Raw genomic sequence first — 55,189 nt, forward strand, 5'->3', positions numbered from 1 at the left:
CAAAGCCGAACCAGGAAGTCTCGCCGTGGGCGGTGAGGTGGTAGGTGCCCCAGGCGCCGGGCTGCCCGGCTCGCCAACGCTCGATCAGCGCCCGGGTGCTGGTGGCGATGGTGCCGGCCCAGGTGGGCGCGCCGATCTGGTCGGCCACCACCCGCAGCTCGGGTTTTTCCTGCAGCAGGCGCTGCATGGTTAGCAGGAAGTTCTTGCCATGGCTGGAGTAGACCCAGCTGGTGCGCAGGATCAAATGCTGCCCCTGGACCAGCCGGATCGCCCGTTCGCCAGCCAGCTTGCTCTCGCCGTAGACACTCAGTGGGTTGGGCTCGTCGTCCTCAACATAGGGCGTTTCCTTGCTGCCATCGAACACGTAGTCGGTGGAGTAGTGAATCAGCGGCACACCCAGCTCGAAGGCTTCCTGGGCGAAGATCCCGGGGGCCGTGGCGTTGATCGCAAAAGCCAGCTCCGGCTCGCTCTGGGCCTGGTCGACGGCGGTGTGGGCGGCGGCATTGATGATCAGGTCCGGGCGAATGGCGCGCACTTGCTGGCGGATCTGTTCCGGGTGGCTCAGGTCCAGTTGCTCACGACCCAGGACCACCAGCTCACCGAGGTCGCCGAGGCGCTGCTGCAGCTCCCGGGAGACCTGGCCGTGCTGGCCGCTGATAAGGATTTTCAGAGGAGCGTTCATGGGAACAGATCGGCCTCTTCTAGGCTTTTACCTTTCTGGTCCTTGGCCGAGAGCGTTGGCATATCCTGCAACTGCCAGTTGATCGCCAGGGTCGGATCGTCCCAGCTGATGCAACGCTCAGCAGAAGGCGTGTAGTAATCGGTGGTCTTGTAGAGAAACTCGGCAGCGTCGCTGAGTACTACGAAGCCATGGGCGAACCCTTCGGGAATCCATAGTTGGCGATTGTTATGTGCAGACAGGCGAACACTTGCCCAACGGCCAAAGTTCGGGGAGCTACGCCGGATATCGACGGCTACGTCCAGAACCTCGCCGGCAATCACCCGGACCAGTTTTCCCTGCGGGTGCTCAATCTGGTAGTGCAGACCACGCAGGACGTTCTTGACGGATCGCGAGTGATTGTCCTGTACAAAGCTCTTCTGCAAGCCGGTGGCCTCTTCAAAGGCCTTGGCATTGAAGCTCTCGTAGAAGAAGCCACGCTCGTCGCCAAAGACCTTGGGCTCGATAATCAGTACACCGGTGAGCTCTGTCTGAATGATGTTCATTGGGTCTCCCCCGCCAGAGTGAACAGGTACTGGCCATAGCCGGTCTTGCCGAAGTAAGCGGCGCGCTCCAGCAGGTGCTCGCGGCTGATCCAGCGGTTCTCATAGGCGATCTCTTCCAGACAGGCGACTTTCAGGCCCTGGCGATGCTCGATGGTCTGCACGTATTGCGAGGCCTCCAGCAGGCTGTCGTGGGTGCCGGTGTCGAGCCAGGCAAAGCCCCGGCCAAAACGCTCCACGTGCAGGTCGCCACGCTTAAGGTAGGCGTTGTTGACGTCGGTGATCTCCAGTTCGCCCCGGGGCGAAGGCTTGACGTCCCTGGCAATCTGCACCACGTCATTGTCGTAGAAATACAGGCCGGTGACCGCGTAGCTGGACTTCGGCTTCTTGGGTTTCTCTTCGATGGACAGGGCACGGCCCTCGCTGTCGAAGTCGATGACCCCGAAACGCTCCGGGTCCTTGACCCAGTAGCCGAACACCGTGGCGCCGCTGGTGCGCTTGGCGGCATCGCGCAGCTGTTCGCCGAAGTACTGGCCGTGGAAGATGTTGTCGCCCAGGATCAGGCACACCGGGTCATTGCCGATGAACTCCTCGCCAATCAGGAAGGCCTGGGCCAGGCCATCCGGCGAAGGCTGTTCGGCGTAGCAAAAACGCACGCCGAACTGGCTGCCGTCACCCAGCAGGTTGCGGTATTGCGGCAGGTCCTGGGGGGTGGAGATGATCAGGATGTCCTGGATGCCGGCCAGCATCAGTACCGAGATCGGGTAGTAGATCATCGGCTTGTCGTAGATTGGCAGCAGCTGCTTGGACACACCGAGGGTGATGGGGTGCAGACGGGTGCCGGAGCCGCCCGCCAGAACAATGCCTTTGATCATGCAATCAGATCCTTGATGTCGGTGGAACCCAGGCGTTGGCCCTGGTAGCTGCCGTCTTGTACCCGGCGGCACCACTCGAGGTTTTCCAGGTACCACTGCACGGTCTTGCGCAGGCCACTGGTGAAGGTTTCTTCCGGAACCCAGCCCAGCTCGCGCTCGATCTTGCCGGCGTCGATGGCGTAGCGCAGATCGTGGCCGGGGCGGTCCTGGACGAAGGTGATGAGGTCGGCGTAGTGAGCCACGCCCTGGGGTTTCTGCGGGGCCAGCTCTTCCAGCAGGCTGCAGATGCCGCGTACCACGTCGATGTTCTTCTGCTCGTTGTGGCCGCCGATGTTGTAGGTCTCGCCGACCGTGCCTTCGGTCATCACCTTGAACAGGGCCCGGGCGTGATCCTCGACATACAGCCAGTCGCGCACCTGCAGGCCGTTGCCGTACACCGGCAGCGGTTTGCCTGCCAGGGCGTTGAGGATCACCAGCGGAATCAGCTTTTCGGGGAAGTGGAACGGGCCGTAGTTGTTGGAGCAGTTGGTGATCAGCACCGGCAGCCCATAGGTACGCTGCCAGGCGCGGACCAGGTGGTCGGATGCGGCCTTGCTGGCGGAGTAGGGCGAGCTGGGGGCGTAGGGCGTGGTTTCGGTGAACAGGTCATCGACGCCATGCAGGTCGCCATAGACCTCATCGGTGGAAATATGGTGGAAACGGAAAGCGGCTTTTTCCGCCTCGGGCAATGTGTGCCAGTAGGCGCGGGTCGCTTCCAGCAGGCTGTAGGTGCCGACGATATTGGTCTGGATGAAGTCGGACGGCCCGTCGATGGAGCGGTCGACATGGGACTCGGCAGCCAGGTGCATGATCGCGTGGGGCTGGAAGCGCGCCAGCACGGCGCTGACGGTGGCCTGGTCGACGATATCGGCCTTGACGAACTCATAGCGGCTGTTGCTGGCGATGCTGTGCAGCGATTCCAGGTTGCCTGCGTAGGTCAGTTTGTCCAGGTTCAGCACTTCGTGTTCCGTGTGCTGAAGCAGATGGCGGACCAGGGCCGAGCCGATAAAACCGGCTCCGCCGGTAACGAGAATGCGCATATTTGGGGCCTGTATCCTTGAAAACGGTCATTTGCTGCGACGAATGCAGCATAGCTTGTCGATAGGACGCCTAGGGTGCAATAGCAACAACCGCTTGATTGCTCTGCGAACCGTCGGAAATTTCGCCGGCCGAAGTTTACAGCAGGCAAGGCTCTGGTCTTGCCTGTGCGCTTTGGGGTTGCGCATTAACTTGCGCAGTGGCGATATAAGCGCCCTATAACAATTCCAGGGGTCGTTGTATGTTGCTCGCCACCTTGATCCACCGTGCCAGTCTGCCCAGCCCGCAAGTCTTAGCGCAGCAAGCGCTGGAGTTGCTGGAAAGCCACTACGGCCTGCACGGCACCCTGCACTCGCTGGGCAGCCAGCAAGACCTCAACTATCGCGTCGACAGCCCCCAGGGGCGGTTTGTCCTGAAGATCTGCCGCGGCGACTACTCGGTCCTGGAGTTGCAGGCGCAGCACGCCGGCCTCAAGCATCTGCAACAGCACCCGGAGCTGCGAGTGCCCAGGGTCATCCCGGCGACAAACGGCGCGGACCTGTTGTCCCTGGAGATCGCCGGGCAAACGCTGCACGTGCGCCTGCTGGACTATATAGAAGGCCGCTCCCTGACCCAGCTGCCGCACCTGGGCGGCGAGCTGGTGGCGGGCCTGGGCCGGCTGTGCGGGCAGATGGACCTGGCCCTGGCGGATTTCGAGCATCCGGGCCTGGAGCGCACCCTGCAATGGGACGCCCGGCATGCCCAGGCATTGATCGGGCATCTGCTGCCGGTCATTGCCGACCCGCAGCAACGAGCGATGATCGCCAGCGCCGCGCAACGCGCCGAGCGACGCTTGCATCCGCTGCTGGAGCAACTGCCGGTGCAGGCCATCCATATGGACATCACCGATGACAACGTGGTTTGGCAGCGGGATGAAGCACGGCATTGGCAGGTGCAGGGAGTGATCGATTTCGGCGACCTGATTCGCACCTGGCGCATCACCGACCTGTCGGTGACCTGCGCGGCGCTGCTGCATCACGCCGAGGGCGACCCGCTGCGCATCCTCCCGGCGATCCAGGCCTACCATCAGGTCAACCCGTTGCAACGGGCGGAGCTGCTGGCGCTCTGGCCTCTGATCGTGGCCCGGGCGGCGGTGCTGGTGCTCAGTGGCGAGCAGCAGGTCAGCATCGACCCGGGCAATGCCTACAGCCGTGCCAACCTGAGCCACGAATGGGAGATTTTCCAGGTCGCCAACTCGGTGTCGTTCGAGTTCATGGAGGCGGCAATTCTCACTGCTGTCGGGCACGCACTGCCTGCCATCGGCGGTGAAGGGTTCGCCCCGCTGTTGCCGAGCCTGGTGGGGCGCGAATTCGCCCTGATCGACCTGGGCGTGCTCAGCCCGCACTTCGAGGCGGGCAATTGGGAGCAGCCGGGGATCGACGATCGCCTGTTGGCCGAAGCTGGCGCCGCCCATGGCCTGGCCGCCAGCCGCTATGGACAGTACCGCCTGTCGCAGACCCGTCCCGATAGCGCCGAGGAACCCTCGACCTGCCCCTTGCATGTACAACTGCAAGTGCCGCCAGGCACCGCTGTGGAAGCGCCGTTCGCCGGGGTCCTGCACCGTGGCGAGCAAGGCCTGTTGCGCCTCGATGGCCCGACCCTGAGTGTGCACCTGAGGGGCGTCGAGCCTTCGTTGCAGCCGGGAGCGGCGCTGGTCAAGGGCCAGGTGCTGGGCGCCGTGGCGGCGGATGGTCGGCTCAAGGTGCAGCTGTGTCGCGCTGCCGAACTGGATCCGCCGCTGTTCTGTACACCGTCCCGAGCCCCGGCCTGGCAAGCCCTTTGCCCCTCGCCGGCGGCGCTGCTGGGGCTGGCCTGCGATGCCGAGCCGGAACTGGATCCGCAAACCCTGCTGGAGCGTCGTGACGCCAGTTTTGCCCGCTCGCAGAAGCACTATTACGTCGATCCGCCGCGGATCGAGCGCGGCTGGCGCAACCACTTGATCGACATGCAGGGGCGTTCCTACCTGGACATGCTCAACAACGTCGCGGTGCTGGGCCACGGTCACCCGCGCATGGCCGCTGAAGCGGCGCGGCAATGGTCGCTGCTCAACACCAACTCGCGTTTCCACTATGCGGCGATCGCCGAGTTCTCCGAGCGCCTGCTGGCCCTGGCACCGGATTCCATGGACCGGGTGTTCCTGGTCAACAGCGGCACCGAGGCCAATGACCTGGCGATCCGCCTGGCCTGGGCCTACAGCGGCGGGCGCGACATGCTCAGTGTGCTGGAGGCCTACCACGGCTGGTCGGTGGCGGCTGACGCAGTGTCCACCTCCATCGCCGACAACCCCCAGGCCCTCACCAGCCGTCCGGAGTGGGTGCACCCGGTGACCGCGCCCAACACCTATCGCGGCGAGTTCCGCGGCCAGGACAGCACCCCGCACTACCTGCGCAGCGTCGACCAGCAACTGCACAAGCTGGATGAGCAGCAGCGCCAACTGGCCGGTTTCATCTGCGAACCCGTGTATGGCAACGCCGGAGGGATTTCGCTGCCACCGGGCTACCTGCAGCAGGTCTACGAGCGGGTGCGGGCCCGGGGCGGGGTGTGCATCGCCGACGAGATCCAGGTCGGCTACGGGCGCATGGGCCAGTTCTTCTGGGGCTTCGAGGAGCAGGGCGTGACCCCGGACATCATCACCATGGCCAAGGGCATGGGCAATGGCCAGCCCCTGGGCGCGGTGATCACCCGGCGGGAAATCGCCGAAGCGCTGGAGGCCGAAGGCTATTTCTTCTCCTCGTCCGGCGGTAGCCCGGTCAGTTGCCGCATCGGCATTGCGGTGCTGGACGTGATGCAGGAGGAGAAACTCTGGGAAAACGCCCAGGTGGTCGGTGAACACTTCCGGCAGCGCCTGGAGGCGCTCAAGGAAAACCACCCGCTGGTGGGAGCGGTGCATGGTTCCGGTTTCTACCTGGGGCTGGAGCTGATCCGCGATCACGCCACCCTGGAACCGGCCACCGAGGAAACCACCCTGCTGTGCGAACGCCTGCGCGAGCTGGGGATTTTCATGCAACCTACCGGCGATCACCTGAACATCCTCAAGATCAAGCCGCCGATGGTCACGACTCGCCAGAGCGTGGATTTCTTCGTCGACATGCTGGCCAAGGTGTTGAGCGAAGAGCTGTAGGCGCAGGGCTCTGCTTTGCGTTGACCTCCATTCGCCGGCCGGCTCCTGCAACGCTTGGTAGGAGTCGGCTTGCCGGCGAATGCGTTTCTTGATAATTCGATTGTTATCGGCTTTTTGTCGGTAATTTATCGTGGCTAATGGGTTTTCAGCTTTTAAAGTCGATATTTATCGGATATAAAGTGACCATATCCAGGCCCGGCCTCGCCGTGCCCGGTGCCTTGTGTCCGTTGTCATCGACCGCTTCGCCTTGCCCAGGAGTTGATCCATGAGCCGTACCGTTACCGTCGCCGCTACCCAGATGGCCTGTTCCTGGGACCTTGAGGCCAACCTCGAAACCGCTGAGAAACTGGTACGCGAAGCCGCGGCCAAGGGGGCGCAGATCATCCTGATCCAGGAACTGTTCGAGGCGCCTTACTTCTGCCAGAAGCCCAATCCGGATTACCTGCAACTGGCCACCACGGTGGACAGCAACCCCGCCATCGCGCACTTCCAGAAAGTCGCCAGGGAGCTGCAAGTGGTGCTGCCCATCAGCTTCTACGAGCTGGCCGGGCGGGCGCGTTTCAACAGCATCGCGATCATCGATGCCGATGGCAGCAACCTCGGGATTTATCGGAAAAGCCACATCCCGGATGGCCCCGGCTACCACGAAAAGTACTACTTCAACCCGGGCGATACCGGCTTCAAGGTATGGAACACCCGCTACGCGAAGATCGGCGTGGGCATCTGCTGGGACCAGTGGTTCCCCGAGTGCGCCCGCAGCATGGCCCTGCAAGGCGCGGAAATTCTCTTCTACCCCACCGCCATCGGCAGCGAGCCCCACGACCAGACAATTTCCTCCCGCGACCACTGGCAGCGGGTGCAGCAGGGCCATGCCGGGGCCAACCTGATGCCGCTGATCGCCAGCAACCGCATCGGCAACGAAGAGCAGGACGGCTACGACATCACCTTCTACGGCTCGTCCTTCATCGCCAATCAGTTCGGCGAGAAGGTTCAGGAGCTCAACCAAACTGAAGAAGGTATCCTTGTGCACAGCTTCGACCTCGACGAGCTCGAGCACATCCGCAGCGCCTGGGGCAGTTTCCGTGACCGTCGTCCGAACCTCTATGGCGCGCTGAAAACCCTCGACGGTTCCCTGGAGTCCTGAACACTATGAGCACTTTGCACAGCACGCCGCGCGCCGACGGTTTCTACATGCCCGCCGAATGGGCGACCCAGACCCAGGCCTGGATGATCTGGCCCGAGCGCCCGGACAACTGGCGCCTGGGCGGCAAGCCGGCGCAGGCCGCCCATGCCGCGGTGGCCAAGGCCATCGCGCGCTTTGAACCGGTGACAGTGGCGGTGTCCGCGGCCCAGTATGAAAACGCCCGGGCACGCCTGGACGTGCCCAATATCCGTGTGGTGGAAATGTCCAGCGACGACGCCTGGGTCCGCGACACCGGCCCGACTTTTGTCATCAACGCCAGCGGCGAGGTGCGCGGCGTGCACTGGGGCTTCAACGCCTGGGGCGGCTTCGAAGGCGGCCTGTATTCGCCGTGGAACCGTGACGAGCAGGTCGCCAGCAAGGTGCTGGAAATCGAACGTTGCCAGGAGTACCGCACCGAGGGCTTCGTGCTCGAAGGTGGCTCGATCCACGTCGATGGCGAAGGCACCCTGATCACCACCGAGGAATGCCTGCTCAACCACAACCGCAACCCGCACCTGTCCCGCGAAGAGATCGAGGCGGTACTGCGCGAGCATCTAGCGGTGGAGCAGATCGTCTGGCTGCCGGACGGCCTGTACAACGACGAAACCGACGGCCATGTGGATAACTTCTGCTGCTATGTGCGCCCGGGCGAAGTGCTGCTGGCCTGGACCGACGACCCCGAGGACCCGAACTACCCGCGTTGCCAGGCCGCCCTGCAGGTGCTGGAAAACACCCGTGACGCCAAGGGTCGCACCTTCAAGGTGCACAAGATGCCGATTCCCGGCCCCTTGTACGCCACCGAAGAGGAATGCGCCGGGGTCGACGCGGTAGAGGGCAGCCAGGAGCGCAACCCTTCGGTGCGCCTGGCGGGTTCCTACGTGAACTTCCTGATCGTCAATGGCGGGATTATCGCGCCCAGCTTTGACGACCCGATGGACGCCCAGGCCAAGGCCATCCTGCAGCAGCTGTTTCCCGAGCACGAAGTGGTGATGGTGCCGGGCCGTGAACTGTTACTGGGGGGCGGCAATATCCACTGCCTTACCCAGCAACAGCCCGCGCCACAGCGGATTTGAGTGCCGTTGTAACAGCCGATGCCGGTTGTTTGCCGGTGCCGGTCCGGCCCGTGGCCTGAGCTTCACCAGCCAGCCCGCAGCCTAGACAGGCCGCGGGCTTTTTCATGACCGTATATCGGCACGGGTGGCACATTGGCATAGCTCTTGTATCTTTCCTGGCGTGATTCTGAGACATGGAGAACGGTGTTGTTCTGTCATAAAGCTTGGATAAGTTAGGCCGCTCAGATACCAGGAGAGCGCTGGAATGAACATGGTCAGCGAGCGGGCGTCCCATCCCTTGGCAATGAATAACGAGTCGCTGCAGGTGCTGGCCCAGTGGTTGAAGTCCAATGGAACGCGTCAGATCAGGGAACCTGATCCGCGCCGGATCATCATTGAGCGTTACCCCGCTGGATTGCTCAGCGAGGCGGAACTGCAGGCGTTGTGGGATGTGGTGAAAGGATAGACAAACAAGGGATTGTGCGAAGCGCTGCCGGGATGGCAGCGCTTTTTTTTGCCTGTCATACAGATGCCGGGCGTGCGGGTGTCAGAAGCGGTAGTTGCCGGTGACCACCAGGCTGCGAGGGTCGCCCGGCTGGATCTGGAAGGCGCTGGTGGCGGAACTGTAGTACTCGCGGTCGGCGATATTGTTCAGCGCGGCGCGTACGTCCCAGTCCTTGTGCCGGTAACCGGCCAGGGCGTCCCAGCGGCCATAACCGGGCAGCGCCACGGTGTTGCTGCTATCGGCGAAGCGGTCGCCGACCAGGGTCAGGCCGGTCTCGGCGTACCAGCCCAGTTCCGGTTTCCAGGTGATGAACAGGCTGCCATTGCGCTTGGCGACGTTGTTCACGCGCTTGTCTTCGAAGCCGTTGTTGTCCTTGACCACCACGGCGTCCTGCAGGCCGATGCCGCCACGCAGGTACCAGTTGCCGACGATCTTGCCGGTGCCCGTCAGCTCGATGCCGCGGGAGCGTTGCAGCCCGGTGAGTAGGGTGATGCTGCGGTCCTGCGGATCGGAGGTGCGACGGTTGTAGAGCTCCAGCTCATACACCGCCAGGGTGGTGCTCAGGCGTTCGCCCAGCCAGTCGCTCTTGACTCCGACTTCCTTCTGCCGGGTGAGCTCAGGGCTCAGGTCGTTGCCGTTACCGGCGGCGTTCGGGGTGATGCCGATCAGGCCGCCGCCCACCGGTGAGAACGACTTGCTCCATGAGGCATAGAACGAGTGGTGTTCCAGCGGCGTCCAGACCACCCCCAGGCGCGGGCTGACGCTGTGGCTTTCGCGGCTTTCGGAGAGCCCGTTCTTGCGGTTGCTGGTCTGCACATCGAAGTTGTCGTAGCGCAGGCCGGCGAGCAATTGCCATTGATCGTTCAGGCGCAGTTGGTCCTGCACATAGAGGGCCCGGCTTTCGACCTCGGTGTGGTTGTTGCTCCAGACCTGCATGCGGCCGGTGTGGCTCTGGTACGGGTTGGGGGTGTACAGGTCGACGGCGGGCACCGCCTGGCTGACCGGCCCGGAAGTGGCGGCGTTGTAGAGGATCGGGTCGCGGCGCTGGCTGCCGAGCTCCAGGCCGGTGAGCAGGCGATGTTCCAGGCCGAAGGTGTCGAAACGGCCCTCCAGTTCGGTGTTGTTGTAGACGTTGCGGGTCTTCAGGTCCTGCTGCCAGCGTTGACGTTGGACCTTGCCGGTCGTGGCGTTGTAGCCGGTCTGATAGGTGTTGTCGAAATCGCTGTCGAGCTTGAATACCCCCAGGGTGTGGCGCAGTTGCCAGTTCTCGCTGAGCTCGTAGCTCAGCTTGGAGCGCAGGGACTGGGACTTGTCGTCGATGTAGTCGCGGTGATCGCCGTAGGTGGTGTCGCGGCTGACGTCCGCCGGGCGTCCGTTAACCCCGGGGATGCCGCGGTCCGGGGTGCGGTTGTAGCGGCTGTATTCGTACTGCACCAGCCAGTTCAGGTCCGGGGTCAGTTGCCAGCTCATGGACGGGGCGAACAATTGGCGGTTGCCGCTGACGCCTTTGCGGAAACTGTTCCGGTCCTCGTTGCCCAGGTTCAGGCGCAGGCTGATGTTCTCTGTCGGGTCGGCGCTGAGATCGGCATACAGGCTGCGCAGGTCCTGGCTGCCGCCCTGGACTTCGACGCTGGAGCGGCGGCCGAATTCCGGCAGCTTGCTCACCCGGTTGATGATCCCGCCCTGGCTGCCACGGCCGTAGAGCACTGCCGCCGGGCCCTTGAGCACTTCGATGCGCTCGATGTTGTGCAGGTCGCGCACGTATTGGCTGTCGTCGCGAATGCCGTCCAGATAGAAGTCGTTACTAGCATCGAAGCCGCGGATCCGCAGGCTGTCGAAGCGCGTGTCCGAGCCGCTGCTGACGTTGGGAATGCCACTCAGGGCGCTGCCCAGGTCGTTGACGCCGTAGTCCAGCACGTTGGCGGTCTTGATTGTGTCGATGGCCTGGGGCACGTAGCGCGCCGGGGTCGAGGTACGGGTTGCAGTGCTGACTTCCTTGACCCGTGGGTCATCGGGGTCGGCTTCGGCCTCGGCACTGATGGAGGTCATCGGCAGGGTAGTGCTGGCAGCGCAGGCAAAACCGCTGGCCAGCAGGGTGCAAAGACCCAGGGACAGGGGCATGAGGCGGAAATGGGCAGGCATCTGAAACGCATCCGAGAAGGGGAAATTCGAGGGTGCGAATGGTAATGCTTGTCATTAACAGATGTTAAATATTCACTAATAAGTTCCCCTGGCTATTTGTTTCTGAATGTATCTTTCGGGTATCGGTTCGCATACTGAGGCTAAACAGACGGATTCGACCGGTTACAGCAACAGACTAAAAGCCAATTCGAGGTTTTTCCCTTGGCGCGCGCGGCCTAGTCTGCGTGACATCGAATTTTCAAGACCTTGCTGGAGCCCAGATATGTCCTTGGCCACCCTTCACTATATTTATGACCCCCTGTGCGGCTGGTGCTACGGTGCCAAGCCGCTGGTGCAGGCCGCCCAGGCGGTGGTGCCGGTGGTGGCCCATGCCGGCGGCATGATGACCGGGCGCAACCGCCAGCCGGTCTCGCCGCAACTGCGCGATTACGTCATGCCCCATGACCGGCGGATCGCCGAGTACAGCGGGCAGCCTTTTGGCCAGGCCTATTTCGAGGGCCTGCTGCGGGATGAGACGGCCACCTTCGACTCGGCGCCGCCGATTGCCGCCGTACTGGCGGCCCAGGCTATGGAAGGGCGGGGCCTGGAATTTCTGGGCCGGTTGCAGACGGCGCATTATCTGGAAGGGCGCAGGATCGCCGACCGGCAGGTGCTGCTGGAGCTGGCGCAGGCCCAGGGGTTTGCCCCGGCCGCCTTCGAGGCGGCCTTCGACCAGGCGGTGGCCCATGAACTGGACAACCATATAAAGGCCAGCCGGGCCCTGTTGGCCAAGGTCGGCGGGCAAGGCTTCCCGACCCTGGTGCTGGAGCGCGATGGTCGTTACCAGTTGCTCGACATCAGCCCCTGGCTGGGCAAACCCGAGGCCTTCGCCGACTGGCTGAAGACCTCCCTGGGCGCCGATAGCGGCCCTCACGATGGCGTGGTCCAGGCCTGTGGCCTGGACGGTTGCACACCCTGAACTCACCTGACCTGCGTGGAGTCACCCATGGATAACCTAGCGTTGATCAAGAGCACCTACGAAGGTGCCAACTCCCAGGAAAATGCGCGCAACACCGCAGCGGCCCTGGCCCCCGATGCCCGCTGGACCGAGGCGGCAGGCTTTCCCTATGCCGGCACCTACATAGGGTTCGAGGCGGTGCTGGAGCACGTCTTCAAGCGCCTGGGCTCGGAATGGCAGGACTTCACCTTCAAGGTCGAGAACTATGTGGCCCAGGGCGACAAGGTGTTCGCCTATGGCAATTACCAGGGCGTCTACAAGGCCTCGGGCAAACCGATCGATGTACGGGTGGCTCATTTGTGGACACTTAAAGATGGCAAGGTCACTCACTTCGAACAATTCGTGGACAGTCACAGTGTGCAGCTGGCAATGCTCTAGCCCGCAGTTCTTAGAATATTTTCAGCTATTCAAAGACGATTCACGAAATTGACACGTTGTTAAAGGCGCAGATAGGATTCGCCCCAACGCCTGTGGCCAGGAGCCATATTTCAGAATAATAAAAGGCCCACCGTGCTCACCCGCGGTCGGGCTTTTTTGTTTCAACGGTAGAAGAGCGTTCAATCGCCATAGCCGCGGAGCTCACAGCGCGTCACCAAACCGTAATAAGGAAAATAAAATGTTTAAACAGCGGATCTGCTTGGTTGCACTGGGGATTTTGAGCGCAACACAGGCCATGGCCGACGGCCAGGCCGACGCCAAGGGTTTTGTTGAAGACAGCAGCCTGAAAGTGCTGTTGCGCAACGCTTACATCAACCGTGACTACAAAGATGGCAACCCGGACAAGGCTGAATGGGGCCAGGGTTTCATCGGCACCTTCTCCTCCGGTTTCACCCAAGGCACTGTGGGCGTGGGCGTTGACGCCTTCGGCCTGTACGCACTGCGCCTGGACGGCGGCAAGGGTCGCAGCGGTGCCGGTGGCATCGACTTCTTCAAGCAAGACAACAGCGGCAAGGCCGCCAACGACCTGGCCAAGGCCGGCGCCGCGGTCAAGTTCCGCTTCTCCAACACTGTGCTGACCTATGGCGACCAGATGCCGGCCCTGCCGGTGTTGAACTACGACAATTCGCGCCTGCTGCCGGAAAGCTACACCGGTACCCTGATCACCTCCAAGGAGATCAAGGGCCTGGAGCTGAACGCTGGTCACTTCACCGCCGAGTCGCGCAAGAGCGACGAAGGTCGTGACAGCGGTGGCCTGAAGTCGATCAACGTGTTGGGCGGTAGCTACCAGTTCACCGAGCAGTTCAAGGGCGCGCTGTACGCTTCCGACGTCGAAGACGTGCTGAAGAAGCAATACATCAACCTGAACTACGTGTTCCCGCTGGCCACTGACCAGTCCCTGACCCTGGACTTCAACGGCTACCGTACCGAGCTGGACAAGTCCTACGCCGAGAAGGCTAAAGCCGGCGGCGAAGACAACAAGATCTGGAGCCTGGCAGCCACCTACGCCATGGGCCCGCACTCCTTCACCCTGGCGCACCAGCGCAGCACCGGCGACAGCCACCTGGGCTATGCCTATGGCGGCTACCAGCGTGGTCAGAACCGCGTGGGCGATGGCGGCAACACCATCTACCTGGCCAACTCCTACTGGTCCGACTTCAACGCCGAAGACGAGCGCAGCTGGCAGCTGGGCTACGGTCTGGACTTCGGCGCCTTCGGCGTACCGGGCCTGACCTACAACGTGGCCTACGTGCGTGGCGACAACATCACCACCTCGACCTCCACCGGCGGCAGCGAGCGGGAAATCTTCAACCAGTTCAAGTACGTAGTACAGAGCGGTCCGGCCAAAGACCTGAGCGTGAAAGTACGCAGCTCGGTACTGCGCGTTTCGCAGAAGTCTTCCGAGTACAACGTGGGCGGCAACGAACTGCGTGTGTTCGTCGACTACCCGATCAACGTGTTCTGATGAACGCCTGATCACCCCCTGATATCAGGGGGTTGCAACACGAAAAGCCCCGACTGGTTCGGGGCTTTTTTGTGCCTGGGCATCCGGGTTGCAGAAATGCCCGGGATGGCGGGTGACTGTTCTCGCCCGGGTGCCTGTTTCAGCCAGTGGTTGGCGCATATCAATCTTGTTACAGTCCACCCCCCTGTCTCGTCACGGATGATTTCGATGTTCCGTACCCTGCTATCCGGCCTGTGCCTGCTGAGCGTCGCCAGCATCGCCCACGGCCAGCAAGCGACTGCGCCCGAGCAGTTGCTGAGCGACTTCTCCCGCTGCGATGCGCAGTTCTTCCAGAACCTGAATACCGCCCGACTGCCGACCGGCACCTTGAGCCTGGCCCGGTACGGTGCGGTAAGCGCGCCCAAGGTCATGAACCCTTTGCAGGAAGGCGGGCGCTACCAGTCCTTCGAACAGCCGCTGCTGGTCAATGGCGTGCGCCTGGTGGGCTACTACAACGAAGCTCAGTCGCTGAAGTCGGTGGGCAACCTGCTGTTCTGGGGCTTTGTCGCCGAGGGCCAGCCCAAGGACGTGGCCGCGGCACTCAAGCCGCTGCTGGTGGACAACAGCCGCCTGAAGGCAGACCGCAGCGCCATGAGCCGGGTGGAGATCCGCCGGGTCGGCGACCCCATCGACCAGTGGCGCACCGAAGGCCTGGCGGGCGGTGGCGTGGCTACGCCGTTCGGTTATGTCGAACGCATCCTGAGCATCGACATCGGTACCACCAACGCACCGATTGCCGGACGCACCACGATCTTCTGCAGCTTGCAGGGTACGGTCACCGCGCCGTTGCTGCAGGTGTATCGCCCTGACCTCAACGCCCATCTGCTGGATTGAAAAACATGCCTTCATTGTCTGTACGCGGGTCGCTCCTGCTTGTGTGTGCCCTTGCTGTGACTGGCTGCGCCAGCCTGCAGAGCCAGGACCAGATCAACTACGCCCATTGCCGCATGGTGGGCCAGGCTTCCAAGGCCGAAAAATTCGACGTGGTGCTGCAAGAGGCCGACCTGTGCCTTGAGAAGAACCAGCTGAGCCAGCCCATGCAGAGCCTGGTGTACTGGCTCAAATCCGATGCCTACGCCAGCTTCAAGCGTTATCCGGAAGCCATCGCCGCCAAGGAAAAATCCATCGAGCTGGGCCCCAAGCCCGATGCTCGGGCGGTGCTGGACCTGAGCCGTCTGTATCGCGAAGCGGGCAACCCGCAAAAGGCCCTGGAGCTGGTGCAGTCCAACCTTGACAACAACCTGGGTGAGGCGGGCAAGGGCAGCGGTTTCAACATGCCGACCTACTACCACCTGGGCCAGACGCTGTACGACCTGGGTCGCTATCGCGAGGCCGCGGAAGCCTACAGCACCGGCCTGTTGAAGCAGCCCGACTATGCCTGGGCCTTCTACCACCGCGGCCTGGCCTACGACAAACTGGGCCAGCCCGACGACGCCCGCGCCGACTTTGCCCAGTTCGCCAAGCTGGTGAACCAGAAGTACGTCGAGCCGCAGCACCAGGCCAAGCTGGCCGAGTACAAGATCAAGCTGCCTTGAATGCAGCGTGGTTGATGCAATAAAAAAGGCTCGCCGGATCGCGAGCCTTTTTTTATCCGCGAACGCTGTTCGTCAGTCGTCCGGATTGATGGCGAACTTCAGCTGGTTGCCCTGCAGGTAGACCACCGCTTCACGGCCATGGATATCCACCGGCCGGGCCGACATTGCGTCGTGATCGGTGACTATCTTCGACAACTCCTTGCCCCGCATATCGACCCGCCAGATACAGGCCCGGGGCCCTTGGTTATCGAAGTACAGCACCGGGCGCGTGGTGCTCCAGGTCGGGTTGACGATGGCCCATCCGGCATCGGGCTGTTTCTGCTCGGTGATGTTCTCCGAATGGCTGCCCGCGTTGGCGCGGTCATAGTTCAGGGACAGCTGGCTGCTGTCGCGATTGAGGTCCTGCTCCACCCGTGCCCGGGCGTGCATGAAGGTGTTGGAGCCAACCTGGAACACCTGCTGAGTGCTGGCGGGCGCGCTGCGCGAACCCAGGCGGTAGACCATGCTTTGCTGCAACTGGCCCGCCAGCTGCTCGCGGTAGTAGAACTGGCCATCGACTATCCCGGCGTAGCGCGGCCCCTGGTCGTTGGCCCCGGGATTGGCCCAGCCGGCGAAGGCGATGTCTTGGGCGATGGGATGCAGCCCCGGCTGGTCATCGGCGTACTCATACAGGGTGCCCACATACACCGGCTTGCCCTGCTGATAGCGCCCGACAAACAGCACCACATGCAGCACCCCGGCTATCACCTGGGCATCGACGATCTGCTGGTCGCCCTGGGGCAGGGTGCTGTTGAAGGTGGCCAGGGTGAAGTTCTGCCAGTCGTCCGGGTCATAGACCAGGTACGCCTCGCCGGGAGCCAGTGGGCGCAGTGCGTCCGGGGCGGGCTCGGGAGGAATCGGCAGCGACGTGAGCATTTTCACCTGGGCCCGGTAGACCGACTCCAGGCAATCGGTGTCGGGGCAGGTATTGCGGGTGTTCTTCAACCAGTGGCCTTGCAGCAGGCGGAACACCTGCAAGTGCTTCAGCGCCTGGTAGCGGCGGGTCATCTCCTCGTCCTTGGCGGACAGCGTCGGCGTGGCGCAGACAGTCTTTTCCACTTGGGTCGAGGCCTTGGCGCAGTCGAAGCCGGCGGCCTGCAGATCGGGCGCCAGCGCGCCCAGGGCGAGGCTCATGGCCGCCAGCGAGAGCAAAGGGAGCTTCATCAACACATCCTTGTCGAAAACGGGTCAGGGGGTCTGGAACGTCTGCAGATAGGCCAGCAGATTATCGATTTTTTCCTCATCGCTCAGCCCCCAGAAAATCATCCGGGTACCGGGCACCACGGCCTTGGGGTCTTCCAGGTACTGGATGAGCTTGTCCCGGCTCCAGACAATGCCCGAGGACTTCATGGCCGTCGAGTACTGGTAGTCCGCGGCGCTGCCGGCGGGGCGGTCGATGATGCCATTGAGCTGCGGCCCGAAGGAACTGCGTACCGAAGGCCCGATGTTATGGCAGCCGCTGCACAGGCGCTTGAACAGCTTGGCGCCGGCTTCGGCATCACCGGCCAGGGCCGGGGCGCTGAATAGCAGGGAGTGGAGCAACAGGGTCAGGATCGATACGGCGATAGGCTTCATGGGCGGCCTGCGTGCAGCTGGAATCGGCGGCTATTGGAGCATGAAGCGCATGCCTGGGGGGAGCCTTGCGATACAAGGCTCAGAAGCGCCCACTGATACCCAGCAGCGGGCCCTTCTGGACGATGTCGTAGACAAACCCGTCATGGCGATAATCGACCCCCATGGCCCGGTAGCCGGCCACCGCCGAAAAGCCCGGCAGGAACTCCCAGCCCGCCAGTGCGGCTAGGTCCCAGTCTTCCCGGGACTGCCCGGCGCCCGCCATGCCCCAGGCGGAGAGCCAGAACCGCTCGTTCACGGCGTAGTGCCCGCGCAACCCCGCCATCGCGTCGGCCCAGGTGGCCTTGTCCGAGCCCGACAGGCCCCCGGCCGGACCACCGTGCAGGGTGATGCTGGTGCTGCTGTACCAGACGCGCACGCCGCCGGCGATGTCCAGGCGATGATCGTCATCCCCCAGCACCTGGTAGCCGCCCCCCAGGAAACCCGAGGCGGTCTTGCTCTGCACCTCTAGCTTGGACGCCAGCGCTCCGGCTGGCAGCCGGTTGCGGGTGTCGGTGTCGATGTACATCAGGTCGGCGAGCACGCTGTAGGGGCCGCGCCGCGCTTCGCCCATCAGCATCACCGACATGTCGACACTGCGCGCGATGTCCGAGAAGTCGGACTTGATGAACTGGGTCCCTGTGCTGCGGTGGCCTACGTGCCCGCGGATCCCGGCGCCCCACACGTACGGGCCGCCGTTGAACCGCCAGCCATCGTCGTCTGCCGCCATGGCCACGGGCGGCAGGCTGGTTCCGGCGGTCGTCAAGGCGCCCAGCAGCAGCGCCAGGCGGGTACGCCGGTGCAGCAACGGTGAGTGCGGATGGTCACGGTGGATCATGCTGTTTCTCCGATCAGTGCTGGGTCAGCCCAAGAGCCACGCCTTCGGCTGCGCAGTCCTCGGCAGGCTTCAGGCCGGCCTGCTGCGCCGCCTTGACCTCCTCCTTCGCGGCCGCCAGGTCGGCGAGGAATGCCGGATTGCCATGCAGGCTGGCGACCGTCGCGGCCCCCATGATGCGGCCAGCGTCCACGTCGCTCTGCCAGTGGGCGTCGCAGATGACCCGGCTCTGGCCGTATGCCAGGCCACGGGTCATCAGTTCGGTGGCGCGGGCCGGGCTGATCTCGGCCAGGACCAGGCCCCAGGCCCAGCCCGCTGCGGAGTGGCCGGAGGGCCAGGAGCCATCCGTGCGCAGCAGTGGCTCCATGTCCTTGCGGCACGTGCCTTCGTCATGCACCACGAAGGGGCGAGTACGGTTGTAGGCATTCTTTCCGGCGTAGGTGGAGCCCCCCGCATCCGTCAGGGTGCGCTGCATCAAGGTATAGAGATGGGGTGTGCTCTTTTCGCTGATCTGCGTGCCCAGCGCGCAAGAGAAGGTTTTCGCCGGGCCGGGGAATGACAGTTCTGCATCGGTTGCCGCGAGTTTCTCCCGGCTCGAGCCACGCAGCGCCAGCGCCGCACGCCGTGCTTCTTCATCCCGCGCGAGAGCCGCGGAGCCCGGTTTTGGCGGGGCCCCGAGCAAGGCCAGGCGTACAGGCAAGTCAGCCGGTTCAAGGTAGCCTGGCGCCAGCTTGAAGTGCGGGTCGGTGACCTTCGTGGCGGCGTCCTCGGCCAGCGCCCATGCCGACCAGAGCAGGCCGGCCAGGGACAGTGTCACTGCGAAGGGTTCAGGTATTTTTTTCATCGTGCGTTCTCTTTTCTATCCATGACCACGGCTGATCAGAACCGGTACAAGGCGTCCAGATAGGCTCCGGCACCGACCTTTTCCCCCGTCAGCGGGCTGTCACGGGCGTCGGAGACCAGGGCGTAGGTCTTGATGCCCCCTTCCAGCGCCAGCTGTGGCTGCCATTGCCAGGTCAGGCCCAGCTTCAAGGTCACGTCGCGCATCCCGCCCCCGGGGTGGTATTCATCGAACCGGGTGCGTGCGGCTTGCTGGGCGGTGACGCCGAAGCGGGCCATCATGTCGTTCTCGTTGCTCCAGGTGCCGTACAGCGTCGAGTCCAGGGTCAAGGTCGAAGACAGCGGGTAGGTGGTGGCGACCCCGGCTTCCAGGTACGCCGTACGGCCCAGGCTTTCGCCACCGTAATTGCGCCTCTGGCTCGATTGCAGGCCGCGTACGAACAAGCGGCCGGCGGGCAGGATCCAGTACGCTTCTGCCCCCACCAGGGCGGTGCTGTCCAGGTTGCCCATGCCCCGCAGGTAGTCATCACGGCCGTCCAGGGTGTGAATGCGTTCCTTGCGCCCTGGGTCATAACCCACCAGCAGGGCCACGCCGAAAGGCGCCAGTCCCGGCAGATCCCATCGCAGCCCTTCCGGAAAGGCCGCAGTAAAGGTGCCCCAGTCCTGGGTCGGCATGACCGCCTTGAGCTTCAGTGACGGGAAGGCGGCGTAGTGGGAAGAGCCCTGGTACAACGGGCCAACAGCCAAGCCACCGCCTACCGTCACCGATGGCGTGCCGCCTGAATCGGCCGGGGCAGCCTGGGCTGGCGGCACCAGCATCAATGCAAGGGCTGCACTTAGGGAGAACACCACGGGAGACCTGAAAGAATGTGAATGATCCTTGAGTGTCATTGTTCATTTCCTTGGGTGTGAACTCTGTAGTGCAGAGCCATTGCTGAGTTGATCACTAATATTCAACTTGCAGGTGCTGGTATCCGAGGTGATCGCAGGCCGGTAAACCCCCGGCGCAAGCGCTGGCCTCATTGATCGCCACAGTGCGTTTACAAGTACCGATGGCAGGAGTCCGTCGTTTCGACAAACTTGCACTTGCTCGAATAATCGAATTTACAAATCGACGGGCTCGGGCTGTGGAAAACGCCATTGGCCACTGAGTATTTCGTTACTCGGTCGATAGAGCCTGACGGTGTAGTTCCAGCCGGGTGTCGTAACCAGGCAATTGACGACCTTGGCCTCGCAACCCCCGAACTGGATGACAATTGAACCATCGGCACTTTTCTTGGCAGTGAGGTTGTTCAGCGAATAGGCGTCATAGGGGTTTTTCTGAAAGTACCCGTCGGCGTTGTAAACACTCACAGACCAGAAACTCTTGACCGGTACCTGTTCAACCTTGAGCCGGTAGACGGTTTTTCCATCGTTGTGCGGCAATACTGCTCCGAGGTAGATGGCGTCCCTGCTCGGGTTGCCGCCCCAGCCCGTTGCGGTTCCGATCAGGTGGCGCACCGGATCGACCCTGCCTTTCGGGCCAAAGGACTGGTTGTAGTCGGGAAGGGTCGAACCCAGAACAGCCAGGGCATCACGCACTTTTTTCTGGCTCGCCTGATCCCACTTCGGAACCACGAACTCCCCGTGCCTGGCCTGGCTGACCTGGATGGCGTCCTGCAGCGCATGCACCTGCTCGAGGTCTTTGCGATCCGTGGGGTCGAAGAACAGGCGGATAGCGACAAATACATAGCGTGTGCCGATGTCCTCTTTCGCCAGCGTATGGGGACCGGGCCCATAAATGACTGCCGGCACGTAATGATCTTCGTTGACCACTTGCATCGACATGAACCTCTCACCGGCTTCAGGCAAGGTGACAGTCACCGGGCCGGCATCGAGATCGAACACCGCTGACGAGTAAAGCGTGTCTCTGTTCATGCGGATGACATCCTGAGCGTCGATGGCAACCGCTTCGCGGCTGTGAACAAATCGCCCCAAGCCTCCACTCTTCACACTCTTGCCCATGTAGAGGTCGGACTCGGCGCGAGCAAAGTTGTCGACATTTACCCGCACCGGCGCATCAGCGGATGACTGAGCGTGTGCACTGGCAAAAGTGGCCAGCGTCAGGGCGACGATGCAGGCCGTGGATGAATCGGGCATGTAAACCTCTAGCTCTTTTAAGTGGGCATTACCTTTTCAGACTTTATAAGAACACCCTGCTGGAAACTTGCCATTTGGTGCCAAAAGCACAACAGGCAAGTACCGCGAAGTGGGTTATTTGAAGGCGCCCGATAGTAGGGCGGGAGGGTCAGGCGAAGAGGTTAACGATCATCTTTCAAGAGCGAGCGGTAGCGCGACGGCGAACTTCCGGTCCAGCGCTTGAAGGCTCGGGTAAAGTGCGCCTGATCACTGTAGCCCACCATGTAGGCAATCTCGGTCGCGGTGTATTTGCCGCTGGCAATCAATTGCAGTGCTTCGCTGCGACGGGTTTCGTCACGCAGGTCTTCGAAGTCGATGCCGCAGTACTTGAGGCGACGCTGTAGCGTTCGGGAAGACAAGCCGATGTTTCTTGAAATAGCGGTAAGTTTGGATCGATCCTGATCCGCGATCCGTTCGATCAGCACACCGGCGGCTTGCGCGGTCGACTTCAAGGCCTCGGTGACTTTCCAGGCGTCATCCCGGGCAGGTTGCAGAGGGGTGTCGAGCAGCTCACGATCAAATTCGATCATGTTGTGCTTCGCGTTCATGTGCAGATTCGGCCCCAGGTACTCCTCCAGCGCCTCATCTCCTCGCTCCCGCGGGTTTTGCAGATGCACCCGTATGGCGCAAGGCTCGCCGGACATGAGCGGCACTTTCCTCAGCAGCGCCAGAGTGCCGAGAATGACCTGCTTCGGATCAGCCCCGTGCTGCCCGGTGAATTGCTGGATCAGCTTCGTCGTACGGCCTTCGGTAACGATTCTTACGTCACTTCCTTGATGCAGTAAGTCCGTATGGATCGCTGCCACTGCGCACGCCTGGGCAAGGTTGGTCGAACCCAGGATCAACCCGCCCCAGGCGCCGAGTGAGCGTACTTCGATCAGGTGCCCCACCGTTGCACCCGCGAAGGGGTCCTGTGCGACTGCGGCCATTTCATTGGCGATGTGAAAACAGGTCGCTCGCGGCACCCAGGCATCCGGGTATTGAAAAACCTGCGGGGAAATCCCGTAACGCCGGAAGAACTCCAGCGGCGACACTCCGCGCATGCTCAGGTAGGGCGCTATTTGCTGAAGCGTGCTGAGTTTGATGGAGGGCGTTGCATGGGTCATGAGCGTTTGCACCTGGTTCAAAGGCCGTGCACGTGAAGACCGTCCGAGTCCGCAGGAAACACTAGCGCAAAACACCTGCCGGAGTCGTGCTGGCGATGTGCATTAAACACGAAGGACGTTGTGCTTGTGGGACTTGCGAAGAAGGGTAAGGGGGCTGAAGCGCGGCGATACCGGGTCCAGCAAGGTGCTGAAGGCATCGGGAGAGGATTGTTTGACCCTGGAAACAACAAAGCCCTCGCATCGCTGCGAGGGCTTTGTTTTGTATGGTGCCGGCACCAGGAGTCGAACCCGGGACCTACTGATTACAAGTCAGTTGCTCTACCAACTGAGCTATACCGGCGTGTCAGGGCGACGATTATAGCGATTGGCGGGCTTCTGTAAACCCCTGAAATCTGACTATTTTTGCGAAGCGCTCAGGGCCGCGTCCGCTGGCAAACGATTGGCTGGCCCTCCTCAGGAGCCTTGCGCTATCGATTCGGCGAGGATGCACAGCAACTCGAACATCAGGGTCGCGCCCACCAGGGCGGTGGCGCCGCCGACGTCGAAGGGCGGCGAGACTTCCACCACGTCGGCGCCGACCAGGTTCAGGCCGCGCAAGCCGCGGATCATCTGCTGGGCCTGGAGGGTGGTCATGCCGCCGATCTCCGGGGTGCCGGTGCCGGGGGCGAAGGCCGGGTCGAGTACGTCGACGTCGAAGCTGATGTAGGTCGGGCCGTCGCCCACCACGCGCCGGGCTTCGGCCAGGGTGGCTTCGACGCCGATGTCGGCGAACTCTTCCATGTGGATCACGCGAATCCCGCAGTCCCGGGCGAAAGCCTCGTCGTCGGCGCTGTAGATCGAACCGCGAATGCCGATCTGCACCGTGCGCTTGGGGTCCAGCAGGCCTTCTTCGATGGCGCGGCGAAAGGGCGTGCCGTGGGTGTAGAGGTTGTCGCCGAAGTAGCGGTCGTTGGTGTCGGAGTGGGCATCGAAGTGCACCATGCCGATGGGCCGGTGGCGGGCCAGGGCGCGGAAGATCGGCAGGGTCACCAGGTGGTCGCCACCCACCGCCAGGGGCACGGCGCCGGCCTGGTGCAATTGGCTGAAGAAACCTTCGATCTGTTTCAGCGAATCCAGCAGGTCGATGGGGTTCACTGGTGCATCACCCAGGTCACCGACCCGGACCAGGTCATAGGGGGCGATGCGGCTGACATGGTGCACCTTGCGCATCAGGCTCGACTGGTTGCGCACCTCCCGCGGGCCGTGGCGGGCACCGGCACGGTTGGTGGTGCCGCCGTCCCAGGGCACGCCCACCAGGGCGATCTGCACCTGGGCCGGGTCGTCGAACAGCGGCAGGCGCATGAAGCTTGGAATGCCGGCGAAGCGTGGTACCAGGGCGGCATCCACGGGTTGGGGGAAGGGCTTGGACATGGCGGGGTTCCTTGTTCGCTGTGAAGGTTTATTCGGTGGCGCTGCGCAGTGCCGGTGCCGCCCGGCTTGTCAGGCTGACGCCGACAAAGGTCAGGAGGCTGACCCCGAGCCCGTAGTAGATCGGGGTGTTGGCGAGAATGCCGTCGCGGACCATGAACGCGATCACCGTCAGACTGCCGGTGAGCATGCAGGCGATGGCGCCCCTGGCCGAGGCACGGCGCCACAGCAGCGCGCCCATGATCGGCACCAGCAGGCCGCCCACCAGCAGGTTGTAGGCGATGCTCAGCCCGGCGATCACGTCGTTCACCAGGCACGCCATCAACAGCATCGCCGCCCCCAGCCCGAGGGTGATCCAGCGGCTGCTGGCCAAGTGGTTTTCCCCGCCCCGGGTAAGGAAGCGGCTGTAGATGTCTTCCTTGAGCACCGTGGCCGAAGCCAGCAGGCAGGCGCTGGCGGTGGACATGATGGCGGCCAGGGCCGCGGCCACCACCAAGCCGCGCAGGCCGGCGGGCAACACGCTGCGGGTGACTTCGGCGAAGGCGTTTTCCGCCACCGCCAGGTCCGGCAACAGCAGTTTGGCGGCGGCCCCCACCAGGGCGCAGGCGGCGCCATAGAACATGCAGTAGACCCCGGCGCCGAGCCCGGCGTAGCGCACCACGCTTTCACTGCGGGCGGTGAACAGCCGCTGCCAGATGTCCTGGCCGATCAGGGCGCCGAAGAAGTACAGCAGGAAGTAGGTAAGGATGGTGTCCAGGCCGATATTGCCCAGCTCGAAGAAGCCCGCCGGCAGGTTGGCCTGCAAGGCTTCCAGGCCGCCGGCCTGGCCCAGGCTCATGGGCAGCAGGACGCCGAAGATCCCCAGGGTCATGATCACGAACTGGATGATGTCGGTGAGGGTCAGCGACCACATGCCGCCGATCACCGAGTAGAAGATCACCAGGCCGCCTCCGCAGAGGATTGCGGTGATCCGCGGGATCTCGAACACCACTTCGGTGATCGAGCCGATGGCGATGGTGGCGGTCACCGCCACCATCAGGTCGTAGGCCACCATCACGCAGCCACCGATCAGCCGCGAGGACGCCTGATAGCGCTGCTCCAGGATCTGGGTCACGGTAAAGACCCGCAACTGGGCGATTTGCCGGGAGAACACCAGGCTCAGCACGATGATCCCCAGGCCCAGCATGAACACCAGCCACAGCCCGGAAATGCCGTAGCTGTAGCCCAGGCGCACCGAGCCTATGGTGGAAGCGCCGCCGAGCATCACCGCCGACAGCGTGCCCAGGTACAGGGCTGGGCCCAGGCGGCGCCCGGCCACCAGAAAGTCATCCTGGTTTTTCACTTTGCGCATGCCCCACCAGCCGAGGCCGGCCATCAGCAGGACGTAGATCGCCATTACCAGATAATCGAGTGCCATAACCGTCGCTTCCTTTTGTTTTTGTTGTTGAAGGCAGGTCGGCGCAGCGTAGGTGGCAGGGGTTGCCGGGTACATCCCGGCGGGCACAAGCTGGCTTGTGTTTTGTGGAAAGTGCCTGGGTGGCAGTGAAGGCTGCGGGCACTCGGCCGATAGCCTGTGCGGGCCCGGTGGCCGCCTCAGTCAAAGGAAACTTCAGTGATGAATCTCGCAACTCCCACCCTGCTGGCCGCGATGGCGTTGCTCGGCGCTTGCAGTGTCAAACCGGTACAGCCCTATTCGGAACCGCCCCTGAGCGTGCCGACCGCGCAGTTGCGGGTGATCACCAACGGCGAGGTGCGCGGGGACGCCTATGCCGGGTGCCTGGGGGACAGCAAGCGCCTGGCCAAGGCCGGGCGTTTCGGCAGCGATCAACAGGCCAACATCAACTACCCGCAGTTCCCGGGGCAGCCCCGGCAGATCGACATGCTGCCCAGGTTCGCGCCGAAACTGCCGGCCTACGCAGGGGCGATCCGCAGGGGCGAGGGCGCCTACAACGAGATCGCCACCGAGTACCGGGTACCGGCGGGCCGGCCTTTCCTGCTGGAAGGCGGGGGCGTGGCGGCGGGTGGCTATGGCAGCACCTACAGCACCTGCCCCGAGGTGAGGAAGGTGGTGCTGTTCGAGCCGGGCAAGAGCTACGAGGCCTATGTCGGCCTGAACTACATCCCCCAGGCGAACGGCGAAACCGCAGCCATGTGTGCCTTTGCGGTGTACCAGTTGTTGCCACTGGGCAAGCCGGGAGCGGTCATGCCGATGGCGGTCCAGGCCAAGCCGCCGGTGGACAGCAAGTGCCCGGGTAGCTGAGCCGTTGGAGGGTAGCCCCGGCCTGGGGTAGCAGGCCGGGGGTGAGGGCTGGTCTAGGCCTCCCAGCCCGCGTCGCGCATCGCCTGCTGCACGAGTGGATGCAGTTCGGCCCCTTGCTGCTCGGTCTGCCAGGCCAGCAGTTCCTTGCGCATGCCTGGGGTCCAGAACATCTGCATGTGGTTGCGCACGCTGAGCACGGCCTGTACCTGGTCCGGCTCATTGGCGAAGTACGAGGCGATCTGGTTGGCCATCTTGATCAGGTTGGCGGTGCTCATCGGCGCACCTCCGCCTTGCCGCCCCGGGAGCGGCCACGCTTGTCCAGCAGGCGATGCTGCTCTTCGCTGAATGCCTGGTAGCGCTTCTGCCATTCGGAAGGGTGGTAGACGCGGCTGACTTCCACCGCGGTGACCTTGTATTCCGGACAGTTGGTGGCCCAGTCGGAGTTGTCGGTGGTGATCACGTTGGCCCCCGACTCGGGGAAGTGGAAGGTGGTGTAGACCACCCCCGGTGCCACCCGCTCGGTGACCCGGGCCCGCAGCACGGTCTGCCCGGCGCGGCTGCCGATGCCCACCCAATCGCCTTCGTTGATACCCCGGCTCTCGGCATCGGTGGGGTGGATTTCCAGGCGGTCCTCGGCGTGCCAGGCGACGTTGTCGGTACGCCGGGTCTGGGCGCCGACGTTGTACTGGCTGAGGATGCGGCCGGTGGTCAGCAGCAGCGGGTAGCGACCGTTGACCTTCTCGTCGGTGGGCACGTAGCCGGTGAGCATGAAGCGCCCCTTGCCACGCACGAACTCGTCGATGTGCATGGTCGGCGTGCCATCCGGCGCGGCGTCGTTGCACGGCCATTGCAGGCTGCCGTGGCGGTCCAGGCTGGCGTAGCTGACGCCGGTGAAGGTCGGGGTCAGGCGGGCGATTTCATCCATGATTTCCGAAGGATGGTTGTAGTGCATCGGGTAGCCCAGGGCCGCGGCCAGGGCCAGGGTGCCTTCCCAGTCGGCCTTGCCGCCCAGGGGCTCCATGACCTTGCGCACTCGCGAGATGCGCCGTTCGGCGTTGGTGAAAGTGCCGTCCTTTTCCAGGAACGAGCTGCCCGGCAGGAACACGTGGGCGAACTTGGCGGTTTCGTTGAGGAAGATGTCCTGCACCACCACGCATTCCATGGCCGACAGGGCCGCGGTCACGTGCTGGGTGTTGGGGTCGCTCTGGGCGATGTCCTCGCCCTGGCAGTACAGGCCCTTGAAGCTGCCGCCCAGGGCCGCTTCGAACATGTTGGGAATGCGCAGGCCGGGGTCGGCCTGCAGGGTGACGTTCCAGGCCTGCTCGAACTGCTGGCGTACCGCCTGGTTGGAGATGTGTCGGTAGCCCGGCAGCTCGTGGGGGAAGGAGCCCATGTCGCAGGAGCCCTGGACGTTGTTCTGCCCCCGCAGCGGGTTAACCCCGACCCCTTCACGGCCGATGTTGCCGGTGGCCATGGCCAGGTTGGCGATGCCCATCACCGAGGTGCTGCCCTGGCTGTGTTCGGTGACGCCCAGGCCGTAGTAGATCGCGGCGTTGCCGCCGGTGGCGTACAAGCGCGCGGCGGCGCGGATATCGGCGGCAGGTACGCCGCAGATGGCGCCAAGGACTTCCGGCGAATTGTCGGCGCGGCTGACGAAGGCGCTCCACAGGGCAAAGGCTTCCGGCTCGCAGCGGGCGTCGACGAACTCCTGATTGACCAGCCCTTCGGTGACGATCACATGGGCCAGGGCATTGAGCATGGCCACGTTGGTGCCTGGCCGCAGAGCCAAGTGCAGCTCGGCGCGGGCGTGCACCGAGTCCACCAGATCGATGCGTCGCGGGTCGATCACGATCAGCTTGGCCCCTTCACGCAGGCGCCGTTTGAGCTGGGAACCGAACACCGGGTGGGCGTCGCTGGGGTTGGCGCCCATCACCAGGATCACGTCGGCCTGCATCACCGAGTCGAAGCTCTGGGTCCCGGCGGATTCCCCCAGGGTCTGCTTGAGGCCGTAGCCGGTGGGCGAGTGGCAGACCCGCGCACAGGTATCGACGTTGTTGTTGCCGAAGGCTGCCCGCACCAGTTTCTGCACCAGGTAGGTTTCTTCGTTGGTGCACCGGCTGGAGGTGATGCCGCCGATGGAATCGCGGCCATATTTGAACTGGATGCGCCGCAGTTCGCTGGCGGCGTAGGACACTGCTTCGTCCCAGCTGACTTCCTGCCAAGGGTCGCTGATGTGCTTGCGGATCATCGGCTTGGTGATGCGGTCCGGGTGGGTGGCGTAGCCCCAGGCGAAGCGGCCCTTGACGCAGGAGTGGCCGTGGTTGGCCTGGCCGTTCTTGTCCGGAACCATGCGCACCAGCTGGTCGCCCTTCATCTCGGCGCGGAACGAGCAACCCACGCCGCAGTAGGCGCAGGTGGTGATCACCGCCCGCTCCGGCTGGCCCATCTGTACCACGCTCTTTTCCATCAGGGTGGCGGTGGGGCAGGCCTGCACGCAGGCGCCGCAGGACACGCATTCGGAGTCCAGGAAGTTGTCGCCACCGGCCGCCGCAACCCGGGATTCGAAGCCGCGGCCGCTGATGGTCAGGGCGAAGGTGCCCTGGGTTTCCTCGCAGGCGCGCACGCAGCGGTTGCAGACGATGCACTTGCTCGGGTCGTAGTCGAAGTAGGGGTTGGAGGTGTCTTTCTGATCCTGCAGGTGGTTGGCGCCGTCATAGCCGTAGCGCACTTCCCGCAGGCCCACCTGGCCGGCGACGGTCTGCAGTTCGCAGTTGCCGTTGGCCGAGCAGGTCAGGCAGTCCAGAGGGTGGTCGGAGATGTACAGCTCCATCACGTTGCGGCGCAGGGTCGCCAGTTTCGGCGTTTGCGTATGCACCACCATGCCTTCGCTGACCGGGGTGGTGCAGGAGGCCGGGTAGCCGCGCATGCCGTCGATCTCCACCAGGCACATGCGGCACGAACCGAAGGCTTCCAGGCTGTCGGTGGCGCAGAGTTTGGGAATGGTGGTGCCCATCAGGGCCGCGGCGCGCATCACCGAGGTGCCCTGGGGCACGCTGATGCTGCGCCCGTCGATGTTCAGGCTGACCTGCACCTGGCTGTCGCGGGCCGGGGTGCCGAAGTCCACGGCATTGAGATCGATGTCTGTGGCTGGGTCGAAAAGAGTGATCATTGCTCGGCCTCCGAGGGCGCCAGACCGAAGTCGGCGGGGAAGTGCTTCAGGGCGCTGGCCACCGGGTAGGAGGTCATCCCGCCCAGGGCGCACAGCGAGCCGTATTGCAGGGTGTCGCACAGGTCCTTGAGGATCAGCGCCTGCTCATCGCGGCGGCCTTGATCGGGAGCGGCCAGCAGGCGATCGATGACCTCCACGCCGCGGGTCGAGCCGATGCGGCACGGGGTGCATTTGCCGCAGGATTCCTCGGCGCAGAACTGCAGGGCGAAGCGCGCCATGCGGGCCAGGTCCAGGCTGTCGTCGGCCACCACCACGCCACCGTGGCCGAGCATCGCGCCCATGGCGGCGAAGGCTTCGTAATCCAGCGGCGTATCGAACTGCGAAGGCGGTACCCAGGCGCCGAGCGGGCCGCCGACTTGCGCAGCCTTCAGTGGCCGGCCGCTGGCGGTGCCGCCGCCATAGCCTTCCACCAGCTCGCGCAGGGTCAGGCCGAAGGCCCGCTCCACCAGACCGCCGTGGCGCACGTTGCCCGCCAGTTGGAAGGGCATGGTGCCCAGGGACCGGCCCATGCCGTAGTCGCGATAGAACGCCGCGCCCTTGGCCAGGATCAGCGGCACCGAGGCCAGGGTCAGCACGTTGTGCACCAGGGTCGGCTGGCCGAACAGGCCTTGCAGCGCCGGGATCGGCGGCTTGGCGCGAACGATGCCGCGCTTGCCTTCCAGGGAATCCAGCAGGGCGGTCTCCTCGCCGCAGATATAGGCCCCGGCACCGACCCGTACTTCCATGTCGAAGGCCTGGCCGCTACCGCCGGCGTTGGCCCCGAGGTAACCGGCATCCCGGGCGATGTCCAGGGCCTCGCGCAGGGTCGCCACGGCCTGGGGGTATTCCGAGCGTACGTAGATGTAGCCGTAGCTGGCGCCGACCGCGAGGCCGGCAATGGCCATGCCTTCGATCAGCAGGAACGGGTCGCCCTCCATCAGCATGCGGTCGGCGAAGGTGCCGGAGTCGCCTTCGTCGGCGTTGCACACCACGTACTTCTGCTGCGGCGGCGTGTCGCGCACGGTGCGCCATTTGATCCCGGCGGGGAAGGCCGCGCCGCCGCGGCCACGCAGGCCGGAGTCGAGCACCGCGGCCACGGTCTGCTCGCCGCCCAGGGCGATGGAGCGGGTCAGGCCCTCGAAGCCGCCGTGGGCCCGGTAATCGGCCAGGGACAGCGGCCGGGTAATGCCGGCGCGGGCGAACAGCAGGCGTTGCTGGTTCTTCAGGTAGGGCAGGTCTTCGACCCGGCCCAGGGCCAGGGGATGGCTGGCGGCATCGCCTTGCAGGGCGTCCAGCAGCGCCGGTACGTCGGCGGCGCCCACCGGGCCGAAGCCCAGGCGCCCGTCCGGGGTGTCGACTTCCAGCAGCGGCTCCAGCCAGTACAGGCCACGGGAGCTGGTGCGTTGCAGTTGCAGCGGCAGCTGGCGCTGTTCGGCCTGGGTGGCGATGGCCTTGGCCACTTCATCGGCGCCCACGGCGCGGGCCAGGGAATCACAGGGCAGGTAGAGGCTGGGCATCACGCGTCCTCCCGGCAGCTGTCGAGCAGCGCGTCCAGGCGCTCTGCGCTCAGGCGTGCATGCAGCTGGCCATCCAGCTCCAGGGCTGGCGAGCAGGCGCAGGCCCCCAGGCAATATACCGGCCGCAGGCTGATGTTGCCGTCGGCGCTGCTGCCGTGGTCGTCCAGTTGCAGGCGCTCGCGCAGCTGCGCCGCCAGTTGCTCGGCGCCGCGGCTCTGGCAGGATTCGGCGCGGCACAGGCGCAGGATGTGCCGCGCCGGCGGCGAGGTACGAAAGTCATGGTAGAAGCTGATTACCCCGCGAACTTCGGCCTGGCTCAGGTTGAGGCTGTGGGCTATTTCCGGGATGGCGGGATCGGGGATGTAGCCGAGCTCTTCCTGGATCTGGTGGAGGATCGGCAGCAGCGCGCCCGGGGAGTCTTTGTGGCGCTCCAGCAGGCGGTGGATCAGAGGCAGGTGCAGTGTTTCATCAGGCATACAGCATTCCTCACGGTCACGGACACACCTGGTGGTTGTCGGCTGTCCGAAAGTGTCGGCTGCGGCGCTGGTTGCCGCGTCACGGTAGCGCGGCGTTTCAGGCCGTTGGCCATGCACCCTGAATGGGCATCTTGTTGTACCCGGCGCGGTCGTTGCCGCACCTGTTCAGGGCATAAAGGGCAGCTTGACACGCTGCTTCTGGTTCATCTGCACGAAAGCGACTTGTTCGGTTCCATCTACGACCACCCATTGAGTCTAGAAGAGCCTGGGCAACCGGGTGGGCGAGCGGGGCACTATCGGATAAAACGCGGAGAGTGAGGGATGACTTCGGTCAGCTCGGAAGCGAATAGCCAGGGAGTAGGGTGGGCCCCGTGGCGAGGGAGCAAGCTCCCTCGCCACGGGCGCTAGGAGCGGGCGCGGCGCTGGGCGGCGTACTGCAAGGCCAGGCGGCCCATGAGTACCAGCAGGGTCAGGCCGATCAGCAGCACCGAGATCGCCGCCACGCTGGGGTCGACGTTATCGCGCAGGCCGCTCCAGATCCGCCGCGGCAGGGTGTTGACGTCGACACTGGTGATGAACAGGGTCACCGCCACTTCCTCCCAGGACAGGGCAAAGCTCAGCAGCGCGGTGGAGAAGATCCCCAGCTTGAGGTTCGGCAACATCACCAGGAAGGTGGTCTGCATCAGGCTCGCCCCCAGGTTGCGCGAGGCCAGTTCGATGCGCCGGTCCACCTGGCTCAGCGCCACCAGCATGGTCACCACGCCGTAGGGCACCACCATCACCACATGGGCGATCACCACCCCGGGCAGGGTGTCGTAGCCCCAGCCCGGGGCGATGCGCCCGAGGTTGGTTTCCATGAAGTACAGCACCAGCGCCGAGATCACCGGCGGAATGGCCATGGGCAGCAGCACCAGGCCGATCAGCAGGGTTGCCAGGCGCGAGCGCAGGTACCAGATGCCGAGGCTGAAACTCACCGCCAGCAGGGTGGCGATCAGGCTGGTGGCGCTGGCGATGGCCAGGCTCTGGCCGATGCTCGACAGCCAGTCGGGGTTGCTCAGCAGCGCCTCGTAGTGGCGCAGCGACCAGTGGCCGTCGGGCATCGACAGGTAGCGTTTGGCGGTGAAGGAAACCGGGATCACCGTCAGCAGCGGGAACAGCATGAAGGCCATGGCGACCACGGCGATCAGCCGGGTACTCAGGGCAGTGCGATGTGTATTCATAGTGACCTCAACCCACCAGTCGATTGACACGGGTGATGCGCATCAGCAGCCAGATCAGCGCGCTGACCAGGGTCAGCAGCACCAGGCTCAGGGCCGCGCCCAGGCCCCAGTTGCTGGTCTGGAACATCTGCAGGAACACGTATTCGGCAATCATCACCGTCTGCCCGCCGCCCAGCAGCACCGGGGTGATGAAGAAGCCCAGGCAGAACACGAAGACCATGATGAAGGCCCCCAGCAGCCCCGGCAGGGTCTGCGGCAGCAGCACCTGCCAGAAGGTCCGCAGGGCGCCGGCCCCCAGGCCGCGTGAGGCCAGCAGCACCCGTTGATCCAGCTGGCGCATGCTCGACAGCAGCGGGAACAGGGCATAGGGGATCATGAAGTGCAGCATACCGATCACCACCCCCAGTTCGTTGCGGGTCAGTTGCAAGGGGTGATCGATCCAGCCCAGGGACAGCAGGCTGTCGTTGACCACGCCGTTGCTGCGCAGGGCGATCAGCCAGCCGAAGGCCCGCACCAGCACCGAGATCCAGAACGGGATGAACACGCAGATCTCCACCATGCGCTGCCAGAACGGCGGGCTGAACACCCAGCAGTAGGCCAGCAGGTAGCCGATCACCAGGGCCAAGAGGCTCACGATCAGGCACAGGCGCAGGGTGCGCAGGAGCATGTCGTGGATCGCCGGGTCGGTTGCGATGCGCTGGTACTGCCCGAAGCCTGTCTCCGGCAGGGTGAAGCTCCAGCTCACCACGCCGAAGAACGGCAACAGATAGAACACCACCAGCAGCAGCGGCAGCGGGAACAGCAGCAGGCTGCGTTCCAGGCGTGCGGTTCGGGTTGCACTCATGGTCGGCGGCTCATTTGGACAGGTGGGTCAGGTACTGCTCCAGGGTGCTGGAGTAGTGGTCGGCGTACCACTGGGTGTCGAGGAAGATCTGCTTCTTCATGTTGGCTTCGGAGGCGCAGTTGATCTCCCGCTGTTCGGCGCTCATCAATTGCTGGGTGGCGGCGTTGGACGGGCCGTTGCCCAGGGCCTCGAACAGCTTCAGTTGCCCGGCCGGCTGCAAGGCGTGCTGGATGAACTGCATGGCCGGTGCGGTGCCCGCGGGGTTGTCCTTGAGCACGCCCCAGCTGCTGGCGTTGAGGAAGGCATGGTCGAAGCCCCACTTGATGCGGCCGCCGCTGTCTTCGTGGAGCAGGGTGGCGCGGGTGTGCCAGATGGCGCCCATGGAGGCTTCGCCTTCGATCATCAACTGCTGGCTTTCGGCGCCCGAGCCCCAGAACGACAGGACATGGGGCTTGAGCTCATCGATCTTGCGCAAGGCCCGGGGCACGTCCAGCGGGTACAACTGCTCGGCGGCCACGCCATCGGCCAGCAGCGCGGCTTCGAGCATGCCGTTCATCCACTTGTAGAGGGTGCGCTTGCCGGGGAATTTCTCCACGTTCCAGAAGTCCGCCCAGTCCTTGGGGCCGTTGTCGCCGAACTTCTGGCTGTCCCAGGCGATCACGTAGCTGAACAGGTAGCCGGCGATGCCGTGCTCGTGGGACAGCGACGGCGCCACCAGGTCCCGCTGCACCACGCTGTAGTCCAGGGGTTGCAGGACCTTGTCGCGGCCCAGGGTCATGGCGCTGTAGCTGTCCACGTCGACCACGTCCCAGCTCGGCCGGCCGCTGGCCAGCTGCGAACGGATGGCCCCTTCGGTGGGGCCGGCGCCGTCGATGCGCACCGGGATGCCGGTGCTCTTGGTGAAGCTGTCGGTCCAGGCGCTGCGAAAGGCATTGAGTGCGTCGCCGCCCCAGTTGACCACCACCAGGGGCTTGTCGGCGGCCCAGCTGATACCGCTGCGCAATGCCAGGGGCACCGCCGCCAGCAGGCCTATGGCCTGGAGGAAGGTGCGGCGGCTGACCTGCCCGCCGCGGGCTTTTTCGATGAGGATTTCAATGCAGTCGCGTTGATGGTGCTGGCTCATGGGGCAAGTCCTCGCGAGGCCGGTGCAGGGCGCGCCGGCCGATTATTGTTATGGGAGAGCTGTGCGCGATGGGGGAGCGGCCGGCTTAGGCTTCCAGTAGGAAGCTGTGGCGTACCGGCCAGCTCAGCCACACCGGGGTGCCGCTGGGCAATCGGGCGCCGGGGTGGTCGCCGGGCACCGAGAGGTTCACCGGTGCCAGTTCCGGGCTGATGTTCAACGCCAGGTGGGTGCTGGAACCCTGGTACACCCGCTCGCCGAGGCAGGCGGGCAGCACGTTGTGCTCGCCGGCTTGCGGGCGCTCGGTGTGCAGGGTCATGTGTTCCGGGCGTACTGCCAGCAATTGCGGCTGGCTGCTGATCTCCCCGGACGTGGTGGCCTGCAGCGGGCTGTCGCCAAAGCGTCCGCTGGCCTGGTTGCCGTTGCGGGAAATGCCCTGCAGCGGGAACAGGTTCATCTTGCCCAGGAACTCGGCGACGAAGCGGTTGCGCGGGCGGTCGTAGATGGTTTCCGGGGTGTCGATCTGTGCCAGCCGCCCCTGGTTGAAGATGGCGATGCGGGTCGACAGCGCCAGGGCTTCACCCTGGTCATGGGTGACGAAGACAAAGCTGGTGCCGACCTGGCGATGAATGCGTTGCAACTCGGTCTGCAACTGCTCGCGCAGGTTCTTGTCCAGGGCCGAGAGCGGCTCGTCGAGCAGCAGCATGTCTGGCTCGAACACCAGGGCCCGGGCGATGGCGACGCGCTGTTGCTGGCCACCGGAAAGTTCGGACGGCTTCTTGTTCAGGTGGGCGCCCAGGCCCACCACTTCGAGGATGTGCTTGACCCGGCGCTGGCGTTCCTCGGCTTTCACGCCTCGGATGCGCAACGGGTAGGCGACGTTGTCGGCCACGCTCATGTGGGGAAACAGCGCGTAGCCCTGGAACACCATGCCGTAGTTGCGTTTTTCCGCCGGCCGCCGGCTGATGTCGATGCCGCGCTCCAGCAGCTTGCCGGCGCTGGGGGTGAGGAAGCCCGCGAGGATCATCAACAGGGTGGTCTTGCCGGAGCCCGAGGGGCCGAGCAGGGTGAGGAATTCGCCTTGGCGAACGTCGAGGTCGATGCCGTCCAGGGCAGTGAAGTTGCCGTAGAACTGGCTGATTCCTTGGGCGCTGAGTTGAGTCGAGGGACTGCTGGACACTACGGAGATCTCCCGCAAAGCCGGCCTGCGCTATGGAATTTTTATTGTCGGAACAGCAGGCGGTCGGCTCATTATTGTGAAAAGCAACGCCACATCAATGGAATAATTTTTGTCTCATTGGTGAGTGAAATTTCCCAGTCGCGAGGCCTCAGGGTTCGCCGGAGGGGGCGTCCGAGATGTGCTGGGCGCTGGTCTGCAACTGGTTCTTCAACCAGGCGCTGAAGGCCTGGACCACCGAGCGCTCGGCCTTGGCCGGGTCGATCACCAGGAAGTAGCCGCGCAAGGCGCTGATGCTGATGTCGAACGGGCGCACCAGCAGGCCCCGGGCCAGGGCGTCGCCACTGAGCAGGTTGTCGCCAATCGCCACGCCCTGGGCGGCGATGCAGGCCGACTGGGCACAGTGCGCATCGGAGAAGGTGATGCCGCTGTCGGCGTTGACCTGGCTGGCGCCCGCCGCTGCCAGCCAGACCCGCCAGTCGCTGGTGTCGCTCATGTGGATCAGCGGGAAGTCCTTGAGGTCCAGTGGGGTCTTCAGGCCGCCGATGGCGTTGATCAGGCGTGGGCTGCACACCGGCGAGAAGCGCAGGGTAACGATCTGCTCCACCAGCAGCCCCGGCCAGTCGCCGATGCCATAGGCGATGAACAGGTCGGCTTCGGCGTCGCTGGTGTCGTCCTGGGAGCGCGGGCTGACCACCTGCAACTGCACCTGGGGGTACTGGCGCAGGAAACCGTTGATGTGATTGCACAGCCAGAAACTGGCGAACCCCGGGTTGCAGCTGATGCGCAGTTTTCCGGACACCGACAGGCCGTCGAAACGCCGCCCGGCGTCCTGGATGTCGGCCAGGATGCGCCGCACCTCCCGGGCATAGCACTGGCCCTGGTAGGTCAGGCCGATGCCGCGCCCGACCCGTTCGGTGAGGGCAAAACCCAGGCTCTGTTCCAGGCTGATGATCTGGTGGCTGATGGCGCTGCGGGTCAGGCTCAGTTGCTGGGCGGCAGCAGTGACGCTGCCCAGTCGGGCGACCGCGTCGAGGGCGCGCAGGGCGGTGATCGAGGGGTAGCGCATACAACCTCCGGGTCAAGGGAACCTGTGTTCGACGGCGTTCGTATTCCGCACATAGTGCGGCGCAGTATGGGCCGCCCTCTCGGCAAACTGGTCAATTTACTTTGACATTGCCGCCTAAAAAATTCGATTGATGTAATCGGTGCTTCACCAATACTGAGCCTCGATCCGGCCTTTAGCCGACCGGACAAGCCTAATAACAACAAGAGGTCCCGCAGGCCGAGTGGGGGCGCTGTGGCGTCCTGGCGCCGGCCGGCCGGAACCTGGAAAACCAGGAGTGCCGCGGATGTCCCGTTACAAAGAATTCGCCATGGATTGGGTTGAACGCCACCGCCAGCAACTGTCGGACTGGCACCAGATCATCTGGCATTACGCCGAGCCGGCCTTTCGTGAATACAAGTCCTGCGCCTGGTATGTCGAGCTGCTGGAGGCCGAGGGCTTCATCGTCGAGCGCGGCAGTGGCGGCATGCCCACGGCCTTCTGCGCCACCTTTACCCAGGGCCAGGGACCGCTGCTGGCCACCTACGGCGAATACGACGCAGTGCCAGGCAACTGCCAGGCGGCCACTACCCGCAAGCAGCCGCGCGATGGCCTGTCGCGCTTCGCTCCGGGGCACACCGACCCGCACTCGGCCCTGGGCATCAGCGCCCTCGGCGGGGCCCTGGCGGCCAAGGCGACCATGGTGGAATTCGGCCTGCAGGGCAGCATCAGGTTCTTCGGCGAGCCGGCGGAAAAGCTCCGCGCTTCCAAGCCGGTCCACGCCGCCAAGGGCTACTACGATGACCTGGATGCCGCCATCAGCTTCCACCCCACCTACATGCTGCCGCTGAACAACACCACCACCTGGGACACCCACTGCGGCATCGCCTACGCCTACATCTACAGCTTTACCTGCGAGGATCCGCAGAACTGGATCGCCGCCGATCGCTATAGCCCGATCCCGCAGAACCATCTGGCGGCCCGGGCGCCGGGGGCCAACGACGCCCTGGTGCATTTCTACACCCTGAACGAAAGCCTGCGCCGTTCGACCCTGCCGTTCACCGGCCTGTGGAGCTACAACGAAGCGATCCTCACCGCCGGCCAGGCCACCGCGGACAACCTGCCGCCGCACCTGTCGCAGATCCAGTACCTGCTGCGCTGCGATTCCATCGAGCACGCCGAGACCATCTCCCAGGTCATGGACAACAACGCCGCAGCGGCGGCCATGGCCACCGGCTGCCGCTGGAAAAAGACCTGGGTGTGCAAGTCCCGGGGCGGCCTGCCCAACCACGTCATGGCCCAGGCCACCTACGACAACCTGGCGGCGGTGGGCGCTCCACAGTGGGACGAAGAAGCCCGGGAGATCGCTCGGGAAATCCAGCGCAACCTTGGCCTCGAAGCCATGGAACGGCCATTTCTGCCGGCCACCGAAGCCTTGATCGAACCCCAGGAATGCGAGCGCCAGATGCGCCTGCAAATGCCCGCCTGGCAGAACTACCTGACCTCCGATGACTACCCGGAATACACCTGGCACTGCCCCACCGTGCGCCTGCTGGTGGCCCGACCGATGCTCAGTGCGCCAGCTGGCACGGTCTATCCGGACTGGGTGTCCAACGCCCTGGGCGGCATCCGCCAGACCATCGACCCGATGATCGAAGTGGCGGCCAAGACCATTGCCGCGACCCTGGTGGACCTGCTGACCGACGAAGCCCTGTTGAGTGCGGCCAAGGCCGAGTTCGTCGAGCGCACCGGTGGCGGTATCGGCGGCACTCGCTGGCAGGCGCCACTGCTGCCCGAGGACTTCAAGGTGCCCCACGATTTCCGTTGGCCGGAGTACATCAGTACCGCCCGGGGCGAAGAATGGTGGATCCCGGCGCGAGCGGACGAATAGCCCGCGGCAGGAGGTGACAGAGCCTGTGGAAACGGCCTGGACGAGAGGGCGTTATGCCCGTTCGTTCAGGTGTTTATGCACAACGGATGGGTTGCCAGGGCCTGGACGGGCCAGTTTTGTGGACCGTTTCTCATTCCTTGCGCAACTGGCTGTTTTTTCGACGGTTTATTTTGTGAACAAAAAATGACCAGCCTCTGTTTTTGGCTCCAGGCCACGCTTTCATGGGCTTTCATTGAATTCCATCAACAGACTTATCCACAGGTCGCGACAGGCCGTCGCAGGCTCTCAACGCTCCGCCAGAAGCAGCAGATTGCGCGGGGTCAGGTGCGCAGGGCAGAAGGTGCCCAGGCGTACCTGGTAGCCCTGCTGTTGCAGAAACAATGCCCGGTCCAGCACCAGCCACAGTTCCAATGGCCGGCGGAACAGGCCGCGCAGCAGTTCCAGGTTGCGCACCTGGGCCAGGCGCTGCCAGCCGGCGGCTTCCAGTGCCGGCCAGTCTGGCTGGCCCACTGTGGATAACTCCTTGAGCGCGGCAAGGTCGCGGCAGTAGTCGGCGAAGGGCTTGTCCAGCCAGTGGCTGGGCAGCGACGGGGTGGGCAGGTATTCATCGACCCCGCGCACTTGCCGCTGCAGCAGGTCGAAAGCCAGGCGCCGGGCCATGGAGCTGTCGCGCTGGCGCCGCACCCGGGCGCCGGCGGTGACGGTTTCGCTCATGGGCAGGGCCAGGTCCTCCAGGGACAGTTGCAGGTGTGATGCCTGGGCCGCTGTGGATAACCCCTGATAGTGGCTGGCGCTGGTGCGGTTGTAGCAACAAGGGGCAATGGCCAGTTGCTGGCAGCCGTTCTGGCTGGCGAGCTGGATCAGGCGCACATGCAGGTCGCCGCAGGCATGCAGGGCCACTGGGGTGTGTCGGGCATCGAGGTGGCGGGCGGCGTCGGCGGCCAGTACATCCTGGTGCAGGTGCCGGGCAGGCAGGCCGTGGTGCTGGCTCAGCTGTGCGCCGCTGGTCACCAGCGCCGGGTCGTATTCCAGGCAGGTCAATTGTTGTCCGGGCTGCAGTAGGCGCCGCCCCAGGTGGCCCTTGCCCGAACACCAGTCGAGCCAGTGCTCGGTTGCCTGGGTGAAGTGCAGGCGGCCGGCGAAGGCTTCGATCTGCTGCCATTTGCGGCCGGGGACGTCGACACTGAGGCGCTGGCGCAGGGACGGCAATGCCTGGCCGGGCCATTCAGCCACGGCAGACAGGGCCCGGGAGCGCGCGGCCAACTCGCAGAAAGGGGCGGGGGCCTGGAGGTGTTCCGGGTGGTTGTGGGTGGCTTCGGCGTCTTCCAGGGTGCGCCGGCGCAGCCACTGGGCGAGGTCCGGGTAGGAGGTTTCCCAGGGTAGGTGCAGATACTGGAACGGACGAGGCCGCCAGAGATCCTGGTGTTCAAGCAGGAAGCCGTCCAGGGCCTGGAAGCGATCGAGCAGCGCGGGGCCTTGGAGGATGGCGGGCATGGTGTTGAGTCCGGGGCAGGCCCGCTCCCTGGCGGGAGCGGGAGAGGGTCAGCGTCCCTGGCAGGCGTCGACCCGCAGCCAGCGTTCCAGTTGGCGGAAGGCCTGGACCAGGATGAACGACATCAACAGGTAGAACACCCCGGCGGTGAAGAACATGTCCACCGTCAGGTAGTTGCGGGCGATGATGGTGCGCGCCATGCCGGTCAGCTCCAGCAGGGTCACGGTACTGGCCAGGGAGCTGGCCTTGAGCATCAGGATCACTTCGTTGCTGTAGGCCGGCAGGCCGATGCGCGCCGCCCGCGGCAGGATGATGTAGAACAGCGCCTTGGGCCGGGACATGCCCAGGGCCCGCGCGGCTTCGATCTCACCGGGGGGAATGGCCTGGATGGCGCCGCGCAGGATCTCGGCGATGTAGGCCGCGGTGTGCAGGGTCATGGTGGCGGTGGCGCACCAGAACGGGTCGCGCAGGTAGGGCCACAGGAAGCTGTCGCGCACCGCATCGAACTGCGCCAGGCCGTAATACACCAGGAACAGCTGCACCAGCAGCGGCGTGCCGCGAAAGAAGAAGATGTAGGCGTAGGGCAGGGCGCGCACGTACCAGAGCTTGGACGAGCGGGCGATGCCCAGCGGGATGGCCAGCAGCAGGCCGAGAATCACGGCGATGCCCACCAGCTCCAGGGTCAGCGTCGCGCCCTGGATGAACTTCGGCAGCCATTTGTAGATGACTTCCCATTCCATTACGTCGTCCTCACAAAGCCGCGGGCGGCGCGTTTTTCCAGGAAGTGCATGCCGGTCATGGCCAGCACGGTCAGGCCCAGGTACATGAAGGCCGCGACCATGAAGAAGGTGAAGGGATGCTTGGCGAAGGTCACGGCGTTCTGCGCGTGGCGCATGATTTCTTCAAGGCCGATCACCGACACCAGCGCGGTGTCCTTCATCAGGATCATGAACAGGTTACCCAGGCCCGGCAGCGCGATACGCCACATCTGCGGCAGGATCAGGCGGCTGAAGATCCGGAACTTGGAAAGGCCCAGCGCGGTGCCGGCCTCGCGGTGGCCCTTGGGGATGGCCAGGATCGCGCCACGAAACACTTCAGTGGCATAGGCGCCAAAGCACAGCCCGAGGGCGATCACCCCGGCGAGAAACGGACTGAGGGCCAGATCGGGGTTGCCGAAATGCTCGCCCAGCGCGCTCATCATGTTCACCGTGCCGTAGTAGATCAGCAGCACCCACAGCAGTTCCGGGACGCCGCGCACGATGGTCGAATAGGTTTCGCCAAGCCAGCGCAGTGGCTTGTACGGGGAAGTCTTGGCCAAGGCGCCGAGCAGGCCGAGCACCAGTCCCAGGCATAACGCCGAGAGGGCCAGCTTGACGGTCATCAGCGCGCCGGCGGCGAGCGCCGGGCCGAATCCGTAGAGATCGATATTCATGGGGTCTGGATGGCTTTGCTAAGGACCGGCGCCCAGGGGGCGAGCGCCGGTCAGGCAAGTCAGTATCAATAGATGCTGAATGGGAAGTACTTGTCGTTGATTTTCTTGTAGGTGCCGTCGGCCACGATTTCTTTCAGGGCGGCATTCAGCTTCTCGCGCAGTGGATCTTTCTTGCGCACGGCAATCCCGATCTTGTCGCTTTCCACCATAGGCTCGCCCTTGAACTCATAAGGCTTGCCCGCGTCGCTCTTGAGCCACTCGTAGTTGACGTATTTGTCGGCCAGGATCGCGTCCAGGCGGCCGGAGGTCAGGTCCAGGTAAGCGTTTTCCTGGGTGTCGTAGAGCTTGATGGTGATGTCGTCGCCCAGGTTGTCTTCCAGCCAGGTGCCGGCCAGGGTCGCCCGTTGCGCGCCGATGATCTTGCCCTTGAGCGAGGCCTTGTCGGTCTTGAAGTCGGTCTTGGCCTTGGGAGCGATGAACTGCAGCTTGTTGGAGTAGTACGGGTCGGTGAAGTCCACCGCCTGCTTGCGCTCATCGGTGATCGACAGCGAGGAGATCAGGAAGTCGAACTTCTTCGCGTTCAGGGCCGGAATGATGCCGTCCCAGTCGGAGGTGACCACGGTGCACTCGACTTTCATCTTGGCGCACAGGGCGTCGCCGATGTCCTTGTCGAAGCCGACCACTTGGCCGCTGGCATCCTTGTTGTTGAACGGTGGGTAGGCTGCTTCGATGCCCATCTTCAGGGTCTCGGCGGCAGCGCTGGCGCTGAAGGCCAGGGTGACGGCAGCGGCCAGGAGGATTTTCTTATAGCTCTGCATGCGTGTAGCTCCGTTAGCGGTTGCTGGACATGAATTGTTTGCAGCGTGCCGAAAGCGGGTTCTCGAAGACCTGCTGTGGCGATCCTTGCTCTTCTACCAGACCCTGGTGCAGAAACACCACTTCGCTGGAGACCTGACGGGCAAAGCTCATTTCGTGGGTGACCAGCAGCATGGTGCGGCCTTCTTCGGCCAGGGCGCGGATCACGTTGAGGACTTCCTGGACCATTTCCGGGTCCAGGGCCGAGGTCGGCTCGTCGAACAGGATGACTTTGGGTTGCATCGCCAGGGTCCGGGCGATGGCGGCGCGTTGCTGCTGGCCGCCGGACAGCTGTGCCGGGTAGGCGTGGCGCTTGTCGGCGATGCCGACCTTGGCCAGCAGCGCCTCGGCCACTTCGATGGCCTCGGCCTTGCTCTGGCCCAGCACCCGGCGTGGCGCCTCGATGATGTTGTCGAGCACGCTCATGTGCGGCCAGAGATTGAAATTCTGGAAGACGAACCCGATTTCGCTGCGCAGGCGGTTGATCTGCTTGCCGTCGGCGGCTACCAGCTCGCCGTTTTTCGCGGCCTTGAGCTTGAGCTCTTCGCCGGCCACCAGGATCTGGCCCTGGTGCGGGTTTTCCAGCAGGTTGATGCAGCGCAGGAAAGTGGACTTGCCGGAGCCGGAGGAACCCAGGATCGATATCACGTCACCGTCGCGTGCGGTCAGCGAGATACCCTTGAGTACCTCCTGAGTGCCGTAGCGTTTGTGCAAGTTGCGGATTTCAAGCGCGGGCGTGGCCTCAGCCATGTGCGGTCCTCATTGAGTTCATTGTGCTCCTGCTGTTGGGCGGCCTTCCTGGCGAGGCGCCAAGCTAGCATAGGGTTCCAAGCGCAGCCAACAGCGCTACCGGAGGTAAACAGACGGTGTGTGGCAGGTTGTCGCATCAGCACAGAAGACTGTCGCCCCATCAACAACCGAACGCCTGTTTGAACCCTGGATCCGCCTGAAATCCGGTAGGTGTCGCGTAAAAAAAGGCGCGATGGTGCCAGCTTTGGCCGGGTGTTGGAAGGGTTAACGGGCCAAAGGTCATGGATCTGCACTCTAATCGCTCATCGACTGCTTTTCGGGTGTGTTTTTGGTGCGCCATCTCGTCCTGCAAGTGAGTCGGCCGGTAACGAAATGGCGAAATGCCATTGTTCTCAATGACTTGGGATTTCCATCGGTCGGCTCGCCAACCCTTGTTGCCCGGGGTTCTGTAACATTTTGGCGCAATTCTTGCGTGCGATATAAAGAACGCCCTGTTGGATTCTTTTTACGAGAACGAATGCAGACCGGGTGGAGTTACTCTTTTTTTCGTTGCAAAGGTGCTTTTCATGAGCGGTACGCAACTCTCCAATGACCTCGAACAGGGGCTCAAACCGCGGCATGTGACCATGCTGTCGATTGCCGGCGTGATCGGCGCAGGCCTCTTCGTCGGCTCCGGCCACGCCATCGCCGAAGCCGGCCCCGCTGTGCTGCTGGCCTATGCTGCTGCCGGCACCCTGGTGGTGCTGGTGATGCGCATGCTGGCGGAAATGGCCGTAGCTTCGCCGGACACCGGATCGTTCTCCACCTACGCGGACCGCGCCATCGGCCACTGGGCCGGTTTCACCATTGGTTGGCTGTACTGGTGGTTCTGGGTGCTGGTGATTCCCCTGGAAGCCAACGCTGCCGCGACCATCCTGCATGCCTGGTTCCCCAACGTGGCGATCTGGGTCTTCACTCTGGTGATCACCCTGCTGCTGACCGCCACCAACCTGTTCAGCGTGAAGAACTACGGTGAGTTCGAGTTCTGGTTCGCCCTGATCAAGGTGGTAGCCATCATCGGCTTCGTGATCCTCGGCCTGGCGGCCATTTGCGGCTTACTGCCCAACAGCCAGGTCAGCGGCGTCTCGCATCTGGTGGACACCCAAGGCTTCATGCCCAACGGCATGGGCGCGGTGCTGGCCGCCATGCTGACCACCATGTTCTCCTTCATGGGCACCGAGATCGTCACCATCGCTGCGGCGGAATCCCATAACCCGGGCAAACAGATCTCCAAGGCCACCAACTCGGTGATCTGGCGGATCGGCCTGTTCTACCTGGTATCGATCTTTATCGTTGTGGCCCTGGTGCCGTGGAACGACCCGAGCCTGGCTCAGGTCGGCTCCTACCAGACCGTGCTCGACCGCATGGGCATCCCCAATGCCAAGCTGATCGTTGACCTGGTGGTGCTGGTGGCCGTGACCAGTTGCCTGAACTCGGCGCTCTACACTGCCTCGCGCATGCTGTTCTCCCTGGGCAAGCGTGGCGATGCCCCGGCCGCCGCCAAGCGCACCAACGCCAGCGGCACGCCTTATTGGGCGGTGATCCTGTCCACCGCTGCGGCCTTCCTCGCGGTGTTCGCCAACTATGTCGCTCCGGCGGCGGTGTTCGAATTCCTCCTGGCCAGCTCCGGCGCCATCGCTTTGCTGGTGTACCTGGTGATTGCCGTCTCGCAACTGCGCATGCGCCACAAGCGCATGGCTGCCGGCGAGAAGATCGCCTTCCGCATGTGGCTGTTCCCGGGCCTGACTTACGCTGTGATCGTGTTCATCGTCGCGGTGCTGGGCATCATGCTGTTCCAGGAAGAGCACCGGGTGGAGATCCTCGCCACTGGCCTGCTCAGTGTCATCGTCATCGCTGCGGGCCTGTTGGTGGCCCGTCGGCGCAAGGCCGAGCGCAATGGTGCCCTGGCACTGAACTGACGGTTTGCTCCGCTCTTTATGAAAAGGCCGCGCTCAGAAATGACCGCGGCCTTTTTCATGTCCGGATGCAACTTGGGGGGGCTGCTGGTGGCGGGCAGAGGCTCGCTCGCGGCCTGGCGACGGGACGCTTTACCCACCCGGGGCGCCTGCTGATAATCCGCCACTCGGTTAGCTTGGGATGCAGCGATGAAAGACCTGGATATGGATGATGCCGAGTGGGAACTGCTCGACCTCGAATGGCATCAAGGGTTCGCCTTCGTAGAGGGGTCGCTGTTGGTGGAGGAGCGAGCCCGGGACGTGTACCTCATGCTGCAGCGTGAAGGGCGGACCCCGGCTGAGCAGGCTTGCCAGGCCGCGACCGAGCAATTCCCGGCTTCCCCCCTGGTAGAGGGCGAGCCGCTCTGGCGACATCGTGTTCATCGGCACCTGCTGCGTGATGCGCGGGCCGATTATTATGCGTTGCCCCGTTACTTCGCGCGTCATGGCTACCACCCGTTGCAAGCCTTGCCGGTGCGTGTGTGTCGGGGCTTGCAGAGCCTGGGCCATGACCATTGGCGTGATCAGTGCCGTGCCTACTTCTGTCATGACTACGGGCAGGAGGTGATCGACGGCGCGCAGCCTGAGCGCCTGGCGCTTGTGCACCCGGTGCCAGAAAACTGGCCTGCGGGGTCGGTACTGTTCAGTGACGGGGACAAGGTCTTCCTCGGCGCCCGGGCGATCGCCAGCGCGGAGCAGCAGGTGCGCGGTACCAACCATCCGGCTTATCAAGTGATCAGCGGCCAGGTCTGCCGGGGCGGCGTTGTGCTGCATCAGAAGGACGGTTCGCCGTTGCCGATTGCCAATCCGGATGGCTTCCAGATGCTGGCCTGGCGCTGGGGTACGGATGGGCATTCGGTGATCGTCCAGGCGCAGCAGGGCTCGAGCATCGCCTATGAGTATTTCTACCGCATCGACAACGTCGATCTGGCGACTTTCAGCGTGCTCAACGAGCGCTACGCCAAGGACGCACGGCGGGCTTATTACCTGACCGGAAAAACCCTGCGCTATGTCGGTGACTTCCGCCTGCTGAACCGTGTTCAGTCGGTGTTCGATGCCGGTGGCCGGATCTTGAGCCAGAGTGAAGCGGCGGACCCGTACTTTGCCGTGGACGATCAGTTCGTCTACTGCAATGGCACCCGCCTGCGTGGTGCCGATGGCCCGAGTTTCCGTCACCTGGGGTTCGACTACTACGCTGACCGGCATCGCGTCTACCGGCGCAGCAAGCCGCTGGACGTGGATGTAGAGAGTTTTGTGGTGGCCCAGCTGGAGCGTGGCGAAGGCAGCTATTCGCCGTTGCTGGTGGGTGACAGGCACGGCCCGCTCGGTTCGGATGGGGTGATCGATGCCACCATGCTGCAAGAGTGGTCGGCGTACTTCGAGGCGCATCCGCAGTTGCAAGATTATTGGTGGCATCGCTTGCAGGCACCATCGGGGTCAACGGCCCAGGCCTTGCGTTCCATCGGCTCCGGGTTCGAGCTGGGGAGCCAGGTGCACTTCCATGGCCGCCCCATCAATGGTCTGGATGCCGGCAGTTTCAAGCTGCTGGACACACACCTGTGTGGCGACGCCAATGGCTTGTACCTGATCCCCTTTCATCGCGCCGAGACCCGGGTGCCGGAGCGATTCTCTTCGGCCTGCGCCGATCATTACCGTGCCCTGGGCGGCCCGTACCTGACAGATGGCCAGAGGGTTTTTTGCCACAGTGTCTTTTATCAGGTGCCCGAGCCTATGGCCAAAGTGGATCTGGCCAGCTTCGAGTCATGCGGGCATGGCTGGGCCCGGGACAAGGGGGCGGTGTATTACTACGGCGCAAGAAAGAAGCCCCTCGACCCGGCGCACACTCGCGTCATGGGCAGCTACGCCTTCACCGCGACACTGATGTTTGCTGCCGGCAAACCGCTGGAGGTGGAATTCAGCCCGGAGGAAGTGATGGTTCCACATCCGGACTTTCTGCAATTGGGCACGCGCAAGCTGTTCTGTGGCCGGCGGCCGGTGAGTGCCAAGCGCATCGACCTGGCCAGCCTGGAGTTTGTTGCCCAGCGCTATGCCCGGGACAAGCAGCGTTTCTACCAGTACGACGGTTACGCGACGCTCAGCGAAATCAGCGCCGAGCAGTACCACCAGGCACTGACGAAGGCCCCGGCAGGGGATGCCGGTTCTGAGAGTTTGGCGTTCTGAAAGGCAAAAAAGGCTGCCGTCAGCATTGACGGTGGCCTTTTTACTGGATTTGTGACTTGTTACATGGCGTTTCATGGACAGCCCGCTGGCGAAATAGTAGCCTGCGCGCTCTTCGATAAGAGCTCTTGCGTGCCAGCGTGAGAGGAGCTATGGAATAGCGCTGTATTGCAAGGGATTGAATGCTTGTCGGGGCCCTGAATCCGCCTTCTGCTTCTGTCCCTTGTTCCCTGCGTAGCCGCCATGGTTCCTGAGTGTCAGCGCCTGCCTGACAGTCCCGGCTCGAAGAACGAGCATTCAGGGTTCAATGGTGATCGCCCGGCCATTGGTCCCTTAAAGAAAGGGCGGCAAGGAGACGCGCATGGCGTTCACTAAAATCATCTTCAAAAACCCGAACACCGGAGCCATCAAGGAAGCGCCAGTTGGTTTCTCCTGGACCGTGTTCTTCTTCGGCTTCATCCCGGCACTGTTCCGCGCCGACTGGAAATGGGCTGCCATCATGTTCCTGCTGGCCATGTTCACCTTCGGCCTGAGCAACCTGGTGTTCATGTTCATCTACAACAAGCTGTATGTCCGCGACCTGATCGGCGCAGGCTTCAAGGCCCAGTCCATCGCCAGCGGCGACCTGAACTTCGCCAGCTCGCGCATCGGCATGGAAATCCCTCGGCTGGAAGCTGCCTGAGCATCACGCCAGGCTGTTTAGCTGAAACGGAAAAGGGCGCATTCATTGCTGAATGCGCCCTTTTTTCATGCCCGGAAGAAACTCAGCCTTCGGCGCTGAACAGTGCCTGGGATGCGGCCATGTAGTCGGCCTGGAAGGCCTCGGACTCGATCCAGGCCAGGGCCGTGGCCTCGTCGGCCTCGGTGGACCAGTTACGGTATTCGATCAGCGCCGCAAGGATGAAGTCCGTGGCGCCCTGTTCGCCCTCCTGCTCATAGACCAGTTCCAGCAGCGGGTCCGAGAGGAAGACCGTGCACAGCGCCTGCTGGCTGGTTTTCTCGGCGTCGCGCATCTTCACGAACAGCTCGGTCAGGTCCACCGATTCGAAGTCGATGCGGCTGTCGTTGGGGTCCAGTTCCAGCTCCGAGGTCGGTGCAGTGCGCTTGGCGCGGTTCTGCTTGGCCTTGGCCTTTGCCCGGGCGGCACGTTTGTGTTGTTTGTCGATCGATGCCATGGGCGTCTTACCTTGTTGCGCAAAGGGGCGGCGCTCGCGGATTCGGGGCGAACGGCCGGTCAGGCGGGAAAGGATGCCAGCAAATCGCTGCGCTGGCACCCGCCAAGGCCTCAAGGCGAGTACCGACGATCCTGCATGGGCCGAGGTCCATTGCGGCGCAGCACCTGTGCCATAGGTTTTTTGCAGCCTTTTCCCACTGTCTGGGAATCTGATTTCATTTGCCGGGAAACTCCATGCACCATGGCTGCAAGAGGCCGCTATGCACTACCACACGCCCACTGACCGTCTGCTGCAAATACTCGTGGCCCTGGGGCAATCCCCGGAGGCCATGTCTGCCAAGGAGCTGTCGCTGAACCTGCAGCAGCCCCTGAGCAGCACCTATCGCCACCTCAAGACCCTGCTGCGCTGGGGGCTGGCCCAGGACAATGGCCAGGGCCGTTACCTGCCCGGGCCTGCTTGCCTGCAACTGGCGAAGAAGTTCGACCGCGAAGGCCTGCTGGTGACCCTGGCCAAGCCGGAGCTCAACCGTCTGGCCGAACTCAGCCAGGAAAGCGTCGCGCTGATGGTGCCAAGCAACGGGCAGGCGATCTGCATCGAGCTGGTGGACAGCCCGCAGCCCTTGCGCTGCTGCTACCAGAAAGGCCTGGCGCAGCCGCTGCTGCTGGGCGCCTCGGCCAAGGTGTTGCTGGCCTACATGGAGCCTGAGCTGTGCTTGTCGATCCTGCGCCAGCAGGGCGTCGAGGAGGCGGATTTCGCCGCGCACCTGGACAGCTACGGGGCCATTCGCGCCGCCGGGCATGCGGTGAGCCTGAGCGAGATCGATCTGGGCATCTGGGGTGTCAGCGCGCCCTTGCTGGACAGCCGTGACCGCTTGCAAGGCGCCATCAGCCTCATGGCCCCGGCGTTCCGCGCCGAACAGCGCAGTGAGCGGCTGATCCGCTGGACCCGCGAAGCGGCCCAGCGCCTGAGCGCCCGACTGGATTGAATTGACTGGAGCAAGACCATGATCAGCACCGCCCCCATGCACCTGTGGCAGGGTCGTATCGACCTGACCGAAGGCCTTGCCGCCCGGCGCTGGCACCAGTGGGTGCAGCCCTGGGCCGAACAGCAGCCGGCGGGTATCGCCTTGCTCGGGCTGGCCTGTGACGAAGGGGTCAAGCGCAACCAGGGGCGCACCGGTGCCAGCCAGGGCCCGGCAGCCTTGCGCGCGGCCCTGGCCAACCTGGCCTGGCACGGCACCGGCCCGCTGTACGACGCAGGGGACGTGACCTGCACCGACCACCACCTGGAAAGCGCCCAGCAGCGCTACGCCGAGCGCCTCGGCCTGTTGCTCGAACAGGGGCACCTGGCCCTGGGGCTGGGCGGTGGTCATGAAATCGCCTTTGCCAGCTTCAGTGGCCTGGCCGATCACCTGCGCCGCCAACAGCCCTGCCCGCGCATCGGCATTCTCAATTTCGATGCCCACTTCGATCTGCGCCATGCGCCGCAAAGCAGTTCGGGCACGCCGTTCCGGCAGATCGCCGAATACTGCCGGCAGGCCGGCATGCCTTTCGAGTATTGCTGCCTGGGGGTCAGCGAGTTGAGCAACACCCAGGCGCTGTTCGAGCAAGCCCGGGAGCTCGATGTGCGCTACTTGCTGGACCGGCAGATGCAGGGCTGGAACCTGCCGGCAGTCGAGGCCTGCCTGGACACTTTTCTCGACGGTATCGACGTGCTCTACATGACCCTGTGCCTGGATGTGCTGCCGGCCAGCCAGGCTCCCGGCGTCAGCGCGCCCTCGGCCTATGGGGTGGATGTGCAGGTGGTCGAGCACCTGGTACGCCGTGCTCGGGCCAGCGGCAAATTGCGCGTGGCCGACATTGCCGAACTCAATCCCGGGCTCGACCAGGACCAGCGCACCGCCCGCGTGGCCGCGCGTCTGCTGGCCAGCCTGATTCACTGAGGGGCATGCCCCTCGCCGCGCAACACCACAATGACAAGAAGAGATGTTTGCCATGCCGACTTTTGAATTGGACGCGCTGACCACCCTGGCGCTGGCCCTGATCCTGCTGGGGGTGGGAGCCCAGCTGAAGAAACGCAGCCGCTGGCTGACCCAGCTCTGTGTCCCGGCGCCGGTGATCGGCGGTTTCGGCTTTGCCCTGATCGTCTGGCTGCTGCGCGATCAGCAACTGCTGGCGATCAAGCTCGACACCGCGATCCAGACGCCCTTGATGGTGGCGTTCTTTACCACCGTGGGCCTGGGGGGCAGCCTCGGCCTGCTGCGTCGTGGCGGCAAGATCCTGTTCGTCTACCTGGGGGCCTGCTGGTCCCTGGCGCTGCTGCAGAACCTGGTGGGGGTCGGTGCCGCCAAGGCGCTGGGCATCGACCCGCTGCTGGGCATCATGGCCGGTGCGGTGTCCCTGGAGGGTGGCTTTGGCGCGGCGGCGGCCTTTGGCCCGATCGCGGAAAACCTCGGGGCGGTGGGGGCCACCACGGCGGCCCTGGCCTCGGCCACCTTCGGCATGGTTGCCGGCGGCTTGCTGGGCAGCCCGCTGGCGCGCTGGCTGATCGAGCGCAACCGCCTGCAGATCCAGGCCGATCAGGTCAGTACCCTGCAGCACCTGGAAAGCGCTGCCCAGGGTTCGGTGGCGCCTTTGGATGCGCCGACCCTGCTGCGCCTGCTGACCTGCATTCTGCTGATCATGGTGCTGGGTTTCTGGATCGGCAGCGCGCTGAACGAGCACCTGGGCATCGTCCTGCCAAGCTACGTGGGGGCGATGTTCGTGGCGATCATCCTGCGCAATCTCAATGACCGGGCGCGGATCATCGACATCCCCGACAGCGCCGTGAGCACCCTGGGCGACGTATGCCTGGGGGTGTTCCTGACCATGGCCATGATGAGCCTGAAGTTCTGGGAACTGGAACAGCTCGGCCTGCCGCTGCTGGTGATCCTGGTGGTGCAGGTGCTGGTGATGGTGCTGCTGTGTGTGTTCCTGCTGTTCCGCCTGTTTGGCGGCAACTATGACGCGGCGGTGTTGTGTGCCGGCTTCATGGGGCACGGCCTGGGGGCCACGCCCAATGCGGTGGCCAACATGGGCGCGATCTGTGATCACTACAAGGTCTTTTCCTACAAGGCCTTCATCATCGTGCCGCTGTGCGGTGCGGTATTGATCGACATCGTGGCGATCCCGCTGATCACCTGGTTCATCAACGCCTTTGCCTGATCAGCGCCCCGGCGTCAGCTCTTGCCCTGGGCTGTTCGGGGCCGGGCTTGCGTGCTGCAGCCAGTGCAGCAGCAGCGGCCAGAGCCGGCTTTCGAAGCGGCTGTGGAAGAAGGCGAAGTGGCCGATCTCGACCTCACCGATGTCCTCGGGGCGAATGCGCCAATGGGTGCGCGTGCTGTTGTCGAAGTAGCCCAGTAGCCGCTCGATGGCTGCCACGGTGCCAAAGGGGTCGTCGCTGACGCTGATGGCGAGGATCGGGGCGCTGACCTGGGCGAAGGGCTGCCCACTGCGCTCTGCGGCCAGCCTGCGGCCGCTGGGGCGGCCTTCGTAGCGTGGATGCGGGGTGGCCCAGTCGCGGACCACCCCGGCGGGGGTGTCTTCCATCCAGCCCAGGCGCTTGCCGGGGAAGTAGCCGTACAGGCGGGTCAGCAGGGGCATCAGCACATGCCACTTGCCCAGCATGCGCCAGCGTTGGGCGGGCACGTAGTCGCGCCAGTAGGCGAACTGCGCGCCCATGGTGGCCGCGCGGCGGATCACCCCGGCGGAGGCCGCCAGGCCCAGGGCGCAGCCGCCGAAGCTGTGGCCCACCACGTCGATCGGTTGCCCGGGAAACTCGCGCCGGGCGCGTTGCAGCATGGCTTCGAAATCCAGCGCGCCCCAATCCGACCAGGATGCCTTGAGCCCCTTGAGCGAGGCCGGGCGCGACTCGCCGATGCCGCGGTAGTCGTAGGTCATCACGTCTAAGCCGTTGGCGAACAGGTAGTCGGCGAAGCGAAAGTAATAGCGGCAGCGCACCGAGGTCGCGGCGTTGATGATCACCACTGCGCGCGCCGGATCGGCTTGCGCGTGGCGCCAGCTGAAGCCGCCAAGGCGGAAACCGTCCGCCGCCACTTCGCTGAAGCGTTCACTGGGGCCGGGCGCCGGCTCGGCAGTGGCGGGGCGGGCGGCAGGCAGGTCGGGCGAGGACAGCAGGGACATGGGCGGTTGTTCCTTGGCGGCTGTAACGGGCCGGAGCGACCCCTGGCGTTCAGCGACGATTTTTTTGTGCGTTCATTAATACCCGGGCGATCCACAGCGCGGCAACTGCCAGGGTACCCAGCAACAGGGTGCTGGTGCCTTGCCAGAGCAGCTCGATATAGAACTTGGTGGGCTGCAACGCCTGGCTGTAGGCGAGCTTTGGGCCGGCGCGGTTGCTGGTGACGATCTGCCCGTCCAGCAGCGCGCTTACCAGGGTCCAGCCCAGCAGCGCAGTCAGTGCCAGCAGCACGCTGCCGATCAGCAAAAAAAACCAGGCCCCGCTGCGGGTCTTGCCGGGCTGGGGATGGGGCAGGCGGACTCGGGTTCGCTTCTGGTTCACAAGAACAGTTCCTTTGCGCCCGGATGGGCGGATGCCTGCAACTTTACTCCCAGGCGGGCCCATGGGAATAATCCGGGCCCGGTCGAGCCCGGGTATCCCTATTCGTCGATGGAGCCTTGAGCATGGAAGTGAAGAATCAGATGAGTCCGGAACAATGCCAGGACATGGACGATATCCGCCGGGAAATCGATGCCCTGGATCGAGCGGTCATCGCCTTGCTCGGCGCGCGCTTGCAGTACGTACTGGCGGCATCGAAATTCAAGACCTCGGCGGCCACCGTGCGCGCCGAGGAGCGTTTCAAAGCCATGTTGGCCACTCGTCGCGATTGGGCGGCGGCCGAAGGCCTGAACCCGGATGCCATCGAGAAGATGTACAGCGATCTGGTGCAGCACTTCATCGCCGAGGAGATGAGGCATTGGCAGGCGGCGCAGGCTCCGAGCCGAGGGGCTGGTCCCCTAGCCTAGGTACCTTTGGTTAAAGGCCTCACGCCGAATCGATCTAAACCGCCCTGTGTCAGGTTTTACACTCAATAGCAGGAGCTATGGGCGAGCCTGGTTGCACAAGGCGAGCGAGGGTTTTCATTCGGCTTCTGGCCTGAGACATGGCCTGGCCATTCAAGAAAGCAGGGGAGACCCGGGCGCTGCCGTCCCGGGGCCAGAGGCCTGACGGTGGCGTCCCATTCAGTGGTTCGAGACGAACCCGGGAGTGGTCATCATGAAGTCCTTTTCTATGAGTGTCCTGTCAGGTGTTATCGCGGTGCTGCTATTGGCCGCACCAGTGAGCGTGCGCTCCGCCTCCTCCAGCAATGAGCCGATCGACCCGGCTGGCGTGCAATTGGAGCCGCTGCAACAGAACGGTATTTCCTATGTCAGCGGCGGCATCGGCCTGGACGAGTCGCGGGCCATTCAGCAGGCCAAGGGTTACAACCTGCACATGACCTTTTCCGTCGGCTCAGGGAATGAATACACCTCGGATGTCGATGTGCTGATCCAGAACCCGCAAGGGCATGAGGTGCTGAGCCTGAGCGGAGTGGGGCCGATCGTCTTCGTGCAGTTGCCGGCCGGCAAATTCCAGGTCATCACCACCCGCAAAGGGCTGGAACAGCGCAGCATGGTCGACATGGGCGTGGCGACCATGCGTGATCTCAACGTCCACTGGAACAACGGCTATTGAGTGAGGGCTGGAATGTTGCCCGGTGCTGAGCCTGGGTAACGGCCAATTGCAGGCATGAAAAAAAACCTTAATTGCTGCTCGGTGATGGCGTGGCCCTGCTCGATGTGGCCCAGGGGCAGCCTGAAGGGTTGGCAAACTAAGGAGAGTGCCAGCAAGTCACGACTTGAGTCGGGTCATGGGGTGTCGGGGTATTTCTGCCGGAGTGCAACACTCCTGGCGATGCAGGTTATACGGGGAGGGGCTGAATTACAGGCAACAAAAAACCCGCACTAGGCGGGTTTCTTGGTTGCTTTCACGTGATGTAAACACCACCTGAAAGCTGAAGGTGGTGCCCAGAGACGGAATCGAACCGCCGACACGGGGATTTTCAATCCCCTGCTCTACCGACTGAGCTATCTGGGCAACGGGGCGCATTAAACGGGTTTTTCAGGGGGGCGTCAAGCAAGTTTTGAAAAAAATGTTTAATTATTACCGTCGCTTACGTTCCACCCCCGATTTTCAACAGCTTTACTCAGCCGGCGGCACGTAGCCGTCGGCCTTGGCGTATTCCTCGCCGGAGAAAAACTTGTCCATCTCGCCCTGCAGATATTTGCGATCGTCGGCATTCATCATGTTCAGGCGCTTTTCGTTGATCAGCAGGGTCTGGTGTTTCTGCCAGTCGGCCCAGGCCTTGGCCGAGACGTGATCGAAAATATCCTGGCCCTTGGCCCCCGGGTAGGGAGGGCGCTCCAGGCCCGGCAGTTCTTCCTGGTACTTGCGGCACATTACGGTGCGGGTCATGACGACTCTCCTGCATTCAAGACTTCGGCCGCGCGTTTGAGCAGTGTTTTCACCGGGGCGGCAAGGCCCAGGCGCGGCGGGGTGGCGAGGTTATACCAGAGCCAGTCGGCCTCGGCGACGTGCAGGGCCGACTCTTCGACCCGGATCAGCCAGGGTTCGATGGCCAGTTGGAAGTGGCTGAAGGTGTGCACCAGCCCGGGCATCTGCTGTTGCTGGCCCAGTTCCAGGGAGTGCTGCAGGGCCAGGTGCTGGATGTCGTCCAGGCCATCCAGCTCCGGCAGGCTCCACAACCCGCCCCAGAGGCCGCTGGAGGGCCGCCGGTAAAGCAGGATGGCGC

At 63.9% G+C, this 55,189-nt stretch carries 52 protein-coding genes and 2 tRNA genes (2 of these 54 running past the window's edge); 19 read left to right on the plus strand and 35 right to left on the minus strand.

Features of this window, described 5'->3' with window-relative positions:
- The 4 genes in view from rfbD to rfbB are tightly spaced (each overlapping or abutting the next) and all read right to left on the minus strand, a layout consistent with a single transcriptional unit that may run on beyond the window.
- A protein-coding gene (gene rfbD, locus ABCR88_RS01605; protein ID WP_350404029.1) for a dTDP-4-dehydrorhamnose reductase crosses the window boundary here: on the minus strand, positions 1 to 682 show its 5' portion. The gene continues 200 nt to the left of window position 1, outside the view; only the first 682 of its 882 coding nucleotides appear in the window; its start codon is at positions 680 to 682; its stop codon lies beyond the left edge, outside the window.
- Positions 679 to 1,224, minus strand: coding sequence for a dTDP-4-dehydrorhamnose 3,5-epimerase (gene rfbC, locus ABCR88_RS01610; RefSeq protein WP_015633784.1), 546 nt, complete (start codon positions 1,222 to 1,224; stop codon positions 679 to 681). Before rfbC ends, rfbD begins: the two co-directional genes overlap by 4 nt.
- Positions 1,221 to 2,096: a glucose-1-phosphate thymidylyltransferase RfbA gene (gene rfbA / locus ABCR88_RS01615; RefSeq protein ID WP_015633785.1), complete on the minus strand. Its 876-nt coding sequence runs from the start codon at positions 2,094 to 2,096 to the stop codon at positions 1,221 to 1,223. Before rfbA ends, rfbC begins: the two co-directional genes overlap by 4 nt.
- Complete coding sequence (rfbB, locus tag ABCR88_RS01620; protein WP_015633786.1) at positions 2,093 to 3,175, minus strand: dTDP-glucose 4,6-dehydratase; 1,083 nt, start codon at positions 3,173 to 3,175, stop codon at positions 2,093 to 2,095. The genes rfbA and rfbB overlap by 4 nt, the downstream gene beginning before the upstream one ends.
- A 239-nt stretch (positions 3,176 to 3,414) precedes the next feature.
- On the opposite strand from rfbB, the gene ABCR88_RS01625 reads away from it, so the two are divergent.
- The 4 genes from ABCR88_RS01625 to ABCR88_RS01640 all read left to right on the plus strand — a co-directional run bounded on the left by ABCR88_RS01625 (position 3,415) and on the right by ABCR88_RS01640 (position 9,034).
- Complete coding sequence (locus ABCR88_RS01625; RefSeq protein ID WP_350404030.1) at positions 3,415 to 6,333, plus strand: aminotransferase; 2,919 nt, start codon at positions 3,415 to 3,417, stop codon at positions 6,331 to 6,333.
- Positions 6,334 to 6,598: 265 nt separating this feature from the next.
- Positions 6,599 to 7,477: an N-carbamoylputrescine amidase gene (aguB, locus tag ABCR88_RS01630; RefSeq protein WP_183000645.1), complete on the plus strand. Its 879-nt coding sequence runs from the start codon at positions 6,599 to 6,601 to the stop codon at positions 7,475 to 7,477.
- Between the two features lie 5 nt (positions 7,478 to 7,482).
- Positions 7,483 to 8,589: an agmatine deiminase gene (gene aguA / locus ABCR88_RS01635; protein ID WP_350404031.1), complete on the plus strand. Its 1,107-nt coding sequence runs from the start codon at positions 7,483 to 7,485 to the stop codon at positions 8,587 to 8,589.
- A gap of 244 nt (positions 8,590 to 8,833) precedes the next feature.
- On the plus strand, positions 8,834 to 9,034 hold the full coding sequence (locus ABCR88_RS01640) for a hypothetical protein (RefSeq protein ID WP_011058687.1): 201 nt from the start codon (positions 8,834 to 8,836) through the stop codon (positions 9,032 to 9,034).
- Positions 9,035 to 9,115: 81 nt separating this feature from the next.
- Here ABCR88_RS01640 and ABCR88_RS01645 read toward each other — a convergent pair whose 3' ends face one another.
- Entirely contained in the window at positions 9,116 to 11,215 is a 2,100-nt protein-coding gene (locus tag ABCR88_RS01645) for a TonB-dependent siderophore receptor (RefSeq protein ID WP_350404032.1), read from the minus strand.
- Positions 11,216 to 11,477: 262 nt separating this feature from the next.
- Here ABCR88_RS01645 and ABCR88_RS01650 point away from each other — a divergent pair, with 262 nt between their 5' ends.
- The 5 genes from ABCR88_RS01650 to ABCR88_RS01670 all read left to right on the plus strand — a co-directional run bounded on the left by ABCR88_RS01650 (position 11,478) and on the right by ABCR88_RS01670 (position 15,689).
- On the plus strand, positions 11,478 to 12,173 hold the full coding sequence (locus tag ABCR88_RS01650) for a DsbA family protein (RefSeq protein ID WP_041115229.1): 696 nt from the start codon (positions 11,478 to 11,480) through the stop codon (positions 12,171 to 12,173).
- Positions 12,174 to 12,200: 27 nt separating this feature from the next.
- Positions 12,201 to 12,590: a nuclear transport factor 2 family protein gene (locus ABCR88_RS01655; protein WP_015633792.1), complete on the plus strand. Its 390-nt coding sequence runs from the start codon at positions 12,201 to 12,203 to the stop codon at positions 12,588 to 12,590.
- A gap of 238 nt (positions 12,591 to 12,828) precedes the next feature.
- The gene (locus ABCR88_RS01660) at positions 12,829 to 14,115 is read left to right on the plus strand and encodes an OprD family porin (protein WP_232643932.1); all 1,287 of its coding nucleotides are present in this window, start codon (positions 12,829 to 12,831) and stop codon (positions 14,113 to 14,115) included.
- A gap of 207 nt (positions 14,116 to 14,322) precedes the next feature.
- Entirely contained in the window at positions 14,323 to 14,988 is a 666-nt protein-coding gene (locus ABCR88_RS01665) for a hypothetical protein (RefSeq protein ID WP_350404034.1), read from the plus strand.
- Positions 14,989 to 14,993: 5 nt separating this feature from the next.
- Positions 14,994 to 15,689 (plus strand): tetratricopeptide repeat protein, encoded by a 696-nt coding sequence (locus tag ABCR88_RS01670; RefSeq protein WP_350404036.1) that lies wholly within the window; start codon positions 14,994 to 14,996, stop codon positions 15,687 to 15,689.
- A gap of 72 nt (positions 15,690 to 15,761) precedes the next feature.
- On the opposite strand, the gene ABCR88_RS01675 is transcribed toward ABCR88_RS01670, so the two are convergent.
- The 10 genes from ABCR88_RS01675 to ABCR88_RS01720 all read right to left on the minus strand — a co-directional run bounded on the left by ABCR88_RS01675 (position 15,762) and on the right by ABCR88_RS01720 (position 25,122).
- Positions 15,762 to 16,892: a hypothetical protein gene (locus ABCR88_RS01675; protein WP_019094895.1), complete on the minus strand. Its 1,131-nt coding sequence runs from the start codon at positions 16,890 to 16,892 to the stop codon at positions 15,762 to 15,764.
- Between the two features lie 24 nt (positions 16,893 to 16,916).
- Positions 16,917 to 17,303: a cytochrome c family protein gene (locus tag ABCR88_RS01680; protein ID WP_011058696.1), complete on the minus strand. Its 387-nt coding sequence runs from the start codon at positions 17,301 to 17,303 to the stop codon at positions 16,917 to 16,919.
- Positions 17,304 to 17,382: 79 nt separating this feature from the next.
- Positions 17,383 to 18,177 carry a hypothetical protein gene (locus ABCR88_RS01685; protein ID WP_011058697.1) on the minus strand — a complete coding sequence of 265 codons (795 nt, stop codon included), beginning with the start codon at positions 18,175 to 18,177 and terminating at the stop codon, positions 17,383 to 17,385.
- 13 nt (positions 18,178 to 18,190) lie between these two features.
- Positions 18,191 to 19,018, minus strand: coding sequence for a phosphatase PAP2 family protein (locus ABCR88_RS01690; protein WP_011058698.1), 828 nt, complete (start codon positions 19,016 to 19,018; stop codon positions 18,191 to 18,193).
- Between the two features lie 35 nt (positions 19,019 to 19,053).
- The gene (locus ABCR88_RS01695) at positions 19,054 to 19,905 is read right to left on the minus strand and encodes a MipA/OmpV family protein (RefSeq protein WP_041115239.1); all 852 of its coding nucleotides are present in this window, start codon (positions 19,903 to 19,905) and stop codon (positions 19,054 to 19,056) included.
- Positions 19,906 to 20,118: 213 nt separating this feature from the next.
- Entirely contained in the window at positions 20,119 to 21,153 is a 1,035-nt protein-coding gene (locus ABCR88_RS01700) for a DUF1254 domain-containing protein (protein WP_041115240.1), read from the minus strand.
- A gap of 161 nt (positions 21,154 to 21,314) precedes the next feature.
- Positions 21,315 to 22,298, minus strand: a complete 984-nt coding sequence (locus ABCR88_RS01705) for an AraC family transcriptional regulator (RefSeq protein ID WP_011058701.1) — start codon at positions 22,296 to 22,298, stop codon at positions 21,315 to 21,317.
- 264 nt (positions 22,299 to 22,562) lie between these two features.
- Positions 22,563 to 22,638 (minus strand) — tRNA-Thr (locus ABCR88_RS01710).
- 113 nt (positions 22,639 to 22,751) lie between these two features.
- Positions 22,752 to 23,708 carry an agmatinase gene (speB, locus tag ABCR88_RS01715; RefSeq protein ID WP_019093902.1) on the minus strand — a complete coding sequence of 319 codons (957 nt, stop codon included), beginning with the start codon at positions 23,706 to 23,708 and terminating at the stop codon, positions 22,752 to 22,754.
- A 28-nt stretch (positions 23,709 to 23,736) separates the two neighbouring features.
- Positions 23,737 to 25,122 carry a sodium:solute symporter gene (locus ABCR88_RS01720; RefSeq protein ID WP_350023495.1) on the minus strand — a complete coding sequence of 462 codons (1,386 nt, stop codon included), beginning with the start codon at positions 25,120 to 25,122 and terminating at the stop codon, positions 23,737 to 23,739.
- Between the two features lie 198 nt (positions 25,123 to 25,320).
- Here ABCR88_RS01720 and ABCR88_RS01725 point away from each other — a divergent pair, with 198 nt between their 5' ends.
- Positions 25,321 to 25,965: an amidase gene (locus ABCR88_RS01725; RefSeq protein ID WP_350404037.1), complete on the plus strand. Its 645-nt coding sequence runs from the start codon at positions 25,321 to 25,323 to the stop codon at positions 25,963 to 25,965.
- 53 nt (positions 25,966 to 26,018) lie between these two features.
- Here ABCR88_RS01725 and ABCR88_RS01730 read toward each other — a convergent pair whose 3' ends face one another.
- From ABCR88_RS01730 to ABCR88_RS01770, 9 genes are all read right to left on the minus strand, one after another.
- Positions 26,019 to 26,240: a formate dehydrogenase subunit delta gene (locus ABCR88_RS01730; RefSeq protein WP_350404038.1), complete on the minus strand. Its 222-nt coding sequence runs from the start codon at positions 26,238 to 26,240 to the stop codon at positions 26,019 to 26,021.
- Positions 26,237 to 29,134 (minus strand): formate dehydrogenase subunit alpha, encoded by a 2,898-nt coding sequence (fdhF, locus tag ABCR88_RS01735; RefSeq protein ID WP_350404039.1) that lies wholly within the window; start codon positions 29,132 to 29,134, stop codon positions 26,237 to 26,239. Before fdhF ends, ABCR88_RS01730 begins: the two co-directional genes overlap by 4 nt.
- On the minus strand, positions 29,131 to 30,690 hold the full coding sequence (locus ABCR88_RS01740; RefSeq protein WP_350404040.1) for an NADH-ubiquinone oxidoreductase-F iron-sulfur binding region domain-containing protein: 1,560 nt from the start codon (positions 30,688 to 30,690) through the stop codon (positions 29,131 to 29,133). Before ABCR88_RS01740 ends, fdhF begins: the two co-directional genes overlap by 4 nt.
- Positions 30,690 to 31,166 carry a formate dehydrogenase subunit gamma gene (locus ABCR88_RS01745; protein WP_019093898.1) on the minus strand — a complete coding sequence of 159 codons (477 nt, stop codon included), beginning with the start codon at positions 31,164 to 31,166 and terminating at the stop codon, positions 30,690 to 30,692. Before ABCR88_RS01745 ends, ABCR88_RS01740 begins: the two co-directional genes overlap by 1 nt.
- Before the next feature lie 404 nt (positions 31,167 to 31,570).
- Positions 31,571 to 32,386, minus strand: a complete 816-nt coding sequence (locus ABCR88_RS01750; RefSeq protein WP_019093897.1) for an ABC transporter permease — start codon at positions 32,384 to 32,386, stop codon at positions 31,571 to 31,573.
- Positions 32,387 to 32,393: 7 nt separating this feature from the next.
- Positions 32,394 to 33,230 (minus strand): ABC transporter permease, encoded by an 837-nt coding sequence (locus ABCR88_RS01755; protein WP_015633808.1) that lies wholly within the window; start codon positions 33,228 to 33,230, stop codon positions 32,394 to 32,396.
- Positions 33,231 to 33,240: 10 nt separating this feature from the next.
- On the minus strand, positions 33,241 to 34,353 hold the full coding sequence (locus ABCR88_RS01760) for an ABC transporter substrate-binding protein (protein WP_350404041.1): 1,113 nt from the start codon (positions 34,351 to 34,353) through the stop codon (positions 33,241 to 33,243).
- A gap of 85 nt (positions 34,354 to 34,438) precedes the next feature.
- Positions 34,439 to 35,530 carry an ABC transporter ATP-binding protein gene (locus tag ABCR88_RS01765; RefSeq protein WP_350404042.1) on the minus strand — a complete coding sequence of 364 codons (1,092 nt, stop codon included), beginning with the start codon at positions 35,528 to 35,530 and terminating at the stop codon, positions 34,439 to 34,441.
- A 148-nt stretch (positions 35,531 to 35,678) separates the two neighbouring features.
- Complete coding sequence (locus tag ABCR88_RS01770; RefSeq protein WP_011058712.1) at positions 35,679 to 36,596, minus strand: LysR substrate-binding domain-containing protein; 918 nt, start codon at positions 36,594 to 36,596, stop codon at positions 35,679 to 35,681.
- Positions 36,597 to 36,879: 283 nt separating this feature from the next.
- On the opposite strand from ABCR88_RS01770, the gene ABCR88_RS01775 reads away from it, so the two are divergent.
- Positions 36,880 to 38,463 carry an amidohydrolase gene (locus tag ABCR88_RS01775; RefSeq protein ID WP_350023501.1) on the plus strand — a complete coding sequence of 528 codons (1,584 nt, stop codon included), beginning with the start codon at positions 36,880 to 36,882 and terminating at the stop codon, positions 38,461 to 38,463.
- 285 nt (positions 38,464 to 38,748) lie between these two features.
- Here the strand turns inward: ABCR88_RS01775 and ABCR88_RS01780 are convergent, their stop codons facing one another.
- The 5 genes from ABCR88_RS01780 to ABCR88_RS01800 form a co-directional block, all read right to left on the minus strand.
- Positions 38,749 to 39,957, minus strand: a complete 1,209-nt coding sequence (locus ABCR88_RS01780) for a methyltransferase (RefSeq protein WP_350023502.1) — start codon at positions 39,955 to 39,957, stop codon at positions 38,749 to 38,751.
- A gap of 48 nt (positions 39,958 to 40,005) precedes the next feature.
- On the minus strand, positions 40,006 to 40,695 hold the full coding sequence (locus tag ABCR88_RS01785) for an ABC transporter permease (protein WP_041115257.1): 690 nt from the start codon (positions 40,693 to 40,695) through the stop codon (positions 40,006 to 40,008).
- A complete protein-coding gene (locus ABCR88_RS01790) occupies positions 40,695 to 41,387 on the minus strand; it encodes an ABC transporter permease (RefSeq protein WP_011058717.1) in 693 nt (230 codons plus the stop codon). Before ABCR88_RS01790 ends, ABCR88_RS01785 begins: the two co-directional genes overlap by 1 nt.
- A gap of 65 nt (positions 41,388 to 41,452) precedes the next feature.
- The gene (locus ABCR88_RS01795) at positions 41,453 to 42,205 is read right to left on the minus strand and encodes an ABC transporter substrate-binding protein (RefSeq protein WP_011058718.1); all 753 of its coding nucleotides are present in this window, start codon (positions 42,203 to 42,205) and stop codon (positions 41,453 to 41,455) included.
- A gap of 13 nt (positions 42,206 to 42,218) precedes the next feature.
- Positions 42,219 to 42,992 (minus strand): ABC transporter ATP-binding protein, encoded by a 774-nt coding sequence (locus tag ABCR88_RS01800; RefSeq protein ID WP_011058719.1) that lies wholly within the window; start codon positions 42,990 to 42,992, stop codon positions 42,219 to 42,221.
- A gap of 566 nt (positions 42,993 to 43,558) precedes the next feature.
- On the opposite strand from ABCR88_RS01800, the gene gabP reads away from it, so the two are divergent.
- The 3 genes from gabP (at position 43,559) to ABCR88_RS01815 (ending at position 47,846) form a co-directional block, all read left to right on the plus strand.
- Entirely contained in the window at positions 43,559 to 44,950 is a 1,392-nt protein-coding gene (gene gabP / locus ABCR88_RS01805; protein WP_015633814.1) for a GABA permease, read from the plus strand.
- Between the two features lie 186 nt (positions 44,951 to 45,136).
- Entirely contained in the window at positions 45,137 to 47,167 is a 2,031-nt protein-coding gene (locus tag ABCR88_RS01810; protein WP_350404044.1) for a hypothetical protein, read from the plus strand.
- 358 nt (positions 47,168 to 47,525) lie between these two features.
- A complete protein-coding gene (locus ABCR88_RS01815) occupies positions 47,526 to 47,846 on the plus strand; it encodes a hypothetical protein (RefSeq protein WP_011058722.1) in 321 nt (106 codons plus the stop codon).
- An 82-nt stretch (positions 47,847 to 47,928) separates the two neighbouring features.
- Here ABCR88_RS01815 and ABCR88_RS01820 read toward each other — a convergent pair whose 3' ends face one another.
- Positions 47,929 to 48,339 carry a hypothetical protein gene (locus ABCR88_RS01820; RefSeq protein ID WP_011058723.1) on the minus strand — a complete coding sequence of 137 codons (411 nt, stop codon included), beginning with the start codon at positions 48,337 to 48,339 and terminating at the stop codon, positions 47,929 to 47,931.
- Positions 48,340 to 48,598: 259 nt separating this feature from the next.
- Between ABCR88_RS01820 and ABCR88_RS01825 the strand changes: the two genes are divergently transcribed.
- From ABCR88_RS01825 to gltS, 3 genes are read left to right on the plus strand one after another with little or no spacing between them, the layout of a single operon-like run.
- Complete coding sequence (locus ABCR88_RS01825) at positions 48,599 to 49,324, plus strand: IclR family transcriptional regulator (protein ID WP_019093890.1); 726 nt, start codon at positions 48,599 to 48,601, stop codon at positions 49,322 to 49,324.
- Between the two features lie 18 nt (positions 49,325 to 49,342).
- On the plus strand, positions 49,343 to 50,281 hold the full coding sequence (hutG, locus tag ABCR88_RS01830; protein ID WP_325985432.1) for a formimidoylglutamase: 939 nt from the start codon (positions 49,343 to 49,345) through the stop codon (positions 50,279 to 50,281).
- Between the two features lie 52 nt (positions 50,282 to 50,333).
- Positions 50,334 to 51,542 carry a sodium/glutamate symporter gene (gene gltS, locus ABCR88_RS01835; protein WP_011058726.1) on the plus strand — a complete coding sequence of 403 codons (1,209 nt, stop codon included), beginning with the start codon at positions 50,334 to 50,336 and terminating at the stop codon, positions 51,540 to 51,542.
- On the opposite strand, the gene ABCR88_RS01840 is transcribed toward gltS, so the two are convergent.
- Both ABCR88_RS01840 and ABCR88_RS01845 read right to left on the minus strand, forming a co-directional pair.
- On the minus strand, positions 51,543 to 52,520 hold the full coding sequence (locus ABCR88_RS01840) for an alpha/beta fold hydrolase (RefSeq protein WP_325985433.1): 978 nt from the start codon (positions 52,518 to 52,520) through the stop codon (positions 51,543 to 51,545).
- Positions 52,521 to 52,569: 49 nt separating this feature from the next.
- Positions 52,570 to 52,899 (minus strand): hypothetical protein, encoded by a 330-nt coding sequence (locus tag ABCR88_RS01845; RefSeq protein WP_350404045.1) that lies wholly within the window; start codon positions 52,897 to 52,899, stop codon positions 52,570 to 52,572.
- A gap of 122 nt (positions 52,900 to 53,021) precedes the next feature.
- Here ABCR88_RS01845 and ABCR88_RS01850 point away from each other — a divergent pair, with 122 nt between their 5' ends.
- Positions 53,022 to 53,363, plus strand: coding sequence for an isochorismate lyase (locus tag ABCR88_RS01850; RefSeq protein ID WP_232643953.1), 342 nt, complete (start codon positions 53,022 to 53,024; stop codon positions 53,361 to 53,363).
- 250 nt (positions 53,364 to 53,613) lie between these two features.
- Positions 53,614 to 54,072: a carboxypeptidase regulatory-like domain-containing protein gene (locus ABCR88_RS01855; RefSeq protein WP_350023506.1), complete on the plus strand. Its 459-nt coding sequence runs from the start codon at positions 53,614 to 53,616 to the stop codon at positions 54,070 to 54,072.
- 326 nt (positions 54,073 to 54,398) lie between these two features.
- On the opposite strand, the gene ABCR88_RS01860 is transcribed toward ABCR88_RS01855, so the two are convergent.
- The 3 genes from ABCR88_RS01860 to mutY all read right to left on the minus strand — a co-directional run.
- Positions 54,399 to 54,474 (minus strand) — tRNA-Phe (locus tag ABCR88_RS01860).
- Positions 54,475 to 54,579: 105 nt separating this feature from the next.
- Positions 54,580 to 54,852, minus strand: coding sequence for an oxidative damage protection protein (locus ABCR88_RS01865; protein WP_011058732.1), 273 nt, complete (start codon positions 54,850 to 54,852; stop codon positions 54,580 to 54,582).
- A protein-coding gene (gene mutY, locus ABCR88_RS01870; RefSeq protein WP_350404046.1) for an A/G-specific adenine glycosylase crosses the window boundary here: on the minus strand, positions 54,849 to 55,189 show its final stretch. The gene runs 727 nt beyond the window's last position; only the last 341 of its 1,068 coding nucleotides appear in the window; the start codon falls outside the window, past its right edge — the gene reads right to left on this strand; the stop codon is at positions 54,849 to 54,851. The genes ABCR88_RS01865 and mutY overlap by 4 nt, the downstream gene beginning before the upstream one ends.

It is taken from the genome of Pseudomonas sp. W17, assembly GCF_040268305.1.
Classification (GTDB): domain Bacteria; phylum Pseudomonadota; class Gammaproteobacteria; order Pseudomonadales; family Pseudomonadaceae; genus Aquipseudomonas; species Aquipseudomonas protegens.

Bases quoted from the DNA above. Each gene is read 5' to 3' on its own strand.
- gltS (WP_011058726.1), top strand. From the start codon at position 50,334: ATGCCGACTTTTGAATTGGACGCGCTGACCACCCTGGCGCTGGCCCTG.
- rfbA (WP_015633785.1), bottom strand. From the start codon at position 2,096: ATGATCAAAGGCATTGTTCTGGCGGGCGGCTCCGGCACCCGTCTGCAC.
- aguA (WP_350404031.1), top strand. From the start codon at position 7,483: ATGAGCACTTTGCACAGCACGCCGCGCGCCGACGGTTTCTACATGCCC.
- ABCR88_RS01815 (WP_011058722.1), top strand. From the start codon at position 47,526: ATGGCGTTCACTAAAATCATCTTCAAAAACCCGAACACCGGAGCCATC.
- ABCR88_RS01840 (WP_325985433.1), bottom strand. From the start codon at position 52,520: ATGTCCCTGCTGTCCTCGCCCGACCTGCCTGCCGCCCGCCCCGCCACT.
- ABCR88_RS01665 (WP_350404034.1), top strand. From the start codon at position 14,323: ATGTTCCGTACCCTGCTATCCGGCCTGTGCCTGCTGAGCGTCGCCAGC.
- ABCR88_RS01680 (WP_011058696.1), bottom strand. From the start codon at position 17,303: ATGAAGCCTATCGCCGTATCGATCCTGACCCTGTTGCTCCACTCCCTG.
- rfbC (WP_015633784.1), bottom strand. From the start codon at position 1,224: ATGAACATCATTCAGACAGAGCTCACCGGTGTACTGATTATCGAGCCC.
- ABCR88_RS01760 (WP_350404041.1), bottom strand. From the start codon at position 34,353: ATGAGCCAGCACCATCAACGCGACTGCATTGAAATCCTCATCGAAAAA.
- ABCR88_RS01810 (WP_350404044.1), top strand. From the start codon at position 45,137: ATGAAAGACCTGGATATGGATGATGCCGAGTGGGAACTGCTCGACCTC.
- ABCR88_RS01785 (WP_041115257.1), bottom strand. From the start codon at position 40,695: ATGGAATGGGAAGTCATCTACAAATGGCTGCCGAAGTTCATCCAGGGC.
- ABCR88_RS01700 (WP_041115240.1), bottom strand. From the start codon at position 21,153: ATGCCCGATTCATCCACGGCCTGCATCGTCGCCCTGACGCTGGCCACT.
- ABCR88_RS01780 (WP_350023502.1), bottom strand. From the start codon at position 39,957: ATGCCCGCCATCCTCCAAGGCCCCGCGCTGCTCGATCGCTTCCAGGCC.
- ABCR88_RS01825 (WP_019093890.1), top strand. From the start codon at position 48,599: ATGCACTACCACACGCCCACTGACCGTCTGCTGCAAATACTCGTGGCC.
- ABCR88_RS01685 (WP_011058697.1), bottom strand. From the start codon at position 18,177: ATGATCCACCGTGACCATCCGCACTCACCGTTGCTGCACCGGCGTACC.
- ABCR88_RS01625 (WP_350404030.1), top strand. From the start codon at position 3,415: ATGTTGCTCGCCACCTTGATCCACCGTGCCAGTCTGCCCAGCCCGCAA.
- ABCR88_RS01850 (WP_232643953.1), top strand. From the start codon at position 53,022: ATGGAAGTGAAGAATCAGATGAGTCCGGAACAATGCCAGGACATGGAC.
- ABCR88_RS01795 (WP_011058718.1), bottom strand. From the start codon at position 42,205: ATGCAGAGCTATAAGAAAATCCTCCTGGCCGCTGCCGTCACCCTGGCC.
- ABCR88_RS01775 (WP_350023501.1), top strand. From the start codon at position 36,880: ATGTCCCGTTACAAAGAATTCGCCATGGATTGGGTTGAACGCCACCGC.
- ABCR88_RS01745 (WP_019093898.1), bottom strand. From the start codon at position 31,166: ATGCCTGATGAAACACTGCACCTGCCTCTGATCCACCGCCTGCTGGAG.
- speB (WP_019093902.1), bottom strand. From the start codon at position 23,708: ATGTCCAAGCCCTTCCCCCAACCCGTGGATGCCGCCCTGGTACCACGC.
- gabP (WP_015633814.1), top strand. From the start codon at position 43,559: ATGAGCGGTACGCAACTCTCCAATGACCTCGAACAGGGGCTCAAACCG.
- ABCR88_RS01790 (WP_011058717.1), bottom strand. From the start codon at position 41,387: ATGAATATCGATCTCTACGGATTCGGCCCGGCGCTCGCCGCCGGCGCG.
- ABCR88_RS01740 (WP_350404040.1), bottom strand. From the start codon at position 30,690: ATGCCCAGCCTCTACCTGCCCTGTGATTCCCTGGCCCGCGCCGTGGGC.
- ABCR88_RS01650 (WP_041115229.1), top strand. From the start codon at position 11,478: ATGTCCTTGGCCACCCTTCACTATATTTATGACCCCCTGTGCGGCTGG.
- ABCR88_RS01675 (WP_019094895.1), bottom strand. From the start codon at position 16,892: ATGAAGCTCCCTTTGCTCTCGCTGGCGGCCATGAGCCTCGCCCTGGGC.
- ABCR88_RS01695 (WP_041115239.1), bottom strand. From the start codon at position 19,905: ATGACACTCAAGGATCATTCACATTCTTTCAGGTCTCCCGTGGTGTTC.
- ABCR88_RS01770 (WP_011058712.1), bottom strand. From the start codon at position 36,596: ATGCGCTACCCCTCGATCACCGCCCTGCGCGCCCTCGACGCGGTCGCC.
- hutG (WP_325985432.1), top strand. From the start codon at position 49,343: ATGATCAGCACCGCCCCCATGCACCTGTGGCAGGGTCGTATCGACCTG.
- ABCR88_RS01670 (WP_350404036.1), top strand. From the start codon at position 14,994: ATGCCTTCATTGTCTGTACGCGGGTCGCTCCTGCTTGTGTGTGCCCTT.
- ABCR88_RS01865 (WP_011058732.1), bottom strand. From the start codon at position 54,852: ATGACCCGCACCGTAATGTGCCGCAAGTACCAGGAAGAACTGCCGGGC.
- ABCR88_RS01705 (WP_011058701.1), bottom strand. From the start codon at position 22,298: ATGACCCATGCAACGCCCTCCATCAAACTCAGCACGCTTCAGCAAATA.
- ABCR88_RS01690 (WP_011058698.1), bottom strand. From the start codon at position 19,018: ATGAAAAAAATACCTGAACCCTTCGCAGTGACACTGTCCCTGGCCGGC.
- ABCR88_RS01820 (WP_011058723.1), bottom strand. From the start codon at position 48,339: ATGGCATCGATCGACAAACAACACAAACGTGCCGCCCGGGCAAAGGCC.
- rfbB (WP_015633786.1), bottom strand. From the start codon at position 3,175: ATGCGCATTCTCGTTACCGGCGGAGCCGGTTTTATCGGCTCGGCCCTG.
- ABCR88_RS01800 (WP_011058719.1), bottom strand. From the start codon at position 42,992: ATGGCTGAGGCCACGCCCGCGCTTGAAATCCGCAACTTGCACAAACGC.
- ABCR88_RS01640 (WP_011058687.1), top strand. From the start codon at position 8,834: ATGAACATGGTCAGCGAGCGGGCGTCCCATCCCTTGGCAATGAATAAC.
- ABCR88_RS01730 (WP_350404038.1), bottom strand. From the start codon at position 26,240: ATGAGCACCGCCAACCTGATCAAGATGGCCAACCAGATCGCCTCGTAC.
- ABCR88_RS01755 (WP_015633808.1), bottom strand. From the start codon at position 33,230: ATGAGTGCAACCCGAACCGCACGCCTGGAACGCAGCCTGCTGCTGTTC.
- ABCR88_RS01655 (WP_015633792.1), top strand. From the start codon at position 12,201: ATGGATAACCTAGCGTTGATCAAGAGCACCTACGAAGGTGCCAACTCC.
- fdhF (WP_350404039.1), bottom strand. From the start codon at position 29,134: ATGATCACTCTTTTCGACCCAGCCACAGACATCGATCTCAATGCCGTG.
- ABCR88_RS01750 (WP_019093897.1), bottom strand. From the start codon at position 32,386: ATGAATACACATCGCACTGCCCTGAGTACCCGGCTGATCGCCGTGGTC.
- ABCR88_RS01645 (WP_350404032.1), bottom strand. From the start codon at position 11,215: ATGCCTGCCCATTTCCGCCTCATGCCCCTGTCCCTGGGTCTTTGCACC.
- ABCR88_RS01660 (WP_232643932.1), top strand. From the start codon at position 12,829: ATGTTTAAACAGCGGATCTGCTTGGTTGCACTGGGGATTTTGAGCGCA.
- ABCR88_RS01855 (WP_350023506.1), top strand. From the start codon at position 53,614: ATGAAGTCCTTTTCTATGAGTGTCCTGTCAGGTGTTATCGCGGTGCTG.
- ABCR88_RS01725 (WP_350404037.1), top strand. From the start codon at position 25,321: ATGAATCTCGCAACTCCCACCCTGCTGGCCGCGATGGCGTTGCTCGGC.
- ABCR88_RS01720 (WP_350023495.1), bottom strand. From the start codon at position 25,122: ATGGCACTCGATTATCTGGTAATGGCGATCTACGTCCTGCTGATGGCC.
- aguB (WP_183000645.1), top strand. From the start codon at position 6,599: ATGAGCCGTACCGTTACCGTCGCCGCTACCCAGATGGCCTGTTCCTGG.